The sequence below is a fragment of the Stagnimonas aquatica genome, from assembly GCF_003730135.1.
Taxonomy (GTDB): domain Bacteria; phylum Pseudomonadota; class Gammaproteobacteria; order Nevskiales; family Nevskiaceae; genus Stagnimonas; species Stagnimonas aquatica.
On the sequence record NZ_RJVO01000001.1, the window covers coordinates 226,828 to 282,164 of the forward strand.

The following is a 55,337-nucleotide window of genomic DNA, read 5'->3' on the forward strand; positions in this document are numbered from 1 at the left end:
CGAGCCGCCGCGCTGGCGCAGCGGTGCCAGCGCCCGCACCAGCAGCCAGGCCAGCAGCGCCAAGGCGCCGCAGGCCAGCGCGGCGCCGACCAGGACGATGCCGGCCAGATCCGGCGCGCCGGTCTGCCAGAGCAGCAGGCCGATCACCGCCAGCAAAGCCAAGCCCGGCACCCAGCGACTGGGGCCGGCGCTCAGCTCGCGCGCCAGCACCCGCAAGGGCGGCGTGCGCACTGCTGCCAGCACCGGCGGCAGCGCGAAGCCGAGCAGCATCACCAGGCCCAGCGCATAGGCGGAGAACAACGGCGCCAGCGGCGGCGCCGGGAGCTCCACTTTCATCGCCTCGCTGAGCAGGGCGCCGATCACCGCCTGCCCCAGCAGCGCCACCAGCGCACCCGCCAGTCCGGCGATCAGGCCCAGCAGCAGTAGTTGCAGACTCAAGCTCTGCAACAGGAAGCGCCGGCGCGCGCCCAGGGTCTTGAGCAGCGCCACCTCGTCGCGCAGCGCGGCACCGTGGCCGCGCGCGGTGAGCGCCACCGCCGCCGCCGCCAGCAGCGCGGCGGCGAGGCCGGCGATGTCGAGGAACCGGCCGGCGCGATCCAGCGCCGAGCTGAGTTCGCGACGGGCGTCGCGCGGCGTCTCGAACTTCTGCGCCGGCGCCAGCTTGAGCTGCTGCGCGGCTGCGATCTGCCCGGCGCTGCCGGCCAGCAGCAGGTTGTAGCTGGCGCGGCTGCCGAGGGTCAGCAGGCCGGACTCCGGCAGGTCGTCGGCATTGATCATCAGCCGTGGCGCGAGATCGGAAAAGCCGCCGCCGCGATCCGGCTCGAAGGCAATCAGCGCGCTGGCCTTGAGCTGCAGGCGCCCCAGTTGCAACGGGGCGCCGACGGCGATGCCCAGCTCCTGCAGCACCCGCGCATCCACCCAGGCCTCGCCGCGCGGCGGCACGCCGGGCGCCGGCTGCGGCGCGCCGAAGGCCTCACGGGCGATGCGCAACTCGCCGCGCAGCGGGTAGCCGGCCTCGACCGCCTTCACCGACACCAGGCTGGTGTTGTCGCCGACCACCGCGACGCTGGGGAAGACGGTGACCGCCGCCGCGCGCAGGCCCAGAGCCTCGACCTGCGCACGCAGGGCCGCCGGCAACGGATCGCGGCTGCCGAGCAGGGCGTCGGCGCCCAGGGCCTCGCCGCTCTGCCGCTCCAGCGCCAGCCGCACCCGCTCGGTAAACAGGCCGACGCTGCCGACCGAGGCCACTGCCAGGGCGATGGCGAAGCCGAGAATCAGCAGCCGCCCGGAGCGCCAGCCGCGCAGCAGGCTGCGCAGGGCGTGAGAAAAGGCATTGTTCATGCAAGCTCTTGGGCCGAACGGCCGCAGTTCCTAGAATTCACGGCCAGCCCCAGCCCCGCCGCACCCACATCTCGATGACCCGCCACGCCGAACTCGATGCCCTGCGCGGACTGCTGCTGGTGCTGATGACGCTGACCCATCTGCCGACCCGCTACTCGGCCTACAGCAGCCAACTGTTCGGCTTCGTGTCGGCGGCGGAGGGTTTTGTCTTCCTCTCCGGCCTGGTGGCGGGACTGGTGTATTGGCGCATCCGCCAGAGCCAGGGCGAGGCGGCCTTGCGCCAACGCCTGCGCCGGCGCGCCTGGCAGCTCTACGGCGTGCATCTGGCCCTGCTGCTGTTCCTGTTCACGGTCGGCGCGGCGCTGGGCCATTTCGGCGAACGGCCGATGCTGCGCAATCTGCTCAGCTTCTATTTCGAGCAGCCGCTGGTGGCGCTCTGGGCCGGGCCGCTGCTGCTCTACCAGCCGCCGCTGCTCGACATCCTGCCCACCTACATCGTGCTGCTGCTGGCCACCGGCTTCTGGATGCGCCTGGCCGCCCGTCGCGGCTGGGCCACGGCACTGGGTCTGAGCCTGTTGCTCTGGGCCTTCGCGCAACTGCACGGCCGCGCCTGGCTGCTGGCGCTGTTCAACCGCGCCACCGGCGACACCGTGCCCAATCTGCCCCTGCCGGTGCTCGGCTACTTCGACGACTTCGCCTGGCAACTGCTCTGGGTGTCCGGACTCTGGGTCGGCCACTTGCTGGCGGAAGGTCGCGGACAGGAACTGCGGCCCCGCCCGGCGCTGGCCTGGGCGGCAATCGGCGCCACGGCGTTCGCGCTGGCCTGGTTCCACCGCTGGCTGCCGCCCAGCCTGGGGCTGCCCGTGGTGGATGCGGAGTTCTGGCTGCAATGGGTCGACAAGGTGCTGCTGCGTCCCTTGCGGCTCAGCCAGTTCCTGCTGCTGGCGGTGAGTCTGGCCTGTCTGAGCCACTGGCTGCGGCCGGTGGCGCTGGCGGCGCCCGGCCGGATGCTGGCCGGACTCGGCCGCGCCTCGCTGCCGGTGTTCAGCGTGCACCTGCTGCTGGTGCTGCTGAGCCTGGGCCTGATCCAGCAGGAGGAAGTGCCGCTGTCGGCGCCGGCCGAACTGGCCCTGGTGATCGGCACCTTGGCGGCAATGGCGGCCAGCGCCTGGCGGCACGGCCGGCGCGGCACGCTCAGCCATCCAGGCGCCCTTCGCGCAGCCTGAGGGTGCGTCCGCAGCGCGCCGCCAGTTGCGCGTCGTGGGTCACCAGCACCAGGGTCGCGCCGCGTTCGCGGTTGAGCGCGAACAGCAGGTCGATGATGCGCGCGCCGGTGGCGGTGTCGAGGTTGCCGGTGGGCTCGTCGGCGAACAGGATCTTCGGCTCGGCGGCGAAGGCGCGCGCCAGCGCCACGCGCTGCTGCTCGCCGCCGGAAAGCTGCTGCGGATAGTGACTGAGCCGTGCGCCCAGCCCGACCGACTCCAGCGCGGCGACGGCGCGCTCGCGGGCGTCGCGACGGCCGGCCAGCTCGGCGGGCAGCATCACGTTCTCCAGCGCGGTGAAGCCGGCCAGCAGCTGGAACGACTGGAACACGAAGCCGACCCTGCCGGCGCGCAAGGCAGCGCGGGCATCCTCGCTCTTGTCCTCCAGGGTCTCGCCGTCGAGGCGGATGGAACCGGCACTGGGAGTGTCCAGCCCGGCCAGCAGCGACAGCAGGGTGGTCTTGCCGGAGCCGCTGCTGCCGACGATGGCAACGCTCTCGCCGGCTTGAATCTGCAACTCCAGCCCCGACAGGATGGTCAGTGGTTCCGCTCCCTCGCCGCTGGTCACCCGCTTGACCAGCCCCTTCGCCTCGATGGCCGATGTCATGACTCGTTTCTTCTCGGTAGTGCTGCTGTGTCTGTACTCGGCCCTGGCCGCCGCCGCGCCGGCGACGCCGCCGGTGATCCTGGTGCTGGGCGACTCGCTGTCGGCCGGCTACGGCCTGCCGCGCGAATCCGGCTGGGTATCTCTATTGGAGCAGCGGCTGAAGACTCAAGGCTATCCGCACCGGGTGGTGAACGCCTCGATCTCCGGCGACACCAGCGCCGGCGGCCTGAGCCGCCTGCCCGCCGCCTTGGAGGCGCAGCGGCCGAAAATAGTTCTGATCGAACTCGGCGCCAACGACGGTCTGCGCGCGCAACCGGTGAAGGCCCTGCGCGGCAATCTCGAAAAGCTGGTGGGCCTGAGCCGCGCCGCTGGCGCCACGCCGGTACTGTTCGAGATGCGCATCCCGTCCAACTACGGCCCCGCCTACACCGAGAGTTTCGCCGGCGTGTTCGCTGATACCGCGCGGGCGCTGAAGACGCCGCTGGTGCCGTTCTTCCTCGCGGCCATCGCCGCTGACCCCCAGCAGTTCCAGGACGACGGCATCCATCCCAACCTCGCGGCGCAGCCCAAGCTGCTCGACGCGGTCTGGCCGACGCTGAAGCCGCTACTGGCGCGCTAAGGATTCCAGCGAGCCGCGCTGGTCGCGCTGGTACTGGGCGAGGGCGCGCTGGGTGCGGACGCCGAGCAGGCCATCGACCGGACCAGGGTCGTAGCCTTCCGCGCGCAGCGACTGCTGCACCCGAGCGATCACTTCCGGGGTCATGTTGGTCGGGCACAGCACCGAGCGCCATTCGTAGCGCTCGGGCGTCAGCAGCTCGCGTTCCCAGCGGGTCTCCAACTGCGCCGGCACCTGCACGCGCTCGACGCTGCCCGGGTCGATCAGGCGCGCCGCCGGGCGGCTGGCCATCTGCTCCGGCACCACCACCCGGCGCAGGCCGGAGGGCGCTTTCTGCACCGGGCGGCTCACCGTGCGGTAGACCGCCGGTTCCTCGACCAGGCAGTAGATGTCGCCAGTGGCCTGGTCGATGCGCTGCACCGGTCCGCTGCCGCGCTTCCAGACCAGCCGCGCCGGCTGCTCCAGCACCTGTTCGCTGAGCAGCTCATAGCCGCCACGGCTGCCGGCCGGTTCCAGCTCGGTCTGCTCGTAGGCCTCGCGCTGCACGTAGCGCTCGCTACTCAGCGCGTAGCGGCGCGGGCGGACCTCCAGCGACTCGCTGGCCGGGCTCTGCTGCACGACCTGCAAGCGGTCCCGGTACTGCGCCGGCACCCGCACCAGGGCGAAACATTCGCCCGGGCGGGCGGGCGGCAGCATCGGCAGCTCGGCCTCGGCGGCCCCAGCGGCCTCGGGGCTGCCGACCCCGGTCAGGGTCGCTCCCGCCGTCGCGGGCGGCGGCACCGGCGGCAGGCGGGCGGAATCCAGTCTGTTCACCGGCGCTGGCGCCGGGCGGGCGAGCAGCGCCTTCTGCTGCTCGATCAGCAGATCGGCGGTGCGCTGCTGCTCGATCTGTCCCTGCGAGCGCGGCAGGAAGGCCGGCGAGCCGCTGTCCGCGCGGGCAGGCGCTTGCGCGTGGAGCGGCGCGGACAGACCGGCGACCAGCAGGACCGACAGCAGGCGCTGAAGCAGAACCATGGAGGTCTCCGGAAAGACGGGCGAGTGCAGGGCCGAGTTTAGCGGCAGGCGGACCATCACCACGCGAGAACGCCGACGCGGAGGGCGGGAGACAACAGAGATTGCCGACCCGGACTAGGGCCTGTCACCCATTAGAACGCCGCTGCGGCGGAAGGCGGTTTTGGGGCAGTGCAAGGAAGCAAGAGTGCGCAATAGCGGGTCTATTGAAACTCTTGCTGACGTAGCAATGCCCCAAAACCGTCCCGCCCCGAAGGGTTGCTGGCCGAAAGCGCGTCATGCGGCGTTGCCCGCCTAGCGAAGGCAACCAGCCTTCGCGTCGGCAGGCGCCTTGCCTGACGCGCTTTCGGCCGGCAACGCAGCGACGTTCTAATGGGTGACAGGCCCTAGCGCAGCAGCATCAGCAAGCCCACCGAAGCCAGCAGCAGGGCGAAGGCGCGCTTCAGGGTGCGCGCCGGCAGGGCGTGCGCGAGTCGTGCGCCGAACGGTGCGGTCAGCACGCTGGCCAGCGCCAGTCCGAAAAACGCCGAGAGGCTGATGTAGCCCAGGTGAGCACCGACCAGCCCGGGCGCATCCCAGCCGCTCACCGCAAAGCCCAGCGCGCCGCCCCAGGCGATGGGAATGCCACCGGCGGCGGCGGTGCCCACCGCCTGCTGCATCGACACTCCACGCCAGGACAGGTAGGGCACGGTCAGCGAGCCGCCGCCGATGCCGACCAGCGCCGACAGCAGGCCGATGCCACCGCCGGCGACCAGCAACTCGCCGGCCGGCAGACGATGACCGCCGGCGCGCGGCGGCGGCTGGGCGCCGAAGAACATCTGCGCCGCCACCAGCAGGGCGCCGGTGCCGACGGTGTTCTTGAGGGCATCGCCCGACAGCAGGTGCGCGACGAAGGCACCGCCGAGGGCGCCGAGGGCAAGGCCGGGAGCGAAGCTGCGCAGCAAGTCCCAGCGCACCGCGCCGCGCTGGTGGTGGGCGCGGGTGGAGGAGATCGAAGTGGCGCCGATCACCGCCAGCGAGGTGCCGATGGCGACCTGCATCACCACCGCCGCCGGCACTCCCAGCGCCGGCAGCACGAAGGCCAGCGCTGGCACCATGATCAGCCCGCCACCGACCCCGAACAGCCCGGCCAGGACGCCGGCCGCCGCGCCGGTGGCGGCAAAGATCAACAGGGTGAGCATGGGCGCTGGACCTACAATGGCGGCAAATGAGCGCGCATCCTAATTCCCTCTCCCGCCCCCTGCTGAGCCTGGGCCTGCTGGCCGGCCTGATGCTGGGCCTCGTGCCGCGCAGCCAGGCCGCCGAAGACTCACGCGCCGCCGGCCGCAGCGCCTTTGTCGCCGCCTATGCGCTGGCCGGAGCCGATCCGGCCGCCGAGGCCGGCGACAGCGCCGCGCTGCGTGCCTATCCGCTCTACCCCTGGCTGCGCGCCGCGCGGCTGAAGGCGCAACTGGCGGCCGGACAGCCGCAGGCCGAGGCCGCCGTCGCCGCCTTCCTCGGCGAGCAGGGCGAGGCGCCGGCCGGTCGCGAGCTGCGCCGGCTGTGGCTGGCCAAGCTGGCCGAGCGCCAGGACTGGACCGCCTTCCTCGCCGCCTGGCGCGAAGACCTGGGCGACGAGACCCTGCGCTGCCGCGCGCTCGACGCCTGGCTGGCGACCGGTCCGACGCCCGAGCTGGCGCAGAGCCTCGCCGAGCGCTGGGTCAGCGAAGCCGAACTGCCGGCCGCCTGCGGCAACGCCCTGGCCTGGCTGCGCCGGCAGCCGGTCTACACGGCGGCGCTGGTCGAGCGCCGGGCCCGCAACCGACTGGTGGAGGGCGACAGCGCCCGCGCCAAGCCGCTGCTCGCCGAGCTGCCGGCCGCGCAACGGCCGGCGCTGGAAGCCTGGCTGGCGCTGCTCGACAACCCGGCCGCCGGCTTCGCGCAACTGGCGGCCGGCGGCGCCAGCGCCATCGACGACCAGGGCCTGCGTGAAACCTGGCAGCGCTATGCGCGCCGCAACACCGATGCCGCCGCCGCGCTGCTGCCGCGCCTGCTGGTGGCGCTCAAGCCCTCGATGGCGACCACCGAGGCGCTGACCCTGAGCGCCGCGCTGCCGCTGGCCTGGAGCCGCGACCCCAGCGCCCTGGGGCTGTTCCAGTCGGCGGCCCAGAGCGGCCAGCCGCTCGACGACCGGGCGCTGGAATGGCGCCTGCGCGCGGCCTTGTGGAACGGCGAGTGGCTGCAAGTGCTGGCCTGGACCGATGCCCTGCCGGCGACGCTCGCCAACCAGCCGCGCTGGCGCTACTGGCGCGCCCGTGCCCTGGAGACGCTGGGCAAGTCCGAACAGGCACGGCCGCTGTACCGCGCGCTCACCGGCGAATTCGATACCTACGGCCTGCTCGCCGCCTGGCGGCTCGGCCAGGCCTGGACCCCGCCCTCGCGGCGGGTGGCGGTGGTCAGTCCAGAGGCACGCGCCGCGCTCGCCGCCCTGCCCTCGTTTGCCCGCGCCGAAGAGGCCTGGGCGCTGCAACTGCGCAGCATCGCCTCGCTGGAGTGGCGCGCCAGCTTCGACGCGCTGGAGCCGAAGCTGCGGCCGGCGCTGGTCGCCATCGCCGGGCAATGGGGCTGGCACGACCAGGCGGTGGTCACCGCCACCCGCCAGGGTCTGTTCGACGACGTGCCGGCGCTGTTCCCGCGCCCCTACGAGGGCGAGGTGCGGCGCGCGGCGGCCTTGTCCGGCACGCCGCCGATCTGGATCCACGGGGTGATGCGCAAGGAAAGCGTGTTCAAGGCCGACGCGGTCTCCGCCGCCGACGCCATCGGCCTGCTGCAACTGCTGCCCTCCACCGCCAAGCTGGTCGCCAAGCGCTACCAGCGGCCGGCGCCCAGCCGCGAGCAGTTGTTCGACCCGGCGGTGAACGTGCCGCTCGGCGCGCTGCATCTGCGCGAACTAGCCGACCAGTACCAGGGCCGCTGGATTCTGGCGCTGGCCGCCTACAACGCCGGTGCCCGCGCCGCCGAGCGCTGGCGGCCCACCGACGGCGCCCGCGACGCCGATGTCTGGATCGAGAACATCCCCTACAACGAGACCCGGGTGTACGTGCAGCGCATCCTGCTGCATGCCGCCGCCTACGACTGGCTGGAAACCGGCAAGCCGGTGCGCGCCGCCGCCTGGCTGCCGCCGGTGACGCCCTCGGGCTCGCCTTGAACCTGGGTCGCCGCCCATGAAGCGCTATCTGGTGGGCGGCGCAGTCCGTGACGCCCTGCTGGGCTTGCAAGCCCGCGAGCAGGACTGGGTAGTGGTCGGCGCCAGCCCGGAGGACATGGTCGCCGCCGGCTACCGGCCGGTGGGCAAGGACTTTCCGGTGTTCCTGCACCCGGAGACCAAGGAAGAACACGCGCTGGCGCGCACCGAGCGCAAGAGCGGTCGCGGCTACCACGGCTTCACCTTCCACACCGGCCCGGAGGTGACGCTGGAGGAGGATCTGATCCGCCGCGACCTCACCATCAACGCCATCGCCCGCGACGACGACGGCCGCCTGGTGGACCCCTACGGCGGCCAGCGCGATCTGCAGGCGCGGGTGCTGCGCCATGTTTCGCCGGCCTTCGCCGAAGACCCTTTGCGGGTGCTGCGGCTGGCGCGCTTCGCCGCCCGCTTCGCGCCGCTGGGCTTCAGCGTGGCGCCGGAGACCCTGGCGCTGTGTCGACGACTGGTCAACGAGGGCGAGATCGACCATCTGGTCGCCGAGCGGGTCTGGAAGGAAACCGAGCGGGCGCTGATGCAGACGCTGGCGCCGCCGCTGTCCGAAAGCGCGGCAGTGACGCCTGCGCAAGCAAGCCGGCCATCGGTGTACTTCGAAATCCTGCGCGCCTGCGGTGCGCTGGCGCGGCTGTTCCCGGAATTGGAGGCGCTGTTCGGCGTGCCGCAGCGCGCCGACTACCACCCGGAGGTGGACTCCGGCGTGCACACGCTGATGTGCATCGACGCCGCCGCGCGACTGGGTTTTGGCCTGGAAGTGCGGGTGGCGGCGCTTTGCCACGACTACGGCAAGGCGCTGACCCTGCCCAGCCGCTGGCCCAGCCATCACGGTCACGATCTCGCCGGCCTGCCGCTGGTGGAGCGCTTCTGCGAGCGCCTGCGGGTGCCCAAGGTCTGCCGCGAGGTGGCGCTGATCCACACCCGCGAGCACCTGCTGGTGCACCAGGTCCGGCAACTGCGGGCCAAGACCCTGCTGGAACTGCTGGAGCGGATGAAGGCCTTCAAGGACGAGCGCCAGTTCGCGCTGGTCTGCGAGGCCTGCCTCTGCGACGCGCGCGGCCGGCTCGGCTACGAGGACTGCGACTACCCGCAGCTCGACTACCTGCGCGCAGCGGCGGCGGAAGCAGCCCAGTTGCAGGCGCGCGCGGTGATGGCCGAGGGCATCGTCGGCGCTGCCATCGGCCCGGCGCTGGCGGAAATGCGCACCGCGCGCCTGGGCGAGTGGCTGAGCCGGCAACGGAAGACGACGAGCGGCTAACTGCGATTCACCCCGGATTCAGCGCCCGGGCGCAGACTGGCAACCGCCATCTTCGTGGCGACCATTTCCTGGAGTGCATCATGAACAAGAACATCGCCCTGCTGCTGTTGATCGCCGCCCTCGGCGCCACCACCACCGCCTGCAAGAAGGAAGAGCCCAGCGCCGTCGAGCAGTTGGAAGACAAGGTGAAGGACGGCCTCGACCTGCGCGAGAACGAGAAGCTGAAGGACGCCGGCGAAAGCGCCGCCGACGCGATCAAGGAAGCCGGCGAAGCCGCCAAAGAGGCGGTGACCCCGGAAGAAAAGCCCAACTGATCGGGCGTCTCGCTGCAAACAGCCGGTGGCCCAGCGCCACCGGCTTTTTTGTGGGCGCCGCTCAGAGCGCCAGCAGCAGCACCGCGCCCAGCGCCAGACGGTACCAGGCGAACGGCACGAAGCTGTGGTTGCCGATGAACCCCAGCAGCCAGCGCACCGCCGCGAAGCCGGTGATCGCGGCGACCACGAAGGCCAGTCCCAGCTGCCCCCAGGGCTCGGCGGCGACCGCTTCGCCGGACTTCAGCACTTTCAGCAGTTCGTAGCCGGTGGCCGCGAACATGGTGGGAATGCCGACCAGGAAGGCGAACTCGGCGGCGCGCGGCCGCAGCGTCAGCCCCGCCAGCATGGCGGCGAAGATCGCCGCTGCCGAGCGCGAGGTGCCGGGAAACACGCCGGCCACCACCTGCGCCACGCCCACCGCCACCGCCACTTTCCAGGTCAGCTCGGCCATCGCCGGCTGGCGCTTGGCCCAGGCTTCCACCGCGAAGATGACGAAGGCACCGACGATCAGCGCGACCGCGATGGGCGTCACCGTATCGGGCAGCTCGGCACCGAGCTTCTTGGCGATCAGCCCCAGCACGGCGGTGATGCCGAAAGCCACCGCGATCTTGCTCAGGTAACCGAAAGCCTCGGGCTGGCGCCAGTCGCGCGCCAGTTGCAGCAGGCGCGTGCGGTAGACCAGGCAGACCGCCAGAATCGCGCCGGCCTGGATCGCGACATTGAACAGGTCGCTGCGCCGGCCCAGCCATTCCTCGGCGATCAGCAGATGTCCGGTCGAGGAGATGGGGAGGAATTCCGTGAGGCCCTCGATCACACCCAGCAGCACAGCCGTCAGCCAGTCGTTCACACTTACGATCCGAATCGAAAAAATGAGTGCGGAGACTAGCGCATGAACGAAGCTCCTGTAGCCCTGGTAACCGGCGCCGCGCGGCGGGTGGGCGCCGCCATCGTCCGCCGCCTGCACGCCGACGGCTGGCGGCTGGCGATCCATTGCGGCAGCTCGCGCGAGGAGGCCGATGCGTTGGCCGCGCAGCTCAACACCGAACGGCCGGCGAGCGCGCAGGTGTTCTCCGCCGACCTGCGCCGCGAACAGGCCCCAGCCGAGCTGATCGACGCGGTGCGCCTGCGTCTGGGTCCGCCGACGGCGCTGGTCAACAACGCCTCCTCCTACCACCCGACGCCGCTGGCGAGCCTGACCCCGGCGCAGATCGACGAGCTGGTGGCGACCAATCTGAAAGCGCCGCTGCTGCTGATCCAGGCGGCGCTGGCCGCCGGCGCACTGCGCCAGGTGGTGAACCTGCTCGATGTCCACACCCGTCAGCAGCCGCGCCCGGGGCTGTCCGCCTACAACGCCGCCAAGGACGGCCTCTGGGCGCTGACCGAAACCCTGGCGGTGGAACTGGCGCCGGCGGTGCGCGTCAACGGCGTCGCCCTCGGCCACATCGCCGCCGAGGTGCGCGCCGAGCCCAGCGAGGCGGAGCGCCAGGATCTGATCGACAAGGACGCTCAGTTGCCGCACATCCCGATGCGCCGCTTCGGCACCCCGGCGGAGGTGGCGGCGGTGGTGAGTTGGCTGCTCTCCGAGCAGGCCGGCTATCTGGCCGGCGCGGTGATCCCGGTCGACGGCGCGCGGCGGCTGGTCTAGCGCCCCGCTAGCCGGCGAGCGCGCTACGACCGAGCGCCAGGCCGTCCGGCCCGAAGCGGCGTTCTTCGAAGCGCCAGCCCTCGGGGCCGACCAGCACCACGCTGGAAGCGCGGGTGCCGTAGCGCGCGCTGCGGATGAACGGCGGCGCCAGCAGCCGCTCCATCGCCAGCCCGACACCGGTGTCCGGCAGTTCGGCGTCGTCCGGCACGCGGGTATCGGCGAGCGCGTCGAAGAGCGGTTCCAGCTCGGTCTCGCCCTGCTCCAGCCAGCCTTGCAGGGCGGCGCGCAGGCGCAGGGTCTTCGGCCAGGGGGTATTCAGGCCGGCGTTGGAGAGGCCGTGCACGCCCGGCGTCACCGCCTGCCAACGCGGCTCCGGCCGGTTGCTGGCATAGCTCAGCGACTCGCCATCGCTGAGCAGCAGGTTGAAGGCGCCGAAGCCGGCGGCCTCGGCCATCAGACCCTGCGCCGCCGCCGGTGCCGGCATCGCGCCGCGCAGGAAGCCGGTGGCCAGCGCGCCGCGCGAGCGTAGACCCGCCGCCGGCGGCTGTGGCTCACGGACATTGGTCACCGCCGCCAGCCGGCCGCCGGCGCCGAGCGCCAGCCAGGCACCGCCGGCGCGCAGGTCACGGCCGCCGTAAAGGCCGGGCGCGTCCGGCCATTCGGCCAGCGGCGCGGCGGGACGGTCGTGGAATTCGTCGCGGTTGGCAACCACGATCAGGGGGTAGCGCGGGTGGGCGCGCCAGGCCAGGGCGATCAGACACATGTCGGCATGGTATTGATTGCCACCACCGCCAGTCGATGCCAGCTGCCGCCCAGACACCATGACCAAGCCAGCACCGCCCAAATCCGAGCTGCCCGGGCACGATCTGCCTGCCAGCGTCCGTGCCTGGCGCGACCGGCCGCCGGCCGTCGAACTGCGCGGCATGCCCAAGGTGGCGGTGCCGGCGGTCGGGCTGGTGCGGCGGCTGATCCCGGAACACGGCGCGCAGCGGCTGCTGGCGCTGTTCTACCGCAATGCCCTGCGGCTGGCGCCGGCGCGCGTGGTGTTGCGCGCCGCCGACGCCGCCAGTCTGGACGAGCTGCGCGCCCGGCCGCTGGCGGAGGCGCAGGCGCTGGCGCGGCGCCTGGGGCGCAGCGACCTCGGCTGGGCCGCCGGTTCCGGCACGGTGCTGGGCATCGCCGGCGCCGCCGGCCTGGCCGCCGACGCGCCGGCGCTGGTGCTGCTGTCGATGCGCCTGCTGATCCGCATCGGCTACTGCTATGGCGAGGCGCCGTCACCGCAGCTGGCGGCGGCGCTGTTCGCGCTTGCCTCCGCCGACAGCGTCGAGGAGAAGCAGCTGGCCTGGCGCGCCGCGCTCAGCGCGCGGGGCGGCGTCGAGGTCGGTGAAACCATCGCCGACGAGGCGCTGCGCGACGGCCTGGAGCGCGCCGCCGAGCGCGAGTTCGCCAAGCAGGCCCTGGCCAGCAGCATCAACAAGCTGAGCCTGACCCTGGTGCAACGCCTGGGCTGGCGCAAGGCGGCGGGCGCGCTGCCGCTGATCGGCGCAGCAGTCGGCGGCGCGGTCAACGCCCGCTTTCTGGCGCAGTTGTCGGAGGCGGCGCAGATGGCCTTTGCCGCGCGCCGACTCGCGGCACAGGGCGAGGACTTGCTGGCGCCGGTACCCGGCAAGACGGCGGGCCCGGCCGGCAAAACGCCGAAGCCACGGCTGCGCAAACCAGCCAAACCGCGCAAGCCGGCCTAGTGGCGAACGGCGGCCAGCCAGGCGGCCGGCCTGGGCTGGCGGACGCGACTACTCGTCGTCGCCGAGTCCGAGTTCCTTGATCTTGCGGGTGAGGGTGTTGCGGCCCCAGCCCAGGCGCTTGGCGGCTTCGATGCGCTGGCCGCGCGAGGCCTCCAGCGCCACTTCCAGCAGCGCCCGCTCGAAGGCCGGCGCGGCTTCGTCGAGCAGACCGTCGCGGCCCTTGGCCAGCTCGGCGCGCGCCCACAGCCGCAGGTCCGAGAGCCAGTCGCCACCGGCGGTCGAGGCCGCCGGCATCACCGGCGTGGCGGCGGCGGCAGTGACCGGCGCTTCGGCGGCCAGGACGGCCGGGGCGGCGGCCGGCGGCGCCACGGGGCGGCTGGCCTCGACGGCAGCGCGCTCGGCGATCTCCGGCGGCAGATCCTGAAGATGGATCTCGCGGCCCGGTGCCATCACCGTCAGCCAGCGGCAGGTGTTTTCCAGCTGGCGGACATTGCCCGGCCATTCGAAGTTCTGCAGGCGCGCCATCACTTCCGGCAGCACCCGCTTGGGCTCGGTCTTCAGCTCCTCGCCGGCGCGGGCCAGGAAGTGGCGCATCAGCGGCGGCACGTCTTCCGGGCGCTCGCGCAGCGCCGGGATGCGCACACGGATGACATTGAGGCGGTGATAGAGGTCCTCTCGGAAGCGGCCTTCCTTCACCAGTTGGTCGAGGTCCTGGTGGGTGGCGGCGACCACCCGGACATCGACCTTGATCGGCGCGGTGCCGCCGACGCGGTAGAACTCGCCGTTCTGCAGTACGCGCAGCAGGCGGGTCTGCAGATCGGCCGGCATGTCGCCGATCTCGTCCAGGAACAGGGTGCCGCCGTCGGCCTGCTCGAAGCGGCCCTTGCGCAGGGTGGCGGCGCCGGTAAAGGCGCCGCGTTCGTGGCCGAAGAACTCGCTTTCCAGCAGGTCCTTGGGAATCGCGGCGGTGTTGACCGCGATGAAGGGCTTGTTGGCGCGCGGGCTAGTCTCGTGCAGGGCACGGGCGACCAGCTCCTTGCCGGTGCCGGACTCGCCGGTGACCAGCACGGTGATATTGGAATGCGCCAGCCGGCCGATGGCGCGGAACACGTCCTGCATCGCCGGCGCCTCGCCGATGATGGTGGCGGTGGGCGCGGTAGCGCTGCTGCCGCCGACCGGCGTCTTCGGCTTGGCGGCACGCCGGACCAGAGTGGCGGCGGCATCGACGTCGAACGGCTTGGGCAGGTACTCGAAGGCACCGCCCTTGTAGCTGGCGACTGCGGCATCGAGGTCGGAATGCGCGGTGATGATGATCACCGGCAGCTCCGGGTGGCTGGCGCGCACCCGCTCCAGCAGCGCCAGGCCATCGACACCCGGCATGCGGATGTCGGAGACCAGCACGTCCGGGGTTTCCTCGCCCAGCGCGTCCAGCAGTTCGGCGGAGCCCTCGAAGGCACGCACCTGCATGCCTTCGCGGCCCAGGGACTTGGCCAGAACCCAGCGGATAGATTCGTCGTCGTCCACCACCCAGACATGGATGGGCGGCTGTTCTTCGCTAATGCGGTTCATCGGTAACTCGCTGGCCTTCCGAGCGCACATGACTCAAGGCGTGCTTCCCGGCTCGAACGGCAGATAGATGGAAAAGATGGTTTGCCCAGGGCGGCTGGCACACTCGATCAGACCGCCGTGGCTATGAACCATGTACTGAGCAATCGGCAGGCCAAGTCCGGTGCCATCCGGGCGGCCGGTCACCATGGGATAGAAAATCTTCTCGAACAGCTCGGCGGGAATGCCGGGGCCGTTGTCCTCGACATCAATCTGCGCCACCAGCCGGTGGCGCACGCCGGCGATGGTGAACTGCCGCTTGGCGCGGGTACGCAACTGGATGATGCCCCGGGTGCCGGGGCGGGCCGCCAGCGCCTGCATGGCGTTGCGCACCACGTTGAGCACCGCCTGGATCAGCTGCTCGCGGTCGGCGACCAGATCGGGGATGCTGGGATCGTAGTCGCGCAGCAGGGTGATGTTCTCCACACCCTCGGCCTGCACCAGCTGGCGCACGTGCTCGACCACCTCGTGGATATTCAGCGAGGTCTTCTTCGGCAGGCGGTTGGGGCCGAGCAGGCGGTTGACCAGGTTCTGCAGCCGGTCCGCCTCCTTGATGATGACCTGGGTGTACTCGCGGTGCTGGCTGTCGGGGAATTCCCGCTCCAGCAACTGCGCGGCGCCACGAATGCCGCCGAGCGGATTCTTGATCTCGTGGGCAAGCCCGCGGATCAGCTCGCGGCTGGCCTGGTGCTGGGCGGCCAGCCATTCGTCGCGGGTGATGCGCAGGTGGCGGTCCAGCGGCAGCAGCTCCAGCAGCAGGCCGCGCAGCTTGCCGTCCATGAACGGGGTCACCCGCCAGTCGACGGTGATCGGCGGCTCGCCGTGGCGCGAGAGCCGGCTCTCGCGCTCGATGAAACCGGCGAAGTCACTCAGCGCCTGGGTGATGCGCGGCAACTGCGGTGCGAAATGCGGGATCGCCTGCACCAGCAGCTCGTTCACCGCATGCTTGCGGCCGACGCCGAACAGGTTCTCGGCGGCGGAATTGAGGCCAGCGATGCGCAGGTTCTGGTCGACGCAGATCACCGCCGTGGTGAGGCCGTCGAGCAGGGAATCCGCCCTGACGCGGGCCGCGGTACGAGGGAGCAATGCCATACGCTATGCAAGCAAGGCTCAGGCCAGTGGCAACCGCAGCCTGCGCACTATTGGGGCGGAAAAACCAGCCGGAACCCGGCCGGAATGCACATCAATAGTGCATCAACGGGCGACAGGAGGCATCTGGTAGATGCGCACTGCACCAGAACGGACCAGCTCGCGGCCGTCCTTGTCGACCACGGCGGCGCTCAGCCGGTGCTCGCCGCGTTCCACCTCGGTGAGCGTGTAGTTCGCGGCCTGCCAGGGCTTCTTGTTCTGCGCCAGGCCGTCCAGGTAGTAGATGTAGCCGCCGCCGTCCGGCAGCGCTGGGCTGAGCGCCAGACTGACCGGCACCAGCCCCTGGGGATCGCGGAAGGTCTCGTCGGCCACCGGCGCGGTGATGCGCAGCTGGTAGTCCGCCACCTGGGTGGTCGTCGTGGCAGCCGTCGCCGCTGCCGACACCGAGGGAGCGTTCACCAGGGGAGGGCGGCCGGAACGGTAGGTTTGTATCTCCGGCAGGGTCGCCGGCTTGGCGTCCTTGCTGGGCGGCTGCGAGCCGTAGTGGATGACGCCATTGGCGTCGACCCAACGGTAAATCTCGTCCTTGGCAGCCAGGGGCTGGGCCAGCAGCAGGAGAGCAAGGCAGGCGAGAGCGCGCATGGCAGGAAGACTAGCCCTGCGGCGATGGCGGCGCAATGAACAGACTCGCGTCGGCGCGGGCGGCGGTTTCCGAGGCCTGGTAGCGGTGCATCACCCACAGCGCCAGGACCGCCACGGGCAGCCCGGCCAGCAGGTCCACCAGATAGTGGTAGCGCAGGTACACCGTCGATAGCCAGAGCCCGAGGACCGGTGCCAGCCATAGCCAGAACCGGCGCCGGTAATGCCACCAGTCGAACAGCAGCAGGTAGAACGAGGCGGTGAAGTGGATGCTGGGGAAGACATCCACGCCATTGCTGCCGCCGACAATCAGCGGATGCATCCACTGGGTCAGCGGTCCAGCCGGCAGCGGCGGCAGCTCCGGCAAGGCCCGGAACGGCCCGCTGGCTGGCAGCGCCACATAGCCGGCAAAGCCCAGGGCGTAGAGCACGAACAGGCCGACGATGCAGGCGCGGAAGCGGGCCAGATCGCGCCAGCAGTAGTGGCCGGGCCCGACCAGCAGCACCACGAAGAAGAACAGGTAGCAGACCGTCAGCAGGTCGCTGAGCGCCGGCGAGGCGATGGCCTGCAGCAGCTCGGCGGCCGGCCGGCCGAGCAGACCCCGGTCGATGGCCGACAGCCGGGCATCGGCGTTCGGCCGCCCGAGCGCAGCAACCGCCCCAGGCAGGGCATAGAACGACAGCCCCATGGCGCTCGGATACCAGAGCAGGCGCAGGCGCCAGCGCAGCGGCGTCGGTCGGCGCTGACACCAGGCGATCAGCGCGAGACTGAGTACCGCGCAGGCCAGGAACAACTGACTTTGCAGGCTGCCCGGCCCGGCGACCCACAGCAGCCAGACCGCCATCGCCGCCAGCCAGCCGCCGAAGGCGTACTCGTGCGGCAGCACGCCCCAGCGGGCGGCGCGATCCGTGAAGGCGGAGAAAACCGGGGGACGTTCCAGGCGCATCCGGCAAGCATGCCGAGCCGGTGGCGCAAAAGAAAATGCCTGCGGCTAGAGGCCGGCGTGGTCGCGCCAGAGACGGCAAAAAGAAACCCCGCCGAAGCGGGGTTCTTTCAAAGCAGACCGCACTTAGAGCGAGTAGTACATCTCGAACTCGACCGGGTGCGTGGTCATGCGGAACTTGGTCACTTCCTGCATCTTCAGCTCGATGTAGGCGTCGATCACCTCGTCGGTGAACACGCCGCCCTTCTTGAGGAAGTCGCGGTTCTTGTCGAGGCTTTCCAGCGCCATGTCGAGGCTGTGGCAGACGCGCGGAATCTTCGCGTCCTCTTCCGGCGGCAGGTGGTAGAGATCCTTGTCGGACGGCTCGCCCGGGTGGATCTTGTTCTCGATGCCGTCCAGGCCCGCCATCATCATCGCCGCGAAGGCGAGATAGGGGTTGGCCGAGGAGTCCGGGAAGCGCACTTCGATGCGGCGGCCCTTGGGGTTGGCGATGTAGGGGATGCGGATCGAGGCCGAGCGGTTGCGGGCCGAGTAGGCCAGCATCACCGGCGCTTCGAAGCCGGGGACCAGACGCTTGTAGCTGTTGGTGCCGGGGTTGGTGAAGGCGTTGATGGTCTTGGCGTGCTTGAGGATGCCGCCGATGTAGTACAGCGCGGTCTCCGACAGGCCACCGTAGGCGCCATCCGGGCCGCTGAACAGGTTCTTGCCGTCCTTCGCCAGCGACTGGTGGACGTGCATGCCGGAACCGTTGTCACCCACGATCGGCTTGGGCATGAAGGTCGCGGTCTTGCCGAACTGATGGGCGACGTTCTGCACCACGTACTTGAGCTTCAGCACTTCGTCGGCCTTCTTGACCAGGGTGCCGAACTTGACGCCGATCTCGCACTGGCCGCCGGTGGCGACTTCGTGGTGATGCACTTCGGTGACGATGCCGATTTCTTCCAGCGTCGTGCACATGGCGCTGCGGATGTCCTGCAGCGCGTCGACCGGCGGCACCGGGAAGTAGCCGCCCTTCAGACCCGGACGGTGACCGGTGTTGCCGTGCTCGTAGACCTTGCCGGAGTTCCAGACGGCGTTCTCGGCGTCGATCTCGACGAAGCAGCCCTTGAGGCCGGAATCGAAGCGCACGCTGTCGAAAATGAAGAACTCGTTCTCGGGGCCGAAGAAGGCGGTGTCGGCGATGCCGGTCGACTTCAGGTAGGCCTCGGCGCGCTTGGCGAGCGAGCGCGGATCGCGGGCGTAGCCCTGGCCGGTGGCCGGCTCGATCACGTCGCAGGTCAGCACCAGGGTGGTGTCTTCAAAGAACGGGTCGATGTAGGCGGTGCTGGCGTCCGGCATCAGGATCATGTCGGACTCGTTGATGCCCTTCCAGCCGGCGATCGAGGAGCCGTCGAACATCTTGCCGTCGGTGAACAGCTCGGCGTCGATGGTGTGGGAAGGCACAGTGACGTGCTGCTCCTTGCCCTTGGTGTCGCAAAACCGGAAGTCGACGAATTTGACTTCCTTTTCCTTGATGGTCTTCAGAACGTCTGCACCCGACATGGGCTTTCTCCTGCGTGGGGGTTGAAAAGCATTGGCGAAACCGGAGCGCCGTCTGTGCGGCGCGCCCTATTTTGAAGCAGCAAGCGTGCCAGTGGCGGCCCTGCGCCACAAAAAAGGGCGGGTGACCCCGCCCTCAGTGGCGACAAGCGCCGCTCTACCCCGGGCTCAGGATTTGGCAGGCTTGGCGGGCTTGGCCGGCTCGGCGGCGGGCGCCGCCTCGACCTTGCCGGCGGAGAGGCAGGTTTTCATCCAGGCCTTGCGATCATCGCCCTTCAGCCCCTTCTCCTTGGCCTCGGCGCTGCAGTCCTTCATCCGCTGCTGCTGGGCCAGTTGCTTCTCGCTGAACTGCTTCTTCCCTTCCTCCGCGTGCAGCGGACTGAGCGTGGCCAGACTCAGAAACACCACAGCCACCAGCTTTCTAGTGCTCATCGTGCCCTCCCTAGGACGACGGCCGCGCGAATTGCGCGGTTAAAAAACTAGCACTTTGATCCCAGCCGTCCAGAACCGGCCGTCGGCCCACCGCCACTGGCGGCGAGGCCCCCGCCAGCACCTACAATGTGCGCCCGCTCCGGCCGACCGCCCCGATGACCTTCCAAGACCTGATCCTGACGCTGCAGACCTACTGGGCGAAGCAAGGCTGCGTGATCGTGCAGCCGATGGACATGGAGATGGGCGCCGGCACCTTCCACTGGGCGACCTTCCTGCGCGCGCTCGGCCCCGAGGCCTGGAACACCGCCTACGTGCAGCCCAGCCGCCGCCCCACCGACGGCCGCTACGGCGAAAACCCCAACCGCCTGCAGCACTACTACCAGTTCCAGGTGCTGATGAAGCCGAGCCCGCCGAACATCCAGGAGCTGTACCTGGGTTCGCTGCGTGAGCTGGGCTTCGACCTGCTCACCCACGACATCCGCTTCGTCGAGGACAACTGGGAATCCCCCACCCTCGGCGCCTGGGGCCTGGGCTGGGAGGTCTGGCTCAACGGCATGGAAGTCACCCAGTTCACCTACTTCCAGCAGGTCGGCGGCATCGAATGCCGGCCGGTGGCGGGCGAGATCACCTACGGCCTGGAACGCCTGGCCATGTACATCCAGAAGAAGGAGTCGGTCTACGACCTGGTCTGGAGCGATACCGGCGGCCGCGTCGTCACCTACGGCGACGTCTACCACCAGAACGAGGTCGAGCAGAGCACCTACAACTTCGAGCAGGCCGACACTGCAACGCTGTTCGAGCGCTTCAACAAGGCCGAAGCCGAGTGCCAGCACCTGCTGGCGCTGGAAAAGCCGCTGCCGCTGCCAGCCTACGAACGGGTGGTGCAGGCCAGCCACAGCTTCAACCTGCTCGATGCCCGTGGCGCGATCAGCGTGACCGAGCGGCAGGCCTACATCCTGCGCGTGCGCACCCTGGCTCGTGCAGTTGCCGAGGCGTACTTCAACGCCCGTGCGCGCATCGCCGGTTTCCCGGCCCTGAAGGCCGCATGAGCCGGACCAGTCACAGTACGACGCCGTTCGCGACGCTAGGATCCCCGCGCTCCGCGCGGGGGCCCTCCACGCTGCTCGCGGCGCACTTCAACGCCCGTGCGCGCATCGCCGGTTTCCCGGCCCTGAAGGCCGCATGAGCCGGACCAGTCACAGTACGACGCCGTTCGCGACGCTAGGATCCCCGCGCTCCGCACGGGGGCCCTCCACGCTGCTCGCGGCGTACTTCAACGCCCGTGCCCGCATTGCCGGTTTCCCGGCTCTGAAGACCGCCGCATGAGCCACAACAATCACAGTACGGCGCCGTTCGCGACGCTAGGATCCCCGCGCTCCGCACGGGGGCCCTCCACGCTGCTCGCGGCGCACTTCAACGCCCGTGCGCGCATCGCCGGTTTCCCGGCCTTGAAAGCCGCCTGAACTCTGTGGAACCAGCCCAGCCAGCTCCGGCGCCAACCCTGCGTCCGCGCTGGCAGCGCTGGTTGCTGGCGGTACTGGCCTGGCTGTGCCTGGGGCTGGCGATCGTCGGGGTGATCGTGCCCGGCATGCCGACCACGGTCTTCGTGCTGATCGCCGCCTGGGCGGCGCTGCACAGTTCGCCGCGACTGCACGACTGGCTGCTGGCGCACCGCCTGTTCGGGCCGATGATCCGCAACTGGCGCGCCGAGGGCGCGGTCAGCCGGCGCGCCAAGTGGCTGGCGAGCCTGACCATGACGCTCTGCGCAGCCCTGTTGTTCCTCAGCCACAGCCCCCGGCCCGTGGCTTACGGCGCCAGCGCGATCATGGCGGTGGTCGCAATCTGGCTGTGGTTGCGCCCGGAGCCGAGGCTGCCGCCGGCCTGAACAAAAAAGGCCGCCCCGAAGAGCGGCCCCGATTCATGGGCGGCTGAACAGCTCAGACCGTCTTCACCGTCACGCTGACCTCGACATTGCCCTTGATCGCCTTCGAGTAGGGGCAGAACTGGTGCCCCAGCGCGACGATCTTTTCGGCGTCCGCCTGCGACAGGCCGCCGACCAGCGCGGTCAGCGCCACCTGCAGGCCAACGCCGGTTTCGGTGGTGCCGATGGACACCGCCGACTCGATCACCAGCGAACTGGGCTTGATCCCGTTCTTGGTGGCCATGAAGTCCACGGCGCCGCCAAAGCAGGCCGCGTAGCCGGCGGCGAACAGGTCTTCCGGCGTGGTCGCCCCCGGCTTGCCGGGCCCGCCCATCGCCTTGGGCACCGAGAGATTGACGTCGACCAGACCGTCACCGCTGAGGGTGGTGCCGTTGCGGCCGCCTTCGGCGCGGGCGGTGGCGGTGTAGAGAACATTCACTTTTTCAGACATGGAAAAACTCCTGGCTTCTTGATTGATTGAAAAACTTGAGAGGAAGCGGCCCGCCGGTCAGGCGAGGTCGAAGCGGTCCAGGTGCATCAGCTTGCTCCAGGCGGCGACGAAATCGCGCACGAACTTGTCCGCGTTGTCGTCCTGGGCATAGACCTCGGCAATGGCGCGCAGCTGCGAGTTGGAACCGAACACCAGATCGACCCGGGTGGCGGTCCACTTCACCGCGCCGCTCTGACGGTCGCGGCCTTCGTAGGCGTTGTCGCCGGTCGGGGTCCAGGCCGTGGACATGTCCACCAGATTGACGAAGAAGTCGTTGCTGAGCTGCCCCGGACGCCGGGTGAAGACCCCGGCGCTGCTGCCACCGTGGTTGGCACCCAGCACCCGCAGGCCGCCGACCAGCACGGTCATCTCCGGCGCGCTCAGCGTCAGCAACTGCGCCTTGTCGATCAGCATCGCCTCGGGCGAAACGCTGTAGGCCTTCTTGCGGTAGTTGCGGAAGCCATCGGCCAGCGGCTCCAGCACGGCGAAGGACTCGGCATCGGTCTGCGCCGCCGTGGCATCACTGCGCCCCGGCGCGAACGGCACTTCCACCGCGTGCCCAGCGGCCTTGGCGGCAGCCTCGACGGCGGCATTGCCGGCCAGCACGATCAGGTCGGCGAGCGAAACCTGCTTGTCGCCGCCGGCCTGGGCATTGAACTCGCGCTGGATGGTTTCGAGCTGGGCCAGCACCTTGGCGAGCTGGGCCGGCTGGTTGACCTCCCAGTCCTTCTGCGGCGCGAGGCGGATGCGCGCGCCGTTGGCGCCGCCGCGCTTGTCGCTGCCACGGAAGGTCGAAGCCGAGGCCCAGGCGGTGGCCACCAGCTCGCTCACGCCGAGCCCGCTGGCGAGCACCCGCGCTTTCAGCCGGGCCGCATCGGCGGCGTCGATCAGCGCGTGCTTCACGGCCGGCAGCGGGTCCTGCCAGAGCAGGTCTTCGGCCGGCACCTCGGGACCGAGGTAGCGGCTCTTCGGCCCCAGGTCGCGGTGGGTGAGCTTGAACCAGGCGCGGGCATAGGCGTCGGCAAACTCGGCCGGATGGGCCAGGAAGTGCCGCGAGATCTTTTCGTAGGCCGGATCGAAGCGCAGCGACAGATCCGCCGTGGTCATCATCGGCGGGTGCTTCTTCGCGGGATCGTGGGCGTCGGGGATCAGGTCTTCCGGCGCGCAGTCCTTGGCCCGCCACTGGTGCGCGCCCGAGGGGCTCTTCACCAGCTCCCACTCGTACTTGAACAGCACCTTGAAGTAGCCCATGTCCCATTGCGTCGGGTTCGGCTTCCAGGCGCCTTCGATGCCGCTGGTGGTGGTGTGCACGCCGTGGCCGCTGCCGAGCTGGTTGATCCAGCCGAAGCCCATGGCCTCCATCGGCGCCGCCTCGGGTTCCGGCCCAACCAGCTTGGGATCACCGGCGCCGTGCGCCTTGCCGAAGGTGTGGCCGCCGGCGACCAGGGCGACGGTTTCGTAGTCGTTCATCGCCATGCGCGCGAAGGTCTCGCGCACGTCGCGGCCGGAGGCGACCGGATCGGGATTGCCGTCCGGGCCTTCGGGATTCACGTAGATCAGGCCCATCTGCACGGCGGCGAGCGGGTTTTCCAGCTCGCGGTCACCGTGGTAGCGGCTGTTGGCCTTGTCGCTGGTGGCCAGCCATTCCTTCTCGGCACCCCAGTAGATGTCTTCCTGCGGCGCCCAGATGTCCTCGCGGCCGCCGGCGAAGCCGAAGGTCTTGAAGCCCATGGTCTCCATGGCGACGTTGCCGGCCAGAATCATCAGGTCGGCCCAGGACAGCGCATTGCCGTACTTGCGCTTGATCGGCCACAACAAGCGGCGCGCCTTGTCGAGATTGCCGTTGTCCGGCCAGCTGTTGATCGGCGCGAAGCGCTGGTTGCCGGAGCCGGCGCCGCCACGCCCATCGGCGGTGCGGTAGGTGCCGGCCGAGTGCCAGGCCATGCGGATGAACAGGCCGCCGTAATGACCCCAGTCCGCCGGCCACCAGGGTTGCGAGCGGGTCATCAGCGCCGCCAGGTCTTTCTTCAGTGCCGTGTAGTCGAGTTTCTTGAAGGCTTCGGCGTAATCGAACCCGGCGTCCATCGGATTCGACACCGGCGTGTGCTGGTGCAGGATGGCGAGATTGAGCTGGTTGGGCCACCAGTCGGCAACAGACTGCGCACCCTGGGTGGCGCGAGCGCCGGTGGCGGCGTGGAACGGACACTTGGCTTCGGTAGACATGGTTTCTTCCTCGTACAGGCTGGTCTTGGTTTCACGCCCAGGTCTCGCGGGCGGACCGGGCTCCGATTGGCCGACGGCGCTCAATGATGCCTCGGTCAAGCTCCGCACCGCGGATCAGCCGGAGGGGAGTGGCGCTCATCATGGTCTCGCCACCTCGTTACAGACAGTCAATTGCTGCTAAGCCTTCCATCGTCTGTGGCTATTGCCTTCGCCCCTGGGATGCAGTTGGCGTAATCGGGAAGGTCACCGACAATGCCGGACTTTCCAATCTAGCCCCGTCCGCCACGGACTCCCATGAAGCACGCCCTGCTGATCGAAATCGGATGCGAAGACCTGCCCGCCCGTTATGTCCTGCCGCTGGCCGAGGCCCTGCGCTCGGGCACGGTGAGCGGTCTGGACCGGCGCGGCGTCGCGCACGGCGAGGCCAAGCTCTATGCCACCCCGCGCCGCATCGCCGTGCAGATCGCCGAGGTCGCCGCCACGCAGCCGGAACAGAGCATCGAGCGTAGTGGCCCGGCGCTGGCCGCCGCCTACAAGGACGGCCAGCCGACACCGGCGGCGCTGGGCTTTGCGCGTTCCTGCGGCGTCGATTTCGCCGCGCTGGGCCAGAAGGACGGCAAGCTGCATTTCGCCCGCGCCGAGCCCGGCAAGCCGACCGTCGAACTGATGCCGGCAATCTTCGAGGAAACCCTGAAGGGCATGGACGAACTGGTGCCCAAGCGGATGCGCTGGGGCGACGGCGAGGAAACCTTCGTGCGCCCGGTGCAGTGGCTGCTGGCCCTGCTCGGCGAAACCGTGGTGCCGCTGCACCGCTTCGGCCTCGACAGCGGCCGGCTCAGCTACGGCCATCGCTTCCACGCGCCGGCCGCCATCGAACTGAAGCAACCGGCCGACTACGAGAGCGTGCTGAAGGCCGCCAAAGTCTGGGCCGAAGTCAGCAGCCGCAAGGCGGAAATCCGCCGCCAGATCGAAGCCACCGCCGCCGAGCTTGGCGGCCACGCCCGCATCACCGAAGACCTGCTCGACGAGGTCACCGCTCTGGTGGAGTGGCCGGTGGTGATCGCCGGCGGCATGGAATCGCGCTTCACCGACGAGCTGCCGCCGGAGGTGATCGTCGCCACCGTCGAGACCAACCAGCGCTACTTCACGGTGTTCGAAGACGCGGCGCTGACGAAGCTGAAGCCGGTGTTCATCACCATCGCCAACATCGTCTCCAAGGACGCCAGCCAGATCGTCAGCGGCAACGAGCGCGTGGTGCGCCCGCGTCTGACCGACGCGCTGTTCTTCTGGGAGCAGGACAAGAAGCAGCCGCTGTCGGCCTATGGCGCCAAGCTGGAGAGCGCCACCTACCAGAAGGAACTGGGCTCGGTCGCCGCCCGTGTGGGACGCATTAAGGCGCTAGCACGCGCCATTGTTGAAACACGCGCAGTGATTGCCGAGCCGTATGACTTTGGCGCTGGAACCACAGTCACTGGCGACGTGCAGCGCTTCACGCAGGAGGTCGTCCGTGCCGCAGAGTTGTGCAAGAACGACCTCGTCACCAAGATGGTGTTCGAGTTCCCGGAGTTGCAGGGCCTGATGGGCGGCTACTACGCCCGCGCCTCGGGCGAGTCCGCAGCGGTCGCCAACGCCATCCGCGAGCACTATCTGCCGGTGCAGCAGGGCACGCCGATTCCCTCGACGCGCGAGGGCCAGGTGCTGTCGCTGGCCGACAAGCTCGACGCCCTCGCCGGCATCTTCGCCATCGGCCAGAAGCCGACCGCCAGCAAGGATCCGTTCGCCCTGCGCCGTGCCGCCAATGGCGTGCTGCGCATCTGCATCGAGGGCGGACTGCGGCTGGATCTCTCCGCACTGCTGCGACAGGCGCTCGACCTCCAGCCTGCCGGCAAGAAAGACTCGGCCCTGCACGGCGAGTTGCTGGAGTTCGTGCTGGAACGCCTGCGCGCCCTGCTGGTGACCGGCGGCGTCAGCACCGAGATCTTCGAAGCGGTGAAGGCCACCGGCGTCAGCCAACCGCTGGACTTCGCCGAGCGTCTGCGCGCCCTGCAAGGCTTCGCCGCGCTGCCGGCCAGCGCCAATCTCGCGGCCGCCCACAAGCGCGTCCGCAACCTGCTCAAGCAGGCCGGCACGGTCAGCGAACAGATCGACCCGGCGCTGTTCGAGCAGCCGGCCGAGCACGCCCTGTTCACCGCCATCAACGGCCTGCAACTGGGCGGCAGCTACGCCAGCCAGCTCGACGCGCTGGCCGGCCTGCGCGATCCGGTGGACGATTTCTTCGCAGCGGTGATGGTCAATGCCGACAACCCGGCGGTGCGCGCCAACCGCCTGGCCCTGCTGGCGCGGCTGGACAAGCTCTGCCGCAGCGTCGCCGACATCTCGCTGCTGCCGGGGTGAGCCGGAACAAATCGGATTGCCTTGATTGGCAATCCGATCCGGCGAACGCCCGGCCACGGATGGCCGGGCAGGGTTTTATTGGCCAGGATGCAGTCGCGCCATGGATGGCCCCCACAACTGGAGCAAGAAAAAAATGAAATGGGTGATTCTCGACCGCGACGGCGTCATCAACGAAGACTCCGAGGCCTACATCAAGTCGGCAGCCGAGTGGCACCCCATCGCCGGCAGCCTGGAAGCCATCGCCCGCCTCAATCAGGCCGGCTACCGGGTCTGCGTGGCCAGCAATCAGTCGGGCCTGGGACGCGGCCTGTTCGACTACGACGCCTTCGCGGCGATGAACGCCCTGCTGCACCGCCGGCTGGCCGAGTTCGGCGGTCGCATCGACGCGCTGGCGTTTGCGCCGGAAGCGCCCGAGAAATCCAGCGACATGCGCAAGCCGGAGCCGGGCATGCTCACCGACCTGGCGCGCCGCCTGGGCATCCAGCTCGATGGTGTGTGGTTCATCGGCGACAAGGACAGCGACCTTGCGGCGGCGCGTGCCGCCGGCGCGCGACCGGTGCTGGTGCGTACCGGCAAGGGCCGCAAGACCGAGGCGGCGGGAGCTGGCGAAGACGTTGCGGTCTACGACGACCTGGCGGCGGCGGTCAGCGCCTTGCTGGCGGCCTGATCCGGCCGGCCACAAGCAGCCATCCCTGGCACAAACTTACCCGTCTGCCCGGCCACCCTCATCCGGGCACTAGGTGGGGCCGGATGCCCTGCGGAGCGACCCGCTAAACCCCGCCCCGCCCGCAGACCGCGTAGTCCTCGCGACGACGCTCGATCTCCACACCCACTGTGCGCGCGGCCGTCACCGCGCCGGGCTTGCTCACCGACAGTCGCAGGCTGAGCAGGGGGAATTCCTCGAACAGGCGGCGCGCGGCGGACTCCGCGAAGGTTTCCAGCAACTGGAACTGGCGCTCGCGCACCAGCCGCTCGATGGCATCGCAGACGGCCTTGTAGTCGAGCGCGTCGCGGATGTGGTCGCTGGCGGCCGCCTCGCGGGTATCGACCCCGAGATCGAGATCGAGGATCAGCGGCCGGCGGATGTGGTGCTCCCAGGCGTGGACCCCGATGTGGGTCTGGATTTCCAACTGGCGGATGAAGACCTTGTCCATGGGCTCGGGATTGCGGATTGCGGATTGCGGATTGCGGATTGCGAGACTAGAGCACCGGCGGGCTGAGTTCGGTCAGCGGCCAGCGGGCGCGGGTCAGCAGCGGGTCGTGCGCGGCACGGCCGTCGGCGCGGCGCGCCCAGCCGGCGTAGGCGATCATCGCCGCGTTGTCGGTGCAGAAGGCCGGGCGCGGAAAGTACAGGCCCAGGCCACGGCGCTGCGCCAGCTCCTGCAGGCGCGCGCGCAAGCGGCGATTGGCGCCGACGCCGCCGGCGATCACCAGTCGGCGGTGGCCGGTCTCGTCGAGCGCACGCGCGCACTTGATCGCCAGGGTTTCGGTGACCGCCTCCTCGAAGCCGCGCGCCAGATCGGCCTTGGTCTGCGCGTCGGCGTCCTTGGGCAGGGCGGTGAGTACCGCCGTCTTGAGGCCGGAGAAACTGAAGTCCAGCCCCGGCCGGTCGGTCATCGGCCTCGGAAACTTGAACCGCCCCGGCACGCCGCCCTCGGCCAGCCGTGCCAGCTCCGGCCCGCCCGGATAGGGCAGACCAAGCAGCTTGGCGGTCTTGTCGAAGGCCTCGCCAACCGCGTCGTCGAGGCTCTCGCCCAGCAGCCGGTAACGGCCGACGCCCTGTACATCGACCAGCAGGGTGTGCCCGCCGGAGACCAGCAGGGCGACGAAGGGAAAGGCCGGCGGATCGGGTTCCAGCATCGGCGCCAGCAGGTGGCCTTCCATGTGATGCACCGGGATCAGCGGCAGGCCCAGCGCCTCGGCCAGTCCAGCGGCGGCGGCACCGCCGACCATCAGGGCGCCGATCAGGCCGGGGCCGGCGGTGTAGGCGATGCCGCCCAGCTCGGTGGGCTTGAGCCCGGCCTCGGCGAGCGCGGCGCGCGCCAGCGGCAAGACCCGCCGGACGTGATCGCGCGAAGCCAGCTCCGGCACCACCCCGCCGTACTCGGCATGCAGCTTCACCTGCGAATGCAGACTGTGCGCCAGCAGGCCGCGCACACCGTCGTAGATGGCGCAGGCGGTTTCGTCGCAGGAGGTTTCCAGCGCCAGGATCGGCGCGACGGAGAAGGTGGACATGCCGCTATTTTCGCATTTCGGCACCGTCTGGCCCGGCTCTTTTTGCGCCGGGCAATTTTTGCGCATAGAATTTGCGCCCTTTTTGCCAGCGGGCGTCGTTTTGACGGCCGCCACCACCCGAGAGTGAACTAGATGCCGTCCGTCCGCGTCCGCGATAACGAACCGTTTGAAGTCGCCGTCCGCCGCTTTAAGCGCACCTGCGAGAAAGCCGGCGTGCTTACCGACGTGCGCAAGAAGGAATTCTTCGAGAAGCCCTCGATGGAGCGCAAGCGCAAGCGCGCTGCCGCCGTGAAGCGCCAGGAGAAGAAGGTTTCGCGCGAAACCGCCCGTCAGACCCGTCTCTACTAAGAGCCGCCTGACGCTGCCCGGAGCGCCCCCAGCGCCCGGGCAAGGCCGTGATCCAGCGGATCACGGCGATACACCTCCAGCAGCACCTCCCCCAAAGGGGCATCCCTTGTCCGACCTCAAGACCCGCGTTCTCGAAGACATCAAGACCGCCATGAAGGCGGGCGAGAAGGAGCGCGTCTCGACCCTGCGCATGCTCTCTTCCGAGATGAAGCAGCGCGAGGTGGTGGACAGCGTGGAGCTGACCGACGCGGTGGTCACCGCCTGCGTCGAGAAGATGGTCAAGCAGCGTCGCGACGCCGAAAAGCAGTACCGCGACGGCGGCCGCCCGGAGCTAGCCGACAAGGAAGCGGCGGAAATCGCCCTGCTGATGGCCTACCTGCCGCAGCAGCTCACCGCCCCCGAGCTCGACGCCCTGATCGCCCAGGCGGTCGCCGAAACCGGCGCCGCCGGGGCCAAGGACATGGGCAAGGTGATGGGCTGGATCAAGCCCAAGGTCGCCGGCCGTACCGACATGGGCGCGCTGTCCGGCCTGATCAAGGCCAAGCTCGGCTAGCGCATCGCGGGCTTCGACCGCCGTCGGCATGGACGGCGACCGCTGGTCAGGATGACACTGCTCCCATGACCGGTCGCATCCCCGACTCCTTCATTCAAGACCTGCTCGCGCGCAGCGACATCGTCGAGATCATCGGCACGCGGGTGGAGCTCAAGCGCGCCGGCAAGGAGCTCAAGGGCCTGTCGCCCTTCACCCACGAGAAATCGCCCTCGTTCTTCGTCTCGCCGGCGAAGCAGATGTTCTTCGACTTCTCCTCCGGCAAGAACGGCAATGCCATCGGATTTCTGATGGAGTACGACCGCCTTTCCTTCGTCGAGGCGGTGGAGGAACTGGCCGGGCGACTGGGCCTGGAGATTCCCCGCGAAGGCGGGTTCTCCCAGCGCCTGGTGCTGGACGGCCCGCTCGACGCCCTGGCTGCGGCCGAACGCTACTGGCGCGAGCAGCTCAAGCAGGCGCCGGCGGCGGTCGCCTATCTCAAGAAGCGCGGCGTCAACGGCGAGACCGCCAAGACCTTCGGCTTGGGTTACGCACCGGAATCCTGGGATGCGCTGACCCGGATGTTCCCAGACCCCAAGCACGCGCTGGAAGCCGGCCTGCTGATCGAGCGCGAGGGCCGCGAGGGCGCGTACGACCGCTTCCGCAACCGCATCATGTTCCCGATCCGCGATACCCGCGGGCGGGTGATTGGTTTTGGCGGCCGCACGCTCGGCAATGACCCGGCCAAGTACCTCAACTCCCCCGAGACGCCGCTGTTCCACAAGGGCCGCAATCTCTACGGGCTCTACGAGGCCAAGCAGGCGGCGAAGAGCGCCCTGCCCTATCTGATCGTGGTCGAGGGCTACATGGACGTGGTGATGCTGGCCCAGCACGGCGTGCGCGAGGCGGTCGCCACCCTCGGCACCGCCACCACCGCCGAGCACCTGCACCTGCTGTTCAAGCAGACCAACAAGGTGGTGTTCAGCTTCGACGGCGACCGTGCCGGCCGCTCCGCTGCCTGGCGTGCGCTGGAGCAGGCGCTGCCGGAGGTGCACGGCGTGCGCGAATGCCGCTTCCTGTTCCTGCCCGACGGCCACGACCCCGACAGTCTGGTGCAGGAGATCGGCGCCGAAGCCTTCCGCGCCCTGGTCGACGGCGCCCTGCCGCTGACCGCCTTCCTGCTGCAGGAACTGGAGAAGCAGGTCGACCTGAACAGCCTGGAGGGCCGGGCCAAGCTGGCGGCGCTGGCGCAGCCGCATCTGGCCAAGCTCAAGGAAGGCCCGCTGCGCAGCCTGCTGACCGAGGAACTCGCGCGCCGCACCCGGCTGTCCGCCGCACAGGTCGAGCGGCTGGCGGCGCCGGCGGCGCATCCGGCCAGCGATTCGGCCGCAGCCGCACGCCCCGCCAGCAGCCGCGCCGATCCGGCCGCCCGGCTGCCGCGACGCGCCCTGCGCATCCTGCTGGAGGCCCCGGCGCTGGCCCGCCAGGCCCAGCACCTGGAACAACTGGCCGCCAGCCCGGCGCCGGGCGCCGCCGCACTGGCCGAGGCCATTGAATTCTTCCAGGAGCACCCCGACTACAAGGCCAGTCAGTTGCTGCAGAGCTGGCAGGGCAGCCCCAAGGGGGCGGCGCTGGCCCGATTGGCCGCCGAACCCCTCGACATCGACGGCCCCGCCCTGGGCAATGAATTTCGCGAATCCCTGCGTCGGCTGCGAGAACGGGCGGTTAGGGCCGAGATGGAAAAACTGGTCGGCCCGGGCCGTTCGCTGAGCCTCGCGGAACAGCAAGAGTTGATCGGCCTGCAACACCAACTATCCGAGCTGAAAACGGTCTAAATTGGCCGGACAATGACCAGTTCGGGTAAACTTATAGGTTCCCAGCCGGCTTCTGACGCCGGCGGCATTAGAAGGTTGTGAATTCATGAGCAAAGCCGCTGACCAGCAAAGCCAGATCAAGAAACTGATCGCCTTCGGCAAGGAGAAGGGTTACCTGACCTACGCCGAGGTTTCGGACCACCTGGTCGAGCTGACCGACGCCGAGCAGATCGACGACGTCATCGTGATGATCCAGGGCATGGGCATCCCGGTGCACGACGAGGCTCCGGACTCCGAGGCGCGGCTGTTCACCGAACCGACCGTGGTCGCTGCCGAAGACGACGAGGAAGCCGCCGAAGAAGCCGCCGCCACCCTCGCCGCGCTGGACGACCAGTTTGGCCGCACCACCGACCCGGTGCGCATGTACATGCGTGAGATGGGCGCGGTGGAGCTGCTCGACCGCGAAGGCGAAATCCGTATCGCCAAGCGCATCGAGGAAGGCCTCAACGAAGCCATGTACGCCATGGCGCAGTACCCGGAAACCGTCGCCATCCTGCTCGAGGCCTATGACCAGGCCAAGGAAGGCAAACGTCGCCTGGCCGAAGTGGTGGTCGGCTTCTTCGACCCCAATGCCGAGCCGGCGCCGGCCGAGGCGCCGCTGCCGGTGGAAGCCATCGCCGAAGAACCCGCCGACGAGGAAGCCGACAGCGAGGACGAGGAGGCGGTCGATACCGGTCCGGACCCGGTGCTGTGCGCCGAGAAGTTCGGCGAGCTGCAAGCCCTGTTCGACAAGGCCTGGTCGGCGCTGGAAAAGATCGGCTCGGGCGACAAGAAGACCGAGAAGCTGCGCGCCGCGCTGGCCGACCATCTGATGACCTTCCGGCTGTCGCCGAAGATCGTCGACGAGATCACCAATAACCTGCGTGACAAGATCGACCAGATTCGCGGCATCGAGCGCGCCATCATGCGCACCTGCGTGGTCGAAGCCGGCATGGACAAGTCGGAGTTCCTGCAGCGCTACCGCGATGCTGGCCCGACCGACATCGACTGGATCGACAAGGCGATCAAGGCCAAGCGCAAGTACTCCGCCACCCTCAACGGCAAGCGCGCCGACATCGTCAAGATGCAGGAAGCCCTGCACCAGATGGAAGGCGACAACCTCATCACCGTCGATGAGATCAAGGACATCTACCGGCGCATGACCGTCGGCGAGGCCAAGGCCCGCCGCGCCAAGAAGGAAATGGTCGAGGCCAACCTGCGCCTGGTGATCTCCATCGCCAAGAAGTACACCAACCGCGGCCTGCAGTTCCTCGACCTGATCCAGGAAGGCAACATCGGCCTGATGAAGGCGGTCGACAAGTTCGAATACCGCCGTGGCTACAAGTTCTCCACCTACGCCACCTGGTGGATCCGCCAGGCCATCACTCGCTCGATTGCCGACCAGGCGCGCACCATCCGCATCCCGGTGCACATGATCGAGACCATCAACAAGCTCAACCGCATTTCGCGGCAGATGATCCAGGAAATGGGCCGCGAGCCCACCCCGGAAGAGCTGGCGAAGAAGATGGAAATGCCGGAGGACAAGATCCGCAAGGTGATGAAGATCGCCAAAGAGCCGATCTCGATGGAAACCCCGATCGGCGACGACGAGGATTCGCACCTCGGCGATTTCATCCCCGACGATCAGGCGGTGTCGCCGCTGGAGACCGCGACCTCGCAGTCGCTGGCCGAGGCCACCCACCAGATCCTCGCCAGCCTGACGCCGCGCGAAGCCAAGGTGCTGCGCATGCGCTTCGGCATCGACATGACCACCGACCATACGCTGGAAGAAGTCGGCAAGCAGTTCGATGTCACCCGCGAACGCATCCGCCAGATCGAAGCCAAGGCGCTGCGCAAGCTGCGCCACCCGAGCCGCGCCAACTACCTGCGCAGCTTCCTGGACGAATAAGACAGGCCTTTCGCGGCCGTGTCAGCGCCCAACAAAAAGCCCCGCGATGCGGGGCTTTTTGTTGGCTGCTTGGCTGCGCAGCCGACTCAGAAGTTCAGTCGCGCACCGACCAGATAGGCGTTGGTGCTGTCGCCAAACTCGTAGCCTCCGCTGACGCCGAAGCTGGGCGTGAAGTTGAACACCGCGCCCACCAGGCCCGTGGTCTCGCTTTCGTCGAACACCTTGGTGTAGCGCATGCCACCGTTCACTTCCAGCGCCGGGGTCAGCAGCGCGCGGGCGCCGCCTTCAACGAAGTAGCCGGTGTCATCCTCGTCACTGAACAGAGTGGATGCCGGACCCTTCGGGGAAATCTTCGCGAAGCTGGCACCACCGCCCACCGTCAGATCCAGGCGTTCGGCGACCGGGAAGCGGACGCCAAGACCGATGTTGGCCTGATCGGTTTCGGCGTAGGAGCCAGCGACCTTGTCGGTGCTGTAGTGACGGTAGTCGCCAAACAGATAGACCTGATCGGCGATGCGGCCCGAAGCCTTGCCGTAGTAGCCGTCGGCGTCGCGGTCGTTCTCGTCGCCGTCGCGTTGCGTCGCCTTGGAATAGCCGCCTTCCAGGAAGTTGTACGAAAGGCCCTCGGCAGAAACCACCAGCGGCGCCGCCAAAAGACCGACCATGAGTAACTTCTTCATTGCTTTTCTCCTTGTTCCAGGGAACCACGCGAATCTGGACGCCTGCCTGATGGCACCGTCTGATAACGTGGCTGCATTAGAAATAGTCGAAGCAGCTGAGCCCCGGATGAACACCCTGCGCGCCCTGGCCGGCATGGCCCTGCTGAGTTTCCTCGTCAGCCCCGCCCTCGCCCGCGACGCCCACTGGTACGGCCAGGTCGGCGCCTGGGCCTACGACCTACGTGGCAGCGTCAGCGACGTGTCGCGTCTGGATTTCCAGGACGATCTGGGACTGCGTCCGCAGGACCGTGGCGAGTACCTCCTGGGCTATCAGCCGGGCAGCCACGACCCGCGCTGGCTGCCCGGCATGGAGCTCGACTACCTGCGCCTGAATGCCGATGGCGAGCAACAGCTGACCGGCCTGGCGCTACCGGCACTCGGCACCCCACCGCTGTTCGGCGAGCTGCCCCTGCTCGAAGGCAACACCGCCCAGACCTCGTCCAGAATCCAGGCCTGGGAGGCAAGACTGGACTGGCCCTGGCAGCTCGGCGACCTGCTGCTGGGCGCCGGCCTGCATTTCACCCGGCTCGACGGCCTGATCGTGGTCGCGGACGCCGATACCGGCGCCAGCAACCGGCAGCCGGTGGACGAGATCTTTCCGAGTCTGAGCCTGAGCGCCAGCTGGCAGCCGCTGGAGACCCTGCGGCTCAGCCTCCGAGGCCACTACGTCCAGTACCGGCAGGACCGCGCTCAGGGCCTGGAGGCCAGCGCCTATTGGCGACTGTTCGGGCCGATCGGACTGGAGGCGGGCTGGCGCCAGCGCGCCTACAAGGTCAACAGCGACGACTACCTGATCGACGCCCGTCTGTCCGGCGCGCGCCTGGGCCTGCGCCTGGAGCTGGCACGCTGAAAACGAAAAAGGGCGCCCATGGCGCCCTTTTTCCACCACGCTGGAGCGTGGTCTTACTTGTGCAGCTCGCCATGCACGCTCGGGGTGTACAGCGGCCCCGGCTGCTGGCTGAACCACTGCGACAGCTGCTTGATGTCGGCATCGCTGAGATTGGCCGCCTGCGCGCCCATGATCGCGTTCTTGCGCGCACCGGAGCGGTAGTCCTTGAGCGCGTGCTCGATGTAGTTGGCGTACTGGCCGGCGATGATCGGGTACATGCCGATGGTGCTGACCCCGGTCTCGCCGTGGCAGGCGGCACAGGTCACGGCTTTCTCCGGCTTCTCGACCGGAGCGGCCTGCACGGCGGTGGCGCCGACGAGGGCAAGGGCCGCAAACGCGGCGCGGCAGAACTGGTTCATGGCATTCATCCTGGGCGGCCTCAAGGGTGGGCCGGGGCCTTGGCGAGATAGGCGGCGATGTCTTCGATGTCCTGATCGGACAGCGAGGTCGCCTGCGCGCGCATGGTCGGGTGCGGACGGCTGCCGGCACGGTATTCCTTCAGCGCGGCAACGATGTACTCCGGGTGCTGACCGCCCAGCCGGGGAACGCGGTAAGTCGGGTAGGCATTGTTGTAGTTGGGAATGCCGTGGCAGCCCATGCAGGTGTTGCCCTTCTCGCGGCCGGCTTCCGGGTTGCCGGCGGCGTGGACGGCGGGCAGCGCAAGGGCAGCCACCAAGGCGAGGACGGCGCGACGCGCGGTCTTCATCGTGCGAATCTCCAGAGGATTATTGTGCAGCGGGTGCGCGGTGGGAGGCCCGTCCGCAAGCGGCATATGGTCAGGCAAAACCGTCTCTGGCGTCAACGAAAGCCATCGCCAGGAAGCCTGCGGACCGGCACAGCCCGGAGGCAGTGCTGCGATATAGTCTGGCCCCGAATCCTCTCGCCTGCCGAGGCACCATGCATATCCCGGTCACGGGTCTGGCCGCCGCCGTCTGCGGTCCGCTACTCGCCCTGCACGCCTTGCTGCGGCGCGGCCAACGCGCATGAGGCGGCGGCTGGCCACGGCCCGTGGCGAAGCGGTCGCCGCAGTGGATCTCGGCTCCAACAGTTTCCACATGCTGGTGGCCCGCGAGAACGCCGGGCAGTTGCAGATCATCGACCGCCTTCGCGAGGCCGTGCGCCTGGCGGCCGGCCTCGACGAGGACCGGCACCTCTCTCCCGAAGCCCAGAGCCGGGCCCTGGCCTGCCTCACCCGCTTCGGACAGCGGCTGCAGGGCGTGCCTGCCGACCGCGTGCGCGTCGCCGGCACCAACACGCTGCGGCGGATGCGCGATGGCGCCACCTTCATCGCCGCCGCCGAAGCCGCGCTCGGACACGAGATCGAGATCATCTCCGGCGTCGAGGAAGCGCGCCTGGTCTACTCCGGCGTCACTCACGGCATGGGCCGCAGCCGACCGCGACGGCTGGTGGTGGACATCGGCGGCGGCAGCACCGAACTGATCATCGGCAAGGGCGACGAGCCCAAGCTGATGGAGTCGGTGGCACTCGGCTGCGTGGTGCACAGCCAGCGCCATTTCGCCGACGGCGTGATCAGCCGGGCGCGCTTCCGGCAGGCCCGGCTGGCGGCGCGGGTGGAGCTGGAATTTCTGGAGCGCCGCTACCGCGCGGCCGGCTGGGACTGCGCCGTTGGCGCCTCCGGCACCGTGCGCGGCGCCTGGCGGGTGATGATGGCGCAGGGCTGGGCGGAAGACCGGATCACCCGCGAGGCGCTGGAAAAAACCGTCAATCTCACCATTGCCGCCGGACACGTCTCGGCCATCGACTTCAGCGGCTTGCGCGAGGATCGGCGGCCGGTGTTCGCCGGCGGCCTGGCGGTGCTGGCCGGCGTCTTCGACGCGCTGGAAATCGAGGAGATGGAGACCAGCGAGCACGCGCTCCGCGAGGGCCTGGTCTACGACCTGCTGGGCCGGCTCGAGAACCGCGATGTGCGCGGCGCGGCAGTGGCGGCGATGGCGCGGCGCTACGGCGCCGAGCCCGAACATGCGGTCGCCGTCGAGCGCACCGCCCTGAAAGCGCTGACCCAGACCGCCGCCGCCTGGAACCTGCCGAGGGTGCTGTCGGCCACCCTGCTGGGCTGGGCCGCGCAGCTGCACGAGATCGGCCTGGTGATCGCCCACGACAACTACCATCGGCACGGTGAATACATCCTGCGCAACGGCGATCTGCGCGGCTTCTCGCTAACCGATCAACGTCTGCTGGCGGCGCTGGTGCGCCTGCACCGGGGCAAGTTCACCGCCAGCGCCTGGGAGGATCTGCCCAGCGAGTGGCACGAGCCGATCCAGCGCCTGGCACTGCTGCTGCGCTTGGCGGTGCTGCTGCACCGCTCGCGCACCCCGCGCCTGCAATTGCCGTTCACGCTCACGACCGGCCGCAAAACCCTGGAAATCGCCTTTCCAGAAGGCTGGCTGTCCAAGCGGCCGCTGACCGAGGCCGATCTGGCGCAGGAGGCCGAGTACCTGGGCGCCGCCGGCATCCGCCTGCGCTATCGCTAGACGCGGTTCCGGGCGGCGCTATTTCTTGCGCCGGGCGCCGCGCGGCTTGAGCATCTGGTTGACTACCTTGGCCTCTGCCGCCTCGTAACCGGTCAGGGCTTCCAGCAGGCGCGTCTGCACGCCCTTGCCGCCGCCGCCCAGTCGCTCGTAGCGGCCGTCGGCGCGCAGCTCCCAGCTCTGGGCACGGTCTTCGGCATAGGCCATGAGCTGCTCGGTGACCTCGGCACGCACCTTCTTGTCGAGCAATGGGAAGGCGATCTCGACCCGGCGGAACAGGTTGCGCTCCATCCAGTCGGCGCTCGACAGATACACCTCGGGATCGCCGCCGTTCTCGAAGTAGAAGGTGCGGTGGTGTTCCAGGAAGCGGCCGATCACCGAGTGCACCTCGATGTGCTCCGACAAGCCCTTCACACCCGGCCGCAGGCTGCACATGCCGCGCACCACCAGCTGGATCTTCACGCCGGCCTGCGAGGCCGCGTACAGGCGGCCGATCATTTCCGGCTCCACCAGCGCGTTCATCTTGGCGACGATGCGCGCCGGCTTGCCGGCCTTGGCATGGGTGATCTCGCGCTCGATCTTGGCGTGCATGCCGCTGGCCATGGTGAACGGCGACTGCAGCAGGCGGTGCATCTTCGCCGCCTTGCCCAGGCTGGTGAGCTGGTGGAAGACGGTGTGCACGTCCTTGCAGATTTCCGCGTCGGCGGTCATCAGGCCGTAGTCGGTGTAGAGACGGCTGGTGCGCAGGTGGTAGTTGCCGGTGGCCAGGTGCACGTAGTTGCGCAGCCCGGATTCTTCGCGACGGACGATCAGCATCATCTTCGCGTGGGTCTTGTAGCCGACCACGCCGTACACCACGTGGGCGCCGACTTCCTGCAGACGCTCGGCGAGGTCGATGTTGTCGGCCTCGTCGAAACGCGCGCGCAGCTCCACCACCACCGTCACTTCCTTGCCGTTGCGGGCGGCTTCGACCAGGGCGTCGACCACCGGCGACTTCGCGCCGGTGCGGTAGAGCGTCTGCTTGATCGCCAGCACATTGGCGTCCTTGGCGCTCTGGCGCAGCAGCTCCACCACCGGCGTGAAAGCGTCGTAGGGGTGATGCAGCAGCCGGTCCTTCTCACGGATGGCAGCAAACAGATCGCCCTGGCTCCACTTCGGCAGCTTCTGGGTGAATGGCGGGTATTTGAGGTCCGGTCGCTCGACCAGATCCGGCACCGCCATCAGCCGCATCAGGTTCACCGGCCCGTTGCAGCGGTAGATGTCGGCCTCGCTCAGCTGCAGCACCTCCATCAGGTACTGCTGCATGTCGCCCGGACAGTTGTGGGCGATTTCCAGGCGCACGGTGTCACCCCACTGGCGCTGCTCGAGCACGTCTTCCAGCTCTTCGAGCAGATCCTCGGCCTCCTGCTCGTCGACCAGCAGATCGGAGTTGCGGGTGACCCGGAACTGGTAGCAGCCGCTGGCTTCCATGCCGGGAAACAGCTCGTCGACGTAGGCATGGATCACCGAGGACAGGAACACGAAGTCGTCCTTGCCCTCGCTGACTTTCTGAGGAATGCGGATCAGCCTCGGCAGCGCCCGAGGCGCCTGCACGATGGCCAGACCGGTATTGCGCCCGAAGGCATCCTTGCCCGACAGCGAGACGATGAAGTTGAGCGACTTGTTGAGGATGCGCGGGAACGGGTGCGCCGGATCAAGCCCGATCGGCGACAGCACCGGCAACAGCTCGGTGAGAAAGAAATTGCGCAGCCAGGCATCCACCTCGGCGGTCCAGGCGGCGCGGCGCAGAAAGCGGATGCCGGCCTGCTCCAGCTCCGGGATCACCACCTCGTTGAAAGCCCGGTACTGCTCCTCGACCAGGGCATGCGCCTCGTCGGAGATCAGCTTGAACAGCTCGGCCGGCTGCAGACCGTCGGTGGAGCGCTGCTGCACGCCGGTCTTCATCTGCTGCTTGATGCCGGCGACACGAATCTCGAAGAACTCGTCGAGATTGCTGGAGGCGATGCAGAGAAACTTCAGACGCTCCAGCAGCGGCACGCTGTCGTCCAGGGACTGCGCCAGCACCCGCCGGTTGAACTGCAGCAGGGAAAGTTCGCGGTTGAGGAACAGCTCGGCGGGTTTCAGGCTCATGGCGGGCGCGGATGAAGGGGCAACACTGTATCGTGCGGCGACACTGGTGACGAAGCCGTGACAGCGCTTCCAACCCGGCGCCGAGGTCGCGCATCAGAGGGGCTCACTTTGCCTCCGCAAGAGCCCCCCATGCACCCGAAGCCGTCTTCCCGCCGCCTCCTGCTTGCCAGCCTGCTGCCCCTCCTCGCCAGCGGCTGCGTGGTGGTGACCGACAACACCCTCAGTGCCAACGGCAGCGGCGGCAAGACCATCGTCATCCCCGCCGGCCTGGATCGCGCCTACGACGACTACCACTACGCACCGGCGGTGCGGGTCGGCGACACGGTGATCGTCTCCGGCATTCCCGCTGGCGGCGAGGGCAGCTACGAGGAGCAGGTGCGGCGGATGTTCGAGCGCGCCCGCAAGACCCTGGAAGCGGCCGGGGCCAAGCTCTCCGACGTGGTCGAGATCAACACCTTCCACGCCCAGGCCAGGGACTCGGCGGCTTTCAACACCGAGTTCGAGCGCTTCCTGAAGGTGCACAAGGAATACTTCCCCGAGGGCTATCCGGCCTGGACCGCCGTTGGCAACACCACCCTGCTGGCGCCCGGCGCGGTGGTGGAGATGCGCTTGGTGGCGGTGATCGGCGCCGGCCGCTCGCTGCGGGTGAAACGGCCGGACTAAGGCGCCGGGTGCGACCTGCTCAGGCCGGCAGCGGCTTGAGCAGGCGCAGGCCGTCGGCGCCGTCGTCGTAATAGCCCGGCAGCACCTTCAGTGGCCGATAGCCATGCTTTTCGTAGAGGCCGCGTGCGGCGAGGTTGTCGGCGCGCACCTCCAGCGAAACCGCCTGACAGCCCCGCGCCAGCGCCGCCTGTTCCGCAGCCACCACCAGGGCCTCGCCAAGTCCCTGACCACGAGCCACCGGCGCCACCACCAGGCTGTAGATCCGCGCCTTGCGGCTGTCGACGCGGCAGAGCAGCAGCAGGTCGCCGAGCAGCCTGCCGCCGGTCTCGGCGACCAGTACCTCGGCACGCGGCGAGCGGAGAAAGCGCCGCCAGGCTCGTCGGCTCATGCGGTCCGAGGGGAACAGCGCCTCCAGCGCCAGCAGGGCATCGAGATCCTCGATGCGCCCCCGGCGGATCTGCGGCGCGCTCACGGCTTGGTCCGGGTCTGGACGTCCAGCCGCTTCAGGAAGTGCTCCATCACCCGCTTGTAGAGCGTGGCCTTGAGCACCAGATCCTCGACCCCGACATCAATGTTGGGGTTGTCGTTGACCTCGATGACCTTCACCAGCTTGCCGAACTGCTTGAGATCGACGCCGTAGAGACCGTCGCCGATCGCCCGCGCCGCCTCCACCGCCACCTTCACCACCTGCGGCGGCGCTTCCTCGATCGGCAGGGTCTCGTGATTGCCCTCGCTCTTCTTGCCGGCGGCATCGCGCTTGACCACCTGCCAGTGGTCGGTGGCCATGAAGTAGCGGCAGGCGTAGAGCGGCTGGCCGTCGAGCACGCCGATCCGCCAGTCGTACTCGGTGGGCTCGAAGCTCTGCGCAACGATCAGGTCGCTGCGCTCCAGCAGCTCGCGGCATTCGCGCTTCAGCTCGGCCTCGCTGCTGACCTTGATGACGCCCTTGGAGAACTGCGAGTCCGGCTGCTTGAGCACGCAGGGGAAGCCCAGCTCGCGGCCGACATAGCTGACGTTGCCGCGATGGATCAGCAGGGTCTTGGGCTGCGGAATGCGGTGCCGCTCCATCAACTGCGCGAGGTACACCTTGTTGGCGCAGCGCAGGATCGACTCCGGATCATCGACCACCACCAGACCCTCGCGGGCGGCACGGCGCGCGAAGCGGTAGGTGTGGTGGTTGACCGCCGTGGTCTCGCGGATGAACAGGGCGTCGTACTCGGCGACATGGCCGTAGTCGGACTTGTCGAGGAAGTCCACCGAAAAGCCCAGGTCTTCGGCCGCCTTCTCGAAGGCCTTCAGCGCCTTGGCATTGCTGGGCGGCTCGGTCTCGTGCTCGTTGACCAGGATCGCCAGGTCGTAACGGGTGGAGTCGCGACGCTTGGTCGGCGAACGGCGACGGGCGAAGTACTCGCGCGCCGCCTCGTACATGAATTCGTGATGGCTGGCCGGCACCTCGCCGAGGGCGACCGCCGACAGTGCCTCCACCTTCCACTCCTCGCCGCGCCACTCGAACTTGGCCTGCAGCAAGGGCGCCGGAAAGAAGTTGAACAGCGCGCGCGCCAGCCGCTCGTGGCGCTTGGTCGGGCTTTGTCCGAAGTAGATGTTGAGGACGTACTCGTTGGACCCGAGGCGCGCCAGGCTCTTGTCGATCAGCTCGTCCAGCTCGTCGTTGAGCACGCTCGGGCTTTCCGCCAGCTTCAGATCCTGCACGGTGGCGATGTCCGGCAGCGGCTTGTGTCCGCGCGCATGTGCCAGCAGCGAGACGTAATAGCCGGTGGACTGGTAGCTGAAGCTGCGGCAGAGGTTGTAGACCCGCACGCCGCGTAACCGGGTGAACAGCTCCTGGGTCAGGTAGTTCCAGGCGGTGACCACGTCGACACCCGGGATCGCCAGCGGCCAGTCGCGGGCGTCGTCAACGATGACGATGCCGGTCACGGCAGGGTGCAACGCGGTTGCGGCCGACCTGCTCGCGCCGGAGCAGGCAGGGGGTCGTCAGACTCTTGGGGCATTGCGCAATGCGTGGGCGGAGCGATTCGGAATGGCTTTCTGGAACCCGCGAGCGATGCTAGCACGCGCCAAGCTTGCCCGGCGCAGGCGACTGCCCGATCATGCCCGACCTAGAAAAATCAACGAGTCAGTCACCGGATGCCACCGAGATGAAGCCGCGCGCCCTGTTTGCCCTGAGCATGCTGCTGGTCAGTGGAGCGACAGCGGCTTCGGAACTGCAGGTACTGCGGGTGGACGGTGGCGTCCGCAGTGTCCGCGCCGATGCGGCGGTCCCCTTGCTGCCGCGCAATCCGGTGTTGAACGGCGACATCGTCACCCTGTCCGCCAATGGCCGGGCGGCCCTGCAACTGGCCGGCGCCGGCCTGATCACCCTGGCACGCGGCGCCGAACTGCAGGTGTTCGATACCCGCGCCGGGGTGCCGGCCCAGGGACGCTTCAAGCTGCTCTCGGGCACGGTACGGATCGACAGCCGGGTCGGCAGCGGGCGGGTGCCGCTCGACATCCGCCTGAATGTCGGCAGCCTGAAGTCGCGCATCTACGGCGCCGAGGCGCTGGGCACCAATGACGCCTCTGGCGAGACCCTCTGCCTGCTGGCCGGCGCCATCGAGATCCAGACCAGCGGCGCTGCCGATGCCCGGCTCGACAGCCCGGGCAGCTGCCTGCGCCGCACCCCCGATGGTCAGGTGCGCGAACTGCGTCTGGGCGAAGACCAGCCGATGCGGCTGGCCCTGAGCGCCAGCGAATTTGCCGACCCGACCCCACTCACGACCACGCCGATGGCGACGGCGGCTGCGCGCAGCGCGCCAACCCCGATCATCGCTCCGGTCAGCAAGCCGGCCAGCGCGCCCCCGCCCGCCGTTCCCGCCGCGACGGCAGCGACGCCCGCCGCCGCGCCCAGCCCCGCCACCAGCGCCCCGGCCACCAAGGCCGGCGGCTGGACCGTGGTGGTGCTGTCGCTGGCCAAGCGCGAGGCTGTCGAGAACCGCAGCCAGGCTCTGCTTGACCAGGGTCTGCCGGCCGCCACCCGCCAGATCGAGGTGAAGGGGCAGATCCTCTACCGCAGCACCGTCGGCCGCTTCAGCAGCGCCGACGAGGCACGCGCCTATGCCAAGACCACCCTCGCCGACGCTGGCATCCAGGGCTGGGTCGCGCCGCTCTGAGCCTCCTGCGGACCGCCGTCTGGCGGTCATCGTTCCGGTCCTCAACGAGGCCCGCGTACTGCCGGTCCTGCTGGACGCGCTGAACGCCCAACAGGGCCTGCGCCTGCACAGCATCGTCGTCGACGGCGGCTCCGAGGACGGCAGTCCGCGTATCGCCAAAGTCCATGGCGCCGAGGTTCTGCGCACGCTGCCGGGACGGGGCCGGCAGATGAACCACGGCGCCGACGCCGCCAGGGCGGACTGGCTGCTGTTCCTGCACGCAGACTCGCAGCTCGACCATCGCCGGCAGCTGGCCGAGGCCCTGGACCTGATGCAGACGGCGGCGGCCGGAGACCTCGCGGTCGCTGGTCACTGGCAGCTGCGCTTCCAGCGCAGCCAGCCGGGACGGGACTGGTTCTTCCGCTATCTGGAAGGCAAGACCGCGAGCCAGCGGCCGTACAGCATTCACGGCGATCAGGGGCTGTTGATCCACCGCGACTACTTCCGGGCGCTGGGTGGCTTCGACACCGGCCTGCCGATCTTCGAGGACGACCGCCTGGCCGCCGACATCTTTGCCACCGGCCGCTGGCTGCTGCTGCCCGGCAGGCTGTCGACCAGCGCCCGCCGTTTTGAGAGCGAGGGCCCGGCCGCCCGCTATGCGCTGATGGCGCTGATGGTGGTGGCCGAGGCCGGCGGCCTGCACGCCTATCTGCGCGAGGTCCCGGGGCTCTATCGCGAACAGGCGCGCACCGAACGCCTGCGGCTGTGGCCATTCCTCGCGGCGCTGCGGGACCATCTGGCGCGACAGCCGGCGGCCGAGCAAACCTTTTTCTGGGAGGCTGTGGGCGCACTGCTCTGCGACAACGCCTGGCAGCTGGCCTACGGCCTCGATCAACTCGGTGGCGCCGGCCTGGAGGGCCCGCTGCTGCGCGCCCATGACCGCTGGCTGGCACCCCGGCTGGCCGAGCCGGCGGCGCGACGCCTGGCCAGCCGGCTGGCGCGCGGACTGCTGAAGCCGCTCGGCCAGACCTGGCGGAGCGCAGCCCGGGCAGACGCAGCGGACGGCGGCCCGCTGGCCTAAGCTGGGGCAAACCCAGACCGTACTGCCGCGATGCGCCGCCTGCTCGTCACCAGCCTGCTGCTCCCCTTGCTGCTATTGGGCTGCAATCCGCAGGGCAGGCCGAACGAGGCGCAGGCGGCGCCAGCACCGGAACTGCTGCGCGCGCTCAACCGTGGGGTGAACCTTTCCACCTGGTTCACCGACCGTGGCGCGCCCAATATCGACCCGCAGCGCTGGTACGCCGACGCCAGCGACTTCCGGCTGATCCGGGAGCTGGGGCTGCGCCATGTCCGCATCCAGGTCGACCCCGGCTTCCTGCAAGACCCGCAGCAGCCCGAGCGGCTGCTGGCCGCGCCGCTGGCAGAGCTGAAAGCTGGCATCGCCCAGGCACAGGATCAGGGCTTGCTGGTGATCGTCGCCCTGCAACCCAGCGGCGAGTTCAAACGCCAGCTGGTGGATTCCGAACCGGCCCGGCAGACCCTCGCCGGCTTCTGGCAGCGCCTGGCGGCGGCGTTGAAGAGCAGCCCACCCAGCCGGCTGGTGTTCGAGGCGCTCAACGAACCCATGCTGGACGACGCCGGCGCCTCGCGCGCGCTGATGCAGCGCCTGGTCACCGCCATCCGCAGCGTCGCCCCGGGGCACACCATCGTGGTCGCCGGGCACCAGTATTCGGATATCGGCAACCTGGTGGCGATGCAGCCGCTGGCCGATACCAATCTGGTCTACGCCTTCCACTTCTACGATCCGCACAACTTCACCCACCAGGGCGCCACCTGGGGCTGGCCGCTGTGGGCCAGGTTCGCCAACTGGCCCTACCCCTCGTCGCCGGAGGCGGTGGCGCCACTGCTGGCCGGGGTCGATGCCGAGGTCCGCGAACACCTGGCCTGGTACGGGGAGCAGCGCTGGAACCGCGCCAAGCTCGGCGAGCTGCTGGATCAGGCCGGCCTCTGGGCGGCACGCAACGAGGTGCCGATCTGGTGCAACGAGTTCGGCGCCGTGCGCGACGCCGTGCGTCCCGAGGCCCGCCGCGCCTGGCTGAGCGATGCCCGGCAGCTGCTGGAGGCCCGGCGCATCCCCTGGAGCCACTGGGACTACGCCGGCCACTTCGGTCTGGTCAGCGGCCCGCGCGGGCAACGTCAGCTGGACCCGGATGCCGCCGCCGCGCTGGAGCTGCCGGCCCGCTGAAAGGCCGCCCACAGCCGGGCAGCGGACCAGCGGCTGTCATTTGGTGAACATCCGTAAACTGTTAACATGCGGTCAAACATTCGCCGGCCACGTACCGGCTCCGCAGTCGGTATCCCTTCGGAGTTCTTGATGTCGTCCTCGTCCCCCGCAGAGCAGGCTCCCATCAACTGGGTGACCACGCTGATGTTCGTGTTCACCACCCTGCCGCTGTTCACCGTGTTGCCCTGGTATCTGTGGACGCACGACGTCTCCGGCTGGGCCTGGTTCTGGGGCGTGGCGCTGCTCTACGCCAACGGCATCGGCATCACCGCCGGTTACCACCGGCTGTGGGCGCACCGCTCTTACAAGGCGCATCCGCTGCTGAAGCTGGTCTACGCCCTGTTCGGCGGCATGGCGATCCAGAACTCGATCCTGGTCTGGGCGTCGATGCACCGCATCCACCACCAGCACGTGGATCACGTCGACAAGGACCCCTACTCCGCCAAGCGCGGCCTCTGGTATTCCCACATCGGCTGGATGCTGCGCGACTACCCCAGCGCCGAACTCGACTTCGAGAACGCCCGCGACCTCAAGGCAGACAAGATCGTGATGTGGCAGCACCGCCACTATCTGGCCTTGATCCTGGTCATGAACATCGGCATCCCGGTTCTGCTGGGCCTGGCCTACGGCGACCTCTGGGGCTTCGTGCTGATCGCCGGCTTCCTGCGTCTGGTGGTCAACCACCACGTCACTTTCTTCATCAACTCGCTGGCTCATTTCTGGGGCCGTCAGCCCTATACCACGCGCAACACCGCGCGCGACAACGACGTGCTGGCCTTCCTCACCTATGGCGAGGGCTATCACAACTACCACCACCTGTTTCAGTACGACTACCGCAACGGCATCCGCTGGTGGCATTACGACCCCACCAAGTGGCTGATCGCCGCCTGTTCCTGGGTGGGGCTGACCACAGAGCTCAAGCGGGTGCCGGACTTCAAGATCCAGCGCGCCATGTTGCAGGCACAGTTCGAGCGCGCCCGCGAGAAGCTGGCGCAGAAGGCCAATGCCAACACCGGCCGGGTCGCCGAGCTGCAGCACTTGCTGGAGCAGGAGTGGCAGCATTTCAGCCAGACCGTCGCCGAGTGGAGCCGCCTGCAGGGCGAGAAGCTGGAGGCCGCCAAGCAGCAGTTCAGCGAGCGCGTCCACGAGCGCATGCACGAGGCCCAGAACCAGTGGGAGCACAGCGAAATGCGCCAGAAGCTGCTGGCCATGGAGCAGGCCCTGGAGGAAGCGCTGGAAATGCAGCGCCAGCGCGTGAAGCTGCTGCGGGTGCAGATGGCCTACGCCTGAGCGGCAGCTCCCGAGCCCGCCAAGAGCCCCGCCACTCGCGGGGCTTTTTGTTGGCCGCGACCCGGGCACCGGGTCCGGCCTCCGCCACAAAAAACCCCGCCTCGAAGGCGGGGTTCTGACAGCCGACGGGAGTCCGTCTTAGTTGTTGCCGCTGCGCTTGCGCTCGTGTTCCTTCAGGAACTTCTTGCGCAGGCGGATCGACTGCGGGGTGAGCTCCACCAGCTCGTCGTCGTTGATGAATTCCAGCGCCTGTTCCAGCGAGAACTTCTTGGGCGGGGTGAGGATGATGTTCTCGTCCGAACCCGAGGCGCGCATGTTGGTGAGCTTCTTGCCCTTCAGCGCGTTGACCACCAGGTCGTTGTCGCGGCTGTGGATGCCGACGATCTGGCCTTCGTAGACCTCATCGCCCGGGGCCACGCACATCTGGCCACGCTCCTGGAGGTTGAACAGGGCATAACCCAGCACCTTGCCCATTTCGTTGGAGATCATCACGCCGTTGTAGCGCTGGCCAAGCTGCTTGTTCTCGCCGGCCGGACCGAAATGGTCGAAGTTGTGGAACAGCAGACCGGTGCCGCCGGTCTGGTTGACGAACTCGGAGCGGAAGCCGATCAGGCCGCGCGAGCTGATGGTGTATTCCAGGCGGACACGGCCCTTGCCGTCCGGCACCATGTTGACCATCTTGCCGCCACGCTCGGCCAGGCCGGTGATCACCGAGCCCTGGTTGGCCTCTTCAACGTCGGCGACCAGGGTCTCGTAGGGCTCGTGCTCGACGCCGTCGACCATCTTGGTGATGACCTGCGGGCGGCCAACGCCGATTTCGTAGCCTTCGCGACGCATGTTCTCCAGCAGCACCGAGAGGTGCAGCAGGCCACGGCCGGAGACCAGGAACTGGTCCGGCGCTTCGCCGGGGCCAACGCGCAGGGCGACGTTGGTCTTCAGCTCCTTCTGCAGGCGGTCGCCGATCTGGCGGCTGGTGACGAACTTGCCTTCCTTGCCGGCGAACGGCGACTTGTTGACCTCGAACACCATGGTCATGGTCGGCTCGTCGACCACCAACGAAGCCAGGCCTTCCGGCACCTTGGCGTCGCAGACGGTCTCGGAAATGCCCAGCTCTTCGATACCGGTGAGGGCGATGATGTCGCCGGCCTGGGCCTCCGCCACTTCGTGCTTGTCGAGCCCCATGAAGCCGAGCACCTGCAGCACCTTGCCCTGGCGCACCGAGCCGTCACGGCCGACCACGCTGACCGGCATGTTCGGCTTGACCTTGCCGCGCTTGACGCGACCGGTACCGATCACGCCGACGTAGCTGGAGTAGGCCAGCGAGATGATCTGCATCTGGAACGGACCGTCGACATCCACCTTCGGCGGGCTGACCTTGTCGACGATGGTCTGGAACAGATAGTCCATGTTGCCTTCGCGGATGTCCGGGTTGTCGCCGGCGTAGCCGTTCAGCGCCGAGGCGTAGACCACCTGGAAGTCGAGCTGCTCGTCGGTGGCACCGAGGCGGTCGAACAGATCGAACACCTGGTCGATCACCCAGTGCGCGCGGGCGCCCGGACGGTCGATCTTGTTGACCACCACGATCGGGTTGAGGCCCATGTTGAAGGCCTTCTGGGTCACGAAGCGGGTCTGCGGCATCGGGCCGTCCTGCGCGTCCACCAAGAGGCAGACCGAGTCGACCATGCTGAGCACGCGCTCCACCTCACCGCCGAAGTCGGCGTGCCCGGGGGTGTCGACGATGTTGATGCGGTATTCGGTGTTGCTGCGCTTGTCCAGCCACTTGATGGCGGTGTTCTTGGCCAGGATGGTGATGCCGCGCTCGCGCTCGAGATCGTTGCTGTCCATGATCCGCTCGCCGAGATTCTCGCGGGAATCGAGGGTCTGGGACTGCCGCAGCAGCTTGTCCACGAGCGTGGTCTTGCCGTGGTCGACGTGGGCGATGATGGCGATGTTGCGGAGGTTCTGGATGCTCATGGCAGCGATACTCTGGAGGCCCGATGCTGCGGCGCAGCACGAAAAAAGATCGCGGATTGTACGCGCGCGACCATGACTCCGGTAGCACCGCCGGGCGGCCGGTACCTCGCCGCCCGCCCGACGTCGGCGCGGAGACCGGCCGCCGCGCCAACCGGGCGGCCCCGCCGAAACCGCGCCGACCGGGGTCGGTGTAGCGACGGCGGCGCACCAGAACAGGGCGGACGTTAGAGCGGATTTACCGCTTCCCCGGCACGAGGCCAGACCTGACAGTACGCCGCTCGCAGGCGCACCGGAGAAGAGCCATGCAGTGGGACATCCTGATCCGCAACGGACTGTTGTTCGATGGCGACGGCCGGACGCCGGTCGTCTCCGACCTCGCCATCAAGGATGGCTTGGTCGCCAGCCTCGGCAACGGCCTCGACGCCAGTCAGGCGCGCGAGGTGCTCGACGCCAGCGGCCAGTGGGTGATGCCCGGCCTGTTCGACGCCCACACCCATCTCGACCTGGAGGTGGAACTCGACTCCCGCCTGCCGGAAGTGGTGCGCCACGGCACCACCTCGGTGGTGATCGCCAACTGCTCGCTCGGCCTGGCTTTCGGCCGCCAGGACCGCAATGGCGAAAACCCGGTGGTGGACTGCTTCGCCCGCGTCGAGAACATGCCCAAGCACGTCCTGCAGAAGGCCGCCGCGCGCATCGACTGGCAGGACCCCAAGGGCTACCTGGAGCACCTCGCCGGCCTGCCGCTGGGCCCCAACCTGATTCCGATGATCCCGCACTCGATGCTGCGCGCCGAGGTGATGGGCCTGAAGACCAGCGTCAGCCGCGCGCCGACCGCCGAGGAGCTGGCACAGATGGAGAGCCTGCTCGACACCGCGATGCGCGACGGCTACCCGGGCTTCTCCACCGATGCCCTGCCCTTCCACTACCTCGCCAACGACCCGCACCGGCGCACCAAGATCCCCTCGCAGTGGGGCAGCTTCGAGGAACTCAAACGGCTGACCGGCGTGGTACGCCACTACGGCCGGGTCTGGCAGGCGACGCCGCCCAAGGACAATCCGCTGACCGTGTTCCGCAACTTCCTGCTCACCAGCAAACTGCTATGGGGCAAGACGCTGAAGGTAACCGCAGTGGCGGCACTGGACATCAGCACCAACAGGAGCCTGGCCAAGCTGGCGATCTTCCTGTCGCGCCTGCTCAACTCGCGCTTCGTCGGTGGTCATTTCCGCTTCCAGGCCCTGGCGGCGCCGTTCCGGGTCTGGTGGGACGGCCCGATCAATCCGCTGGCCGAGGAAATTCCCGAACTGCGCGAGTTGAACGAGCCCGATCTGGAAGATCGCGCCGCCCGCCGCGCCCTGCTCGACGATCCCGCCTACCAGGCCCGCTTCCGCAAGATGTGGATGCTCGGCAAGGGCGGTTTCAACCTCGCCAGCCTGATGCGCCTGCTCAAGCGCGAGCAGTACGCCTTCAGCCGCCGTCTGGACCTGATCGAAGTGGATGCCGGCCCGGTGCCGCGCGAATGGATCGGCGAAACCCTGGCCGCGCTGCTGCAGCGCCTGCAGGGCTGGCAGGCCACTGGCGGCGGCGCCCGCAACGAGGAAGAGCGTGAGCACTTCGAGCGCGCACCGGCGATTGCCGACGAGGTGGACTTCATGCTCCACCTGTACCGCGAATACGACACCGCGCTGCGCACTGTCACCGTCACCGCCAACCGCGACCCGGTGGTCACCGAGAAGCTGCTGTTCGACCCGCAGGTGCTGCCCGGCTTCAACGACAGCGGCGCCCACCTCACCAACATGGCCTTCTACGACGGCAATCTGCGCGGTCTGCAGATGGCGCAGAAGGAAGGCCTGGGCAAGGTCGCCTGGCAGATCCGCCGCCTGAGCCGCGAACCCGCCGAGTTCTTCGGGGTGCGCGCCGGCCGGCTGGTGGTGGGCATGCCCGCCGACGTCACCGTGCTCGATCCCGAAGCCCTGCGCCGCTACCAGAGCGAGGCCAACACCCACTTCGTCTGGCGCGAGGCCTTCCAGCATCACCAGATGGTCAACCGCTCGGACGGCGTGGTCAGCGCCACCCTCATCGGCGGCAAGTTGGCCTGGCGCGACCAGAGCTTCGCACCACGCCTGGGCCGGGAGAAGCTGGGACGGGTGCTGCTGGCCGACGGCCGCGAAGCGCGACCCGCCGAGGCGGCGCTGGCCGAGGCGGCCTAGGGCCTGTCACCCATTAGAACGCCGCTGCGTTGCCGGCCGAAAGCGCGTCAGGCAAGGCCCCGGCCGACCAGACCCAAGCTGCCGTCGCGGAGCCGATAGCGCGAGTCACACCGTATGATCGCGCCATCAACCCGCGCCATCGCATCGCATGACCCACGCTAAAGACTCGCTGTTCGGCCAGGCTGTTTCGCTATTGCAGCTGGGTGCGCCGGCGTCCTACCTGCTACTGCTGCTGTCGCTGCTGGCGCTGACGCTGATCATCGTCAAGACCTGGGAATTCTGGGACCTGGGCATCACCGACCGCTCCTACGTCAGCCGGGCGCTGATGCTGTTCCACCGTGGCCAGCCGGACGAAGCCCTGAGCCTGTTGCAGGCCCAGCGCGGTCCGCTGGCGCAGACCCTGGCAGCGGCCGTGGTCGCCGGCAGCCAGCCGGAGCTGAGCCCCGAGCAGGCGCAGGAGTACGCGCGGGTCTATGCCAGCGAACGGCTGGAGGAAGCACGCGGGCTGCTGCGTCCGCTGGAGGTGATCGGCCAGCTGGCGCCGCTCACCGGCCTGCTTGGCACCGTGCTGGGCATGATTTCCGCCTTCCAGGCATTGCAGCTGGCCGGGGAGCGGGTGTCGCCGGCGCAGCTTTCGGGCGGCATCTGGGAGGCCCTGCTGACCACCGCGGCCGGCCTGGTGGTGGCGATCCCCTGCATCGCCGCGCTGAACGCTTTCGAGCGACTGATCGAGCGCCTGCATACAGACCTGGAATCGGCGCTGACCCGCCTGTTCACGCCGCCGGTGCACCTGCCCGGCGTCAGCGAACCGACCGCGCTGGAGACCCTGTTCGAGAAGGTGCACTGATGCGTCTGGCGCTGGCGCGCCGGCCGCGTTCGCGGCTGTCGCTGATCCCGCTGATCGACGTGATGCTGGTGCTGCTGTTCTTCTTCATGCTCGCCACCAGCTATGTCCAGGTGGAGCGTACCCGGCTGGAACTCGCCGCCGCCGACGGCCCCGGCACCGGGGCCGACCAGGCACCGGCCGTGGCGGTGGTTCTGGAACAGGGACTGCTGCGCTACCAGGGCCAGGTGCGGCCGCTGGCGGAGTGGCTGCCGCAACTGCGGACCCTGCCTGCGAACGGCGAGCTGCTGTTGAGCCCGGCGCCCGGGGTCTCGCTGCAGGTGCTGCTCTCGGCCTGGGAGACGCTGCGTGCCGAGGGCGTCGCCGCCAAGTTGGGAACTGCGGCGCCATGAGGCTGAGCGGCGAGCCCGGGATCCGCCTGCCGCGCGGACGACGTCCGCGCAGCCTGGACGACGCCCTGCTGCCGCTCATCAACATCGTGTTCCTGCTGATGGTGTTCTTCCTGTTCGTCGGCCGCCTTGGCGGCGAGCGCGGCACCGCCAGAGCGCCGGTCAGCCAGAGCCGCGAGGCCGAGGCGGTCGCCGCCAGCCCGCAGCAACTGGAGCTGCTGCCGGACGGCCGCCTGCAGATCGGCAGCGAGCGTTTCGGCGAAGCCGAGCTGGCCGGCAGGATCGGCGACTGGCAGGGACGCTCGGTGGACCTGCGCAGCAGCGCCGACGCACCCGCCGAGCGGGTGCTGCGGGTGCTGGGCGTGCTGCGTGCGGGCGGCGTCGGCGAGGTGCGACTGCTGACGGTACGCGCCCGATCCTAGCCGGCGACGATCTCGCGCATCTCGGCGGCCCGGATCGCCTTCGGCTTCAGGCGCAGCTGGTCGAGCGCATCGGCCTCGGTCAGGGCCTGCACGCGCTGCAGATGCTCACGGATGCTCTCGCTGTAGAGATCGCGGCCGTCGAAGTGCGCGCCCATGTAGCGGTGCATGCCGCCGAAGTAGCCGTCCAGCCGTTCCGCCCACATCTTGCGGTTGAACTCGGCGGTGCCACGCAGCAGCTCTTCGGGCGAGTGGTAGCTGCTGCCGCCGGGCCCCGCCAAGCCGCAGTAGGTGAACTCGCGATAGAGATAGTCCCGGCATTTTTCCAGGTAGCAACGGTCGGCGGTCTGGGCCAGGACGTCGGCGGTGCCGAGGATGAAGCCCAGCTGGCGGTCCTTGGGGTCCTGCACGTCGATGGCATCCAGAGCCAGTTCGTAGCCGGTGAAATGCACCAGCTGGCGCGCCATCGCCGCCTCGCGGTCGTAGCCGGCCTCTGGCAGGAAGTCGCCGAGGAAATCGGCGCTGCGCTGCACGTGCACGAAGGTGAACTCGGCGCCGTTGCGCGCCGGGTCGTCTTGCCGGCGGATATAGCCGGCGTCGTGGAACAGGGCGGCGACCACGCCGAGGATCCCGCGCCGCGCACCCAGGCGTTGCTCAACGGCGGCACTGCGCTCGTAGCCTTCCAGCAGGCGCGCATAGGCGAGCGCGCAATCGAGGGAATGCTGGGCGTCGTGATACCAGGTGTCACAGCCGGCGTAGCCGCGAAGGCTGCCGGCATAGAGCTGGGCGAATACCCGGAATGCCTGCTGCACCGGCGCCAGGCTGGTGCCGGGATACAGCGCCGCCAACAGCGCGGCCACCGCGTCGCGGACGGCATCGGGACGGGCGATCTCGACGCGATTGGTGACGTCGTAGTGATTGCGGCGCCGCATCACCCCTCCTCCGGGTCGGTGGCCTGACTCGATGGTAGGCGGCCGGCTCAGGGGCGGATAGCGCAGGACATGACCGGCGTCACAACTCGACCAGGACCGGCGCGTGGTCGGAGGGGCGCTCCAGCCGGCGCGGCGCGGTATCCACCTTCCAGCTCCGCGCGCTCAGCGGCGTGGACAGCAGCAGGTGGTCGATGCGCAGGCCGAGGTTGCGGCGGAAGCCGGCGGCGCGGTAGTCCCACCAGGTGAAGCGGCCGTCCGGCAGGAACGGCTGGGTGTAGGCATCCACCAGACCAAGGTCGAGCAGGGCTTGCAGCGCCGCGCGCTCCGGCGGCGAGCAGAGGATGTTGCCCTCCCAGGTCGCCGGGTCGTGGCTGTCTTCCGGGGTCGGCGCGATGTTGTAGTCGCCCAGCACCGCCAGCTGCGGGTGCGCGGCCAGCTCGCCGTGCAGGTAATCGCGCAGGGCGGCGAGGAAGCGCAGCTTGTACTCGTACTTCTCCGAGCCCACCGCCTGGCCGTTGACCACGTAGACCGAGACCACCCGCAGGCCGCCGACGGTGGCGGCGATCACCCGCTTTTGCGGGTCCTCGAAACCCGGCAGATCGCGGCTGACGTCTTCCAGCACCAGCGGCGCGCGCGCCAGCAGGGCGACGCCGTTGTAGGTCTTCTGGCCATTGCTCACCGCCTGGTAGCCGGCCTCGGCCAGCGCCGCATGCGGGAACACCTCGTCGACCAGCTTCAGCTCCTGCAGCGCCACCACGTCGGGCTGTGCCTCGGCCAGCCAGCCGAGCAGGTGCGGCAGGCGCACGTTGAGGGAATTGACGTTCCAGGTCGCGATCTTCATGGCCGTGGGCTCAGGCCTCGCGCGCCAGCGCGCGCCAGCCGATGTCGCCGCGATGGAACTCGCCGCGCCAGGAAATCTTCGCCACCGCCGCATAGGCCGCCGCCTGCGCGGCACGGATGTCGGCGCCGCGACCGACCACGCAGAGCACGCGGCCACCAGTGCTGACCACCGCGCCGTCCTTGTCGCTGGTGCCGGCGTGGAACACCTTGGCCTGGGCGCCGAAGTCGGCATCGAGTCCCTGGATCGCGTCGCCCTTGGCGATGGGGCCGGGGTAACCCTCGGCGGCCATCACCACGCCCAGGGTGGCGTCGGTCGCCCACACCGGCGGGTGCTGGCTCAGACGGTTGTCGATGGAGGCTTCCAGCAGTTCCAGCAGATCGGAGTCCAGGCGCATCAGGATCGGCTGGGTCTCCGGGTCGCCCATGCGCACATTGAATTCGATCACGTAGGGCGCGCCGGACTTGTCGATCATCAGCCCGGCGTAGAGAAAGCCGCTGAACGGCGTGCCCTCGGCCGCCATGCCGGCCAGGGTCGGCTCGATCACCTCGCGGCAGGCGCGGGCGTGCACCTCCGGAGTGACCACCGGCGCTGGCGAATAGGCGCCCATGCCGCCGGTGTTGGGGCCGGTGTCGCCGTCGCCGACCCGCTTGTGGTCCTGCGCCGAGGCCATCACCGCGTACTCGCCGTTCTTGCCGGCGACGACGATGAAGCTCGCCTCCTCGCCTTCGAGAAAATCCTCGATCACCACCCGCGCGCCGGCCTTGCCGAGCATCTCGCCGCTGAGCATGTCGCGGATCGCGGTCTCGGCTTCCGCCAGCGTCATCGCCACCACCACGCCCTTGCCGGCGGCGAGGCCGTCGGCCTTGATGACGATGGGCGCGCCGCGCTCGCGCACGTAGGCGCAGGCGGCGTCGGCCTCGGTGAACACCCGGTACTGC

General features: G+C 68.9%; 53 protein-coding genes (2 of these 53 only partly in view). 27 read left to right on the top strand and 26 right to left on the bottom strand.

What is annotated here, in order from left to right; genetic code table 11:
- Positions 1-1,341, bottom strand: the 5' portion of a protein-coding gene (locus tag ED208_RS01015) for an ABC transporter permease (protein ID WP_123209996.1). Its footprint begins 1,131 nt before the window's first position; 1,341 of the gene's 2,472 nt are visible here — the first part of the coding sequence; it begins with the start codon at positions 1,339-1,341; its stop codon lies off the left edge, out of view.
- Positions 1,342-1,415: 74 nt separating this feature from the next.
- Here ED208_RS01015 and opgC point away from each other — a divergent pair, with 74 nt between their 5' ends.
- On the top strand, positions 1,416-2,567 hold the full coding sequence (gene opgC, locus ED208_RS01020; RefSeq protein ID WP_123209997.1) for an OpgC domain-containing protein: 1,152 nt from the start codon (positions 1,416-1,418) through the stop codon (positions 2,565-2,567).
- Here the strand turns inward: opgC and ED208_RS01025 are convergent.
- The gene (locus tag ED208_RS01025) at positions 2,536-3,210 is read right to left on the bottom strand and encodes an ABC transporter ATP-binding protein (protein ID WP_123209998.1); all 675 of its coding nucleotides are present in this window, start codon (positions 3,208-3,210) and stop codon (positions 2,536-2,538) included. The two genes, opgC and ED208_RS01025, sit on opposite strands and share 32 nt — an antisense overlap.
- On the opposite strand from ED208_RS01025, the gene ED208_RS01030 reads away from it, so the two are divergent.
- Positions 3,209-3,829, top strand: coding sequence for an arylesterase (locus ED208_RS01030; RefSeq protein ID WP_123209999.1), 621 nt, complete (start codon positions 3,209-3,211; stop codon positions 3,827-3,829). The genes ED208_RS01025 and ED208_RS01030 overlap by 2 nt on opposite strands.
- Here ED208_RS01030 and ED208_RS01035 read toward each other — a convergent pair.
- Both ED208_RS01035 and ED208_RS01040 read right to left on the bottom strand, forming a co-directional pair.
- Positions 3,815-4,840: a peptidoglycan-binding domain-containing protein gene (locus tag ED208_RS01035; protein WP_158608383.1), complete on the bottom strand. Its 1,026-nt coding sequence runs from the start codon at positions 4,838-4,840 to the stop codon at positions 3,815-3,817. The genes ED208_RS01030 and ED208_RS01035 overlap by 15 nt on opposite strands.
- 383 nt (positions 4,841-5,223) lie before the next feature.
- Entirely contained in the window at positions 5,224-6,018 is a 795-nt protein-coding gene (locus ED208_RS01040) for a sulfite exporter TauE/SafE family protein (protein ID WP_123210001.1), read from the bottom strand.
- Positions 6,019-6,044: 26 nt separating this feature from the next.
- Here ED208_RS01040 and ED208_RS01045 point away from each other — a divergent pair, with 26 nt between their 5' ends.
- The 3 genes from ED208_RS01045 (at position 6,045) to ED208_RS01055 (ending at position 9,647) form a co-directional block, all read left to right on the top strand.
- Positions 6,045-8,024, top strand: coding sequence for a lytic transglycosylase domain-containing protein (locus tag ED208_RS01045; protein ID WP_123210002.1), 1,980 nt, complete (start codon positions 6,045-6,047; stop codon positions 8,022-8,024).
- 16 nt (positions 8,025-8,040) lie between these two features.
- Positions 8,041-9,333 carry a multifunctional CCA addition/repair protein gene (locus ED208_RS01050; protein ID WP_123210003.1) on the top strand — a complete coding sequence of 431 codons (1,293 nt, stop codon included), beginning with the start codon at positions 8,041-8,043 and terminating at the stop codon, positions 9,331-9,333.
- Between the two features lie 80 nt (positions 9,334-9,413).
- Positions 9,414-9,647: a hypothetical protein gene (locus ED208_RS01055; RefSeq protein WP_123210004.1), complete on the top strand. Its 234-nt coding sequence runs from the start codon at positions 9,414-9,416 to the stop codon at positions 9,645-9,647.
- Positions 9,648-9,708: 61 nt separating this feature from the next.
- On the opposite strand, the gene ED208_RS01060 is transcribed toward ED208_RS01055, so the two are convergent.
- Entirely contained in the window at positions 9,709-10,494 is a 786-nt protein-coding gene (locus ED208_RS01060; protein WP_233574735.1) for an undecaprenyl-diphosphate phosphatase, read from the bottom strand.
- A 42-nt stretch (positions 10,495-10,536) separates the two neighbouring features.
- On the opposite strand from ED208_RS01060, the gene ED208_RS01065 reads away from it, so the two are divergent.
- The gene (locus tag ED208_RS01065) at positions 10,537-11,292 is read left to right on the top strand and encodes an SDR family oxidoreductase (protein WP_123210006.1); all 756 of its coding nucleotides are present in this window, start codon (positions 10,537-10,539) and stop codon (positions 11,290-11,292) included.
- 7 nt (positions 11,293-11,299) lie between these two features.
- Here ED208_RS01065 and ED208_RS01070 read toward each other — a convergent pair whose 3' ends face one another.
- Positions 11,300-12,055 (bottom strand): NRDE family protein, encoded by a 756-nt coding sequence (locus tag ED208_RS01070; protein WP_123210007.1) that lies wholly within the window; start codon positions 12,053-12,055, stop codon positions 11,300-11,302.
- Between the two features lie 58 nt (positions 12,056-12,113).
- Here ED208_RS01070 and ED208_RS01075 point away from each other — a divergent pair, with 58 nt between their 5' ends.
- Positions 12,114-13,034 (top strand): EcsC family protein, encoded by a 921-nt coding sequence (locus ED208_RS01075; RefSeq protein ID WP_123210008.1) that lies wholly within the window; start codon positions 12,114-12,116, stop codon positions 13,032-13,034.
- A gap of 48 nt (positions 13,035-13,082) precedes the next feature.
- Here the strand turns inward: ED208_RS01075 and ntrC are convergent, their stop codons facing one another.
- From ntrC to ED208_RS01105, 6 genes are all read right to left on the bottom strand, one after another.
- On the bottom strand, positions 13,083-14,603 hold the full coding sequence (ntrC, locus tag ED208_RS01080; RefSeq protein WP_123210009.1) for a nitrogen regulation protein NR(I): 1,521 nt from the start codon (positions 14,601-14,603) through the stop codon (positions 13,083-13,085).
- 33 nt (positions 14,604-14,636) lie between these two features.
- Entirely contained in the window at positions 14,637-15,725 is a 1,089-nt protein-coding gene (gene glnL / locus ED208_RS01085) for a nitrogen regulation protein NR(II) (protein WP_436286615.1), read from the bottom strand.
- Positions 15,726-15,833: 108 nt separating this feature from the next.
- On the bottom strand, positions 15,834-16,370 hold the full coding sequence (locus ED208_RS01090) for a DUF4124 domain-containing protein (protein WP_123210011.1): 537 nt from the start codon (positions 16,368-16,370) through the stop codon (positions 15,834-15,836).
- Between the two features lie 10 nt (positions 16,371-16,380).
- Positions 16,381-17,313 (bottom strand): phosphatase PAP2 family protein, encoded by a 933-nt coding sequence (locus ED208_RS01095; RefSeq protein WP_123210012.1) that lies wholly within the window; start codon positions 17,311-17,313, stop codon positions 16,381-16,383.
- Positions 17,314-17,436: 123 nt separating this feature from the next.
- Positions 17,437-18,852, bottom strand: a complete 1,416-nt coding sequence (gene glnA / locus ED208_RS01100) for a glutamate--ammonia ligase (protein ID WP_123210013.1) — start codon at positions 18,850-18,852, stop codon at positions 17,437-17,439.
- Positions 18,853-19,017: 165 nt separating this feature from the next.
- Entirely contained in the window at positions 19,018-19,281 is a 264-nt protein-coding gene (locus ED208_RS01105; protein ID WP_123210014.1) for a PsiF family protein, read from the bottom strand.
- A gap of 155 nt (positions 19,282-19,436) precedes the next feature.
- Between ED208_RS01105 and glyQ the strand changes: the two genes are divergently transcribed.
- The 3 genes from glyQ (at position 19,437) to ED208_RS01115 (ending at position 21,166) form a co-directional block, all read left to right on the top strand.
- The gene (gene glyQ / locus ED208_RS01110) at positions 19,437-20,330 is read left to right on the top strand and encodes a glycine--tRNA ligase subunit alpha (RefSeq protein ID WP_123210015.1); all 894 of its coding nucleotides are present in this window, start codon (positions 19,437-19,439) and stop codon (positions 20,328-20,330) included.
- A gap of 273 nt (positions 20,331-20,603) precedes the next feature.
- Positions 20,604-20,744 carry a hypothetical protein gene (locus ED208_RS17205; RefSeq protein WP_158608384.1) on the top strand — a complete coding sequence of 47 codons (141 nt, stop codon included), beginning with the start codon at positions 20,604-20,606 and terminating at the stop codon, positions 20,742-20,744.
- Positions 20,741-21,166: a YbaN family protein gene (locus tag ED208_RS01115; protein ID WP_123210016.1), complete on the top strand. Its 426-nt coding sequence runs from the start codon at positions 20,741-20,743 to the stop codon at positions 21,164-21,166. Before ED208_RS17205 ends, ED208_RS01115 begins: the two co-directional genes overlap by 4 nt.
- 52 nt (positions 21,167-21,218) lie before the next feature.
- Here the strand turns inward: ED208_RS01115 and ED208_RS01120 are convergent, their stop codons facing one another.
- The gene (locus ED208_RS01120) at positions 21,219-21,653 is read right to left on the bottom strand and encodes an Ohr family peroxiredoxin (RefSeq protein WP_123210017.1); all 435 of its coding nucleotides are present in this window, start codon (positions 21,651-21,653) and stop codon (positions 21,219-21,221) included.
- A 57-nt stretch (positions 21,654-21,710) separates the two neighbouring features.
- On the bottom strand, positions 21,711-23,915 hold the full coding sequence (gene katG, locus ED208_RS01125) for a catalase/peroxidase HPI (RefSeq protein ID WP_123210018.1): 2,205 nt from the start codon (positions 23,913-23,915) through the stop codon (positions 21,711-21,713).
- A 294-nt stretch (positions 23,916-24,209) separates the two neighbouring features.
- Here katG and glyS point away from each other — a divergent pair, with 294 nt between their 5' ends.
- Together glyS and gmhB are read left to right on the top strand one after the other, a co-directional pair.
- Positions 24,210-26,309 (top strand): glycine--tRNA ligase subunit beta, encoded by a 2,100-nt coding sequence (gene glyS / locus ED208_RS01130; protein WP_123210019.1) that lies wholly within the window; start codon positions 24,210-24,212, stop codon positions 26,307-26,309.
- A 133-nt stretch (positions 26,310-26,442) separates the two neighbouring features.
- A complete protein-coding gene (gmhB, locus tag ED208_RS01135) occupies positions 26,443-26,976 on the top strand; it encodes a D-glycero-beta-D-manno-heptose 1,7-bisphosphate 7-phosphatase (protein WP_123210669.1) in 534 nt (177 codons plus the stop codon).
- A gap of 103 nt (positions 26,977-27,079) precedes the next feature.
- On the opposite strand, the gene folB is transcribed toward gmhB, so the two are convergent.
- Positions 27,080-27,463 carry a dihydroneopterin aldolase gene (gene folB / locus ED208_RS01140; RefSeq protein ID WP_123210020.1) on the bottom strand — a complete coding sequence of 128 codons (384 nt, stop codon included), beginning with the start codon at positions 27,461-27,463 and terminating at the stop codon, positions 27,080-27,082.
- 46 nt (positions 27,464-27,509) lie between these two features.
- A complete protein-coding gene (gene tsaD, locus ED208_RS01145) occupies positions 27,510-28,544 on the bottom strand; it encodes a tRNA (adenosine(37)-N6)-threonylcarbamoyltransferase complex transferase subunit TsaD (protein ID WP_123210021.1) in 1,035 nt (344 codons plus the stop codon).
- Positions 28,545-28,676: 132 nt separating this feature from the next.
- Here tsaD and rpsU point away from each other — a divergent pair, with 132 nt between their 5' ends.
- From rpsU to rpoD, 4 genes are all read left to right on the top strand, one after another.
- On the top strand, positions 28,677-28,892 hold the full coding sequence (gene rpsU, locus ED208_RS01150; protein ID WP_123210022.1) for a 30S ribosomal protein S21: 216 nt from the start codon (positions 28,677-28,679) through the stop codon (positions 28,890-28,892).
- A gap of 106 nt (positions 28,893-28,998) precedes the next feature.
- Positions 28,999-29,445: a GatB/YqeY domain-containing protein gene (locus ED208_RS01155; protein ID WP_123210023.1), complete on the top strand. Its 447-nt coding sequence runs from the start codon at positions 28,999-29,001 to the stop codon at positions 29,443-29,445.
- Between the two features lie 65 nt (positions 29,446-29,510).
- On the top strand, positions 29,511-31,256 hold the full coding sequence (dnaG, locus tag ED208_RS01160) for a DNA primase (RefSeq protein WP_123210024.1): 1,746 nt from the start codon (positions 29,511-29,513) through the stop codon (positions 31,254-31,256).
- Between the two features lie 85 nt (positions 31,257-31,341).
- Entirely contained in the window at positions 31,342-33,183 is a 1,842-nt protein-coding gene (gene rpoD / locus ED208_RS01165; protein WP_123210025.1) for an RNA polymerase sigma factor RpoD, read from the top strand.
- An 86-nt stretch (positions 33,184-33,269) separates the two neighbouring features.
- Here the strand turns inward: rpoD and ED208_RS01170 are convergent, their stop codons facing one another.
- The gene (locus tag ED208_RS01170) at positions 33,270-33,863 is read right to left on the bottom strand and encodes an outer membrane beta-barrel protein (RefSeq protein WP_158608385.1); all 594 of its coding nucleotides are present in this window, start codon (positions 33,861-33,863) and stop codon (positions 33,270-33,272) included.
- A 106-nt stretch (positions 33,864-33,969) separates the two neighbouring features.
- On the opposite strand from ED208_RS01170, the gene ED208_RS01175 reads away from it, so the two are divergent.
- A complete protein-coding gene (locus ED208_RS01175) occupies positions 33,970-34,752 on the top strand; it encodes a hypothetical protein (protein ID WP_123210027.1) in 783 nt (260 codons plus the stop codon).
- 53 nt (positions 34,753-34,805) lie between these two features.
- Here ED208_RS01175 and ED208_RS01180 read toward each other — a convergent pair whose 3' ends face one another.
- Both ED208_RS01180 and ED208_RS01185 read right to left on the bottom strand, forming a co-directional pair.
- Entirely contained in the window at positions 34,806-35,150 is a 345-nt protein-coding gene (locus ED208_RS01180; RefSeq protein ID WP_123210670.1) for a c-type cytochrome, read from the bottom strand.
- A 20-nt stretch (positions 35,151-35,170) separates the two neighbouring features.
- A complete protein-coding gene (locus ED208_RS01185) occupies positions 35,171-35,497 on the bottom strand; it encodes a c-type cytochrome (RefSeq protein ID WP_123210028.1) in 327 nt (108 codons plus the stop codon).
- Positions 35,498-35,774: 277 nt separating this feature from the next.
- On the opposite strand from ED208_RS01185, the gene ED208_RS01190 reads away from it, so the two are divergent.
- A complete protein-coding gene (locus tag ED208_RS01190) occupies positions 35,775-37,283 on the top strand; it encodes a Ppx/GppA phosphatase family protein (RefSeq protein ID WP_123210029.1) in 1,509 nt (502 codons plus the stop codon).
- 18 nt (positions 37,284-37,301) lie between these two features.
- On the opposite strand, the gene ppk1 is transcribed toward ED208_RS01190, so the two are convergent.
- Entirely contained in the window at positions 37,302-39,410 is a 2,109-nt protein-coding gene (ppk1, locus tag ED208_RS01195) for a polyphosphate kinase 1 (protein WP_123210030.1), read from the bottom strand.
- Positions 39,411-39,539: 129 nt separating this feature from the next.
- Between ppk1 and ED208_RS01200 the strand changes: the two genes are divergently transcribed.
- Positions 39,540-40,073 (top strand): Rid family hydrolase, encoded by a 534-nt coding sequence (locus tag ED208_RS01200; RefSeq protein WP_123210031.1) that lies wholly within the window; start codon positions 39,540-39,542, stop codon positions 40,071-40,073.
- A gap of 19 nt (positions 40,074-40,092) precedes the next feature.
- On the opposite strand, the gene ED208_RS01205 is transcribed toward ED208_RS01200, so the two are convergent.
- Positions 40,093-40,545 (bottom strand): GNAT family N-acetyltransferase, encoded by a 453-nt coding sequence (locus ED208_RS01205; protein ID WP_233574738.1) that lies wholly within the window; start codon positions 40,543-40,545, stop codon positions 40,093-40,095.
- Positions 40,542-42,008 carry a RimK family ATP-grasp domain-containing protein gene (locus ED208_RS01210; protein WP_123210032.1) on the bottom strand — a complete coding sequence of 489 codons (1,467 nt, stop codon included), beginning with the start codon at positions 42,006-42,008 and terminating at the stop codon, positions 40,542-40,544. Before ED208_RS01210 ends, ED208_RS01205 begins: the two co-directional genes overlap by 4 nt.
- 221 nt (positions 42,009-42,229) lie before the next feature.
- Between ED208_RS01210 and ED208_RS01215 the strand changes: the two genes are divergently transcribed.
- The 4 genes from ED208_RS01215 to ED208_RS01230 all read left to right on the top strand — a co-directional run bounded on the left by ED208_RS01215 (position 42,230) and on the right by ED208_RS01230 (position 46,793).
- Positions 42,230-43,240, top strand: a complete 1,011-nt coding sequence (locus tag ED208_RS01215; RefSeq protein ID WP_158608386.1) for an SPOR domain-containing protein — start codon at positions 42,230-42,232, stop codon at positions 43,238-43,240.
- Complete coding sequence (locus ED208_RS01220; RefSeq protein ID WP_123210034.1) at positions 43,185-44,300, top strand: TIGR04283 family arsenosugar biosynthesis glycosyltransferase; 1,116 nt, start codon at positions 43,185-43,187, stop codon at positions 44,298-44,300. The genes ED208_RS01215 and ED208_RS01220 overlap by 56 nt, the downstream gene beginning before the upstream one ends.
- A 30-nt stretch (positions 44,301-44,330) precedes the next feature.
- Complete coding sequence (locus tag ED208_RS01225) at positions 44,331-45,464, top strand: glycoside hydrolase family 5 protein (protein ID WP_123210035.1); 1,134 nt, start codon at positions 44,331-44,333, stop codon at positions 45,462-45,464.
- Between the two features lie 129 nt (positions 45,465-45,593).
- A complete protein-coding gene (locus ED208_RS01230) occupies positions 45,594-46,793 on the top strand; it encodes an acyl-CoA desaturase (RefSeq protein ID WP_123210036.1) in 1,200 nt (399 codons plus the stop codon).
- A 138-nt stretch (positions 46,794-46,931) separates the two neighbouring features.
- Here the strand turns inward: ED208_RS01230 and typA are convergent, their stop codons facing one another.
- Positions 46,932-48,767, bottom strand: coding sequence for a translational GTPase TypA (gene typA, locus ED208_RS01235; protein ID WP_123210037.1), 1,836 nt, complete (start codon positions 48,765-48,767; stop codon positions 46,932-46,934).
- A 302-nt stretch (positions 48,768-49,069) separates the two neighbouring features.
- Between typA and ED208_RS01240 the strand changes: the two genes are divergently transcribed.
- The 4 genes from ED208_RS01240 (at position 49,070) to ED208_RS01255 (ending at position 52,629) form a co-directional block, all read left to right on the top strand.
- Positions 49,070-50,974 (top strand): N-acyl-D-amino-acid deacylase family protein, encoded by a 1,905-nt coding sequence (locus ED208_RS01240; protein WP_123210038.1) that lies wholly within the window; start codon positions 49,070-49,072, stop codon positions 50,972-50,974.
- Between the two features lie 148 nt (positions 50,975-51,122).
- Entirely contained in the window at positions 51,123-51,821 is a 699-nt protein-coding gene (locus ED208_RS01245; RefSeq protein ID WP_123210039.1) for a MotA/TolQ/ExbB proton channel family protein, read from the top strand.
- Positions 51,821-52,210 carry an ExbD/TolR family protein gene (locus ED208_RS01250; protein ID WP_123210040.1) on the top strand — a complete coding sequence of 130 codons (390 nt, stop codon included), beginning with the start codon at positions 51,821-51,823 and terminating at the stop codon, positions 52,208-52,210. Before ED208_RS01245 ends, ED208_RS01250 begins: the two co-directional genes overlap by 1 nt.
- The gene (locus ED208_RS01255; RefSeq protein WP_123210041.1) at positions 52,207-52,629 is read left to right on the top strand and encodes an ExbD/TolR family protein; all 423 of its coding nucleotides are present in this window, start codon (positions 52,207-52,209) and stop codon (positions 52,627-52,629) included. The genes ED208_RS01250 and ED208_RS01255 overlap by 4 nt, the downstream gene beginning before the upstream one ends.
- Here ED208_RS01255 and ED208_RS01260 read toward each other — a convergent pair.
- From ED208_RS01260 to purD, 3 genes are all read right to left on the bottom strand, one after another.
- On the bottom strand, positions 52,626-53,558 hold the full coding sequence (locus ED208_RS01260) for an HD domain-containing protein (RefSeq protein ID WP_123210042.1): 933 nt from the start codon (positions 53,556-53,558) through the stop codon (positions 52,626-52,628). The two genes, ED208_RS01255 and ED208_RS01260, sit on opposite strands and share 4 nt — an antisense overlap.
- A 79-nt stretch (positions 53,559-53,637) precedes the next feature.
- On the bottom strand, positions 53,638-54,399 hold the full coding sequence (locus ED208_RS01265; RefSeq protein ID WP_123210043.1) for an exodeoxyribonuclease III: 762 nt from the start codon (positions 54,397-54,399) through the stop codon (positions 53,638-53,640).
- A 10-nt stretch (positions 54,400-54,409) separates the two neighbouring features.
- Positions 54,410-55,337, bottom strand: the 3' portion of a protein-coding gene (purD, locus tag ED208_RS01270; RefSeq protein WP_123210044.1) for a phosphoribosylamine--glycine ligase. The gene runs 359 nt beyond the window's last position; only the last 928 of its 1,287 coding nucleotides appear in the window; its start codon lies off the right edge, out of view — the gene reads right to left on this strand; its stop codon occupies positions 54,410-54,412.

Coding starts and splice junctions, on each gene's coding strand:
- opgC (WP_123209997.1), top strand. CDS start 1,416: ATGACCCGCCACGCCGAACTCGATGCCCTGCGCGGACTGCTGCTGGTG.
- ED208_RS01030 (WP_123209999.1), top strand. CDS start 3,209: ATGACTCGTTTCTTCTCGGTAGTGCTGCTGTGTCTGTACTCGGCCCTG.
- ED208_RS01025 (WP_123209998.1), bottom strand. CDS start 3,210: ATGACATCGGCCATCGAGGCGAAGGGGCTGGTCAAGCGGGTGACCAGC.
- ED208_RS01035 (WP_158608383.1), bottom strand. CDS start 4,840: ATGGTTCTGCTTCAGCGCCTGCTGTCGGTCCTGCTGGTCGCCGGTCTG.
- ED208_RS01040 (WP_123210001.1), bottom strand. CDS start 6,018: ATGCTCACCCTGTTGATCTTTGCCGCCACCGGCGCGGCGGCCGGCGTC.
- ED208_RS01045 (WP_123210002.1), top strand. CDS start 6,045: ATGAGCGCGCATCCTAATTCCCTCTCCCGCCCCCTGCTGAGCCTGGGC.
- ED208_RS01050 (WP_123210003.1), top strand. CDS start 8,041: ATGAAGCGCTATCTGGTGGGCGGCGCAGTCCGTGACGCCCTGCTGGGC.
- ED208_RS01055 (WP_123210004.1), top strand. CDS start 9,414: ATGAACAAGAACATCGCCCTGCTGCTGTTGATCGCCGCCCTCGGCGCC.
- ED208_RS01065 (WP_123210006.1), top strand. CDS start 10,537: ATGAACGAAGCTCCTGTAGCCCTGGTAACCGGCGCCGCGCGGCGGGTG.
- ED208_RS01070 (WP_123210007.1), bottom strand. CDS start 12,055: ATGTGTCTGATCGCCCTGGCCTGGCGCGCCCACCCGCGCTACCCCCTG.
- ED208_RS01075 (WP_123210008.1), top strand. CDS start 12,114: ATGACCAAGCCAGCACCGCCCAAATCCGAGCTGCCCGGGCACGATCTG.
- ntrC (WP_123210009.1), bottom strand. CDS start 14,603: ATGAACCGCATTAGCGAAGAACAGCCGCCCATCCATGTCTGGGTGGTG.
- ED208_RS01090 (WP_123210011.1), bottom strand. CDS start 16,370: ATGCGCGCTCTCGCCTGCCTTGCTCTCCTGCTGCTGGCCCAGCCCCTG.
- ED208_RS01095 (WP_123210012.1), bottom strand. CDS start 17,313: ATGCGCCTGGAACGTCCCCCGGTTTTCTCCGCCTTCACGGATCGCGCC.
- glnA (WP_123210013.1), bottom strand. CDS start 18,852: ATGTCGGGTGCAGACGTTCTGAAGACCATCAAGGAAAAGGAAGTCAAA.
- ED208_RS01105 (WP_123210014.1), bottom strand. CDS start 19,281: ATGAGCACTAGAAAGCTGGTGGCTGTGGTGTTTCTGAGTCTGGCCACG.
- glyQ (WP_123210015.1), top strand. CDS start 19,437: ATGACCTTCCAAGACCTGATCCTGACGCTGCAGACCTACTGGGCGAAG.
- ED208_RS17205 (WP_158608384.1), top strand. CDS start 20,604: ATGAGCCACAACAATCACAGTACGGCGCCGTTCGCGACGCTAGGATCC.
- ED208_RS01120 (WP_123210017.1), bottom strand. CDS start 21,653: ATGTCTGAAAAAGTGAATGTTCTCTACACCGCCACCGCCCGCGCCGAA.
- katG (WP_123210018.1), bottom strand. CDS start 23,915: ATGTCTACCGAAGCCAAGTGTCCGTTCCACGCCGCCACCGGCGCTCGC.
- glyS (WP_123210019.1), top strand. CDS start 24,210: ATGAAGCACGCCCTGCTGATCGAAATCGGATGCGAAGACCTGCCCGCC.
- gmhB (WP_123210669.1), top strand. CDS start 26,443: ATGAAATGGGTGATTCTCGACCGCGACGGCGTCATCAACGAAGACTCC.
- folB (WP_123210020.1), bottom strand. CDS start 27,463: ATGGACAAGGTCTTCATCCGCCAGTTGGAAATCCAGACCCACATCGGG.
- tsaD (WP_123210021.1), bottom strand. CDS start 28,544: ATGTCCACCTTCTCCGTCGCGCCGATCCTGGCGCTGGAAACCTCCTGC.
- rpsU (WP_123210022.1), top strand. CDS start 28,677: ATGCCGTCCGTCCGCGTCCGCGATAACGAACCGTTTGAAGTCGCCGTC.
- dnaG (WP_123210024.1), top strand. CDS start 29,511: ATGACCGGTCGCATCCCCGACTCCTTCATTCAAGACCTGCTCGCGCGC.
- rpoD (WP_123210025.1), top strand. CDS start 31,342: ATGAGCAAAGCCGCTGACCAGCAAAGCCAGATCAAGAAACTGATCGCC.
- ED208_RS01170 (WP_158608385.1), bottom strand. CDS start 33,863: ATGAAGAAGTTACTCATGGTCGGTCTTTTGGCGGCGCCGCTGGTGGTT.
- ED208_RS01175 (WP_123210027.1), top strand. CDS start 33,970: ATGAACACCCTGCGCGCCCTGGCCGGCATGGCCCTGCTGAGTTTCCTC.
- ED208_RS01180 (WP_123210670.1), bottom strand. CDS start 35,150: ATGAACCAGTTCTGCCGCGCCGCGTTTGCGGCCCTTGCCCTCGTCGGC.
- ED208_RS01185 (WP_123210028.1), bottom strand. CDS start 35,497: ATGAAGACCGCGCGTCGCGCCGTCCTCGCCTTGGTGGCTGCCCTTGCG.
- ED208_RS01190 (WP_123210029.1), top strand. CDS start 35,775: ATGAGGCGGCGGCTGGCCACGGCCCGTGGCGAAGCGGTCGCCGCAGTG.
- ppk1 (WP_123210030.1), bottom strand. CDS start 39,410: ATGAGCCTGAAACCCGCCGAGCTGTTCCTCAACCGCGAACTTTCCCTG.
- ED208_RS01200 (WP_123210031.1), top strand. CDS start 39,540: ATGCACCCGAAGCCGTCTTCCCGCCGCCTCCTGCTTGCCAGCCTGCTG.
- ED208_RS01215 (WP_158608386.1), top strand. CDS start 42,230: ATGAAGCCGCGCGCCCTGTTTGCCCTGAGCATGCTGCTGGTCAGTGGA.
- ED208_RS01220 (WP_123210034.1), top strand. CDS start 43,185: ATGCCAAGACCACCCTCGCCGACGCTGGCATCCAGGGCTGGGTCGCGC.
- ED208_RS01225 (WP_123210035.1), top strand. CDS start 44,331: ATGCGCCGCCTGCTCGTCACCAGCCTGCTGCTCCCCTTGCTGCTATTG.
- ED208_RS01230 (WP_123210036.1), top strand. CDS start 45,594: ATGTCGTCCTCGTCCCCCGCAGAGCAGGCTCCCATCAACTGGGTGACC.
- typA (WP_123210037.1), bottom strand. CDS start 48,767: ATGAGCATCCAGAACCTCCGCAACATCGCCATCATCGCCCACGTCGAC.
- ED208_RS01240 (WP_123210038.1), top strand. CDS start 49,070: ATGCAGTGGGACATCCTGATCCGCAACGGACTGTTGTTCGATGGCGAC.
- ED208_RS01245 (WP_123210039.1), top strand. CDS start 51,123: ATGACCCACGCTAAAGACTCGCTGTTCGGCCAGGCTGTTTCGCTATTG.
- ED208_RS01250 (WP_123210040.1), top strand. CDS start 51,821: ATGCGTCTGGCGCTGGCGCGCCGGCCGCGTTCGCGGCTGTCGCTGATC.
- ED208_RS01255 (WP_123210041.1), top strand. CDS start 52,207: ATGAGGCTGAGCGGCGAGCCCGGGATCCGCCTGCCGCGCGGACGACGT.
- ED208_RS01260 (WP_123210042.1), bottom strand. CDS start 53,558: ATGCGGCGCCGCAATCACTACGACGTCACCAATCGCGTCGAGATCGCC.
- ED208_RS01265 (WP_123210043.1), bottom strand. CDS start 54,399: ATGAAGATCGCGACCTGGAACGTCAATTCCCTCAACGTGCGCCTGCCG.